Here is a 54,624-nt window from a genome sequence, read left to right as displayed (position 1 = left end):
CCTCCAGATCCTGCGCGAGGCCGGACTGCTGGTGTCCGAGCGCGTCGGCAAGTGGACCTTCTACCGGCGCAACGAGGAGACCATCGCCGCCTTCGCCGCCTACGTGCGCGACGAACTCTGACACCCGCGCACGGCGCACGCGCACAACACCCGCGCGTACACACCCGCACGCACACACATGCGCGCCCGTGCACATGCGGACGCGCGAACGTGCGGACGCGCGGACGTGCGCACCGCACCCCCCTCCGAGCGGGGGCGCCCGGTCGGCGCCCCCTTTTCTTCGGCCCTTACGCATCCAACTATCTAGATTTGTGTATCCATTGGAGGCTGTCGTGCACCGCACCGCTCCCGCCCGAAACGCCCTGGCCGTCCCGGTCCTGGCCCTGGGTGTGTTCGGCATCATCACCACCGAGATGGGCGTCGTCGGCGTCCTGCCCGCCCTGGCCGAACGCCTGCACGTGGCCCCCGCCACCGCCGGATGGCTCGTCGGCGCCTTCGCCCTCACCGTCGCCGCCACCGGCCCCGCCGGCGTCCTGCTCGCCTCGCGCCTGCGCCGAAAGACCGTGCTGGCCACGGCACTTGCCGTCTTCGCCGGCTCCAACGCGCTCTACGCGCTCAGCGACTCCTTCCCCCTCGTCCTCGCCCTGCGGATCCTGCCCGCCCTGTTCCACCCCGTCTTCTTCGCCCTCGCCCTCACCGCCGCCACCCGCCTCGCCGCGCCCGGAAAAGCCGCGCGCGCCGCCACCACCGTCTTCGCGGGCGTCAGCGCCGGCTTCGCGTTCGGCGTCCCCCTCACCTCCTACCTCGCCGACCACCTCTGCCTGCCCGCCGCGTTCTGGAGCGCCGCCGCCCTCAACCTGATCGCCTGCGCCGGCGTCCTCGCCTTCTTCCCCGACCTGCCCGACACCCAGCGCCCCACCTACGGCGGCCAGCTGGGCATCCTGCGCCGGGGCCGGCTGTGGCTGGCCGTCGCCGCCGTCACCCTGGTGTTCGCCGCGATGTTCAGCGGCTACGGCTACATCGCCGAATACCTCCAGAACGTCACCGGCCTCGACACCTCCCTCACCGGCCCCGCCCTGATGGCCTTCGGCGTCGTCATGACCGCCGGCAACCTCGTCTTCGGCCGCCTGCTGGAACGCTCCCCCCTGCGCACCGTCACCGCCTACCCGATCCTCTACCTCGCCCTCTACCTCCTCCTCGACGCCGCCGGCCCCCACCCCGCCCCCATGCTCGCCACCGTCCTGCTCTGGGGCGCCGTCCACTCCGGCGGCCTGGCCGTGACCCAGGCCTGGCTCGCCCGCGACGCCACCGACGCCCCCGAGTTCGGCAACAGCCTCTTCATCTCCTTCTCCAACCTCGGCATCACCCTGGGCACCACCCTCGGCGGAGCCGTCGTCACCACCGCCGGCCCCCGCCACCTGCCCCTGGCCGGCGCCGCCCTCGCCGCGGCCGCCCTCACCGCCGTCCTCCTGCGCCGCCGCCTCGACCCCGGCCAGGACCGCCAGGACCCCTCGGAGCGGCCGGAGCGGGCGCACCCCGCCCCGACCCCCTGACCCGCACCCGCACCGGCCCCGCCCCGAGAAGCACCGGCCACAGCCCCTGACCTGCCGTCAGCCCCGGCCCCGGCCGGCCCCCGGAGACCACCGGCCACGCGCCGCGCCCCGCCGATCCCGTGCGGGGCGCGGCGCGGCGCGTGCGCCTCCCGGTGCGCCACCCCCGGAGGGCGGCGCGGGGCTGCGGGTCCAGGGGATACCGCGCCCGTATCGGGCAGGTGTTCCGAGGGCCGGTCGGGCGGTGGGATCGGGAACCACTGGTTCGGACGCCGGGATCGGGAGCCACCCCGGGTACGGGTGCGGCACGCCGCGTTCGGAGGACGGCGATCAACTGCTCCGGTCGGCCGCTGTCGGGCCGTGGTCCTTGACCACGGTGATGTCAGGAGGCCGGGGTGGCTCGGCCGCGCGAGTTGCTGTTCGAGAGGATCCGGCGGGATCGCCGTGCCGATCCGTCGGTCCCGGGCCGGCAGCCGGCCCTGCGGTAGCGGGTGAGCCGGAACACGGGCCAGGTCTCCGGTGACCTGTCCGACGGCGTCGTTCCGCCGGCGTTGGGGCTCGACCGCGCACTCGAAGATCTCCCGGAATGTCGGGAAGAACGCCCGGTCGCCGTTGCCGACCCAGAAGAACCGCCCGGGACCGGCCCCGGGCGGGATCATGAAGATCCCCACCGATCCGTCGTCGTTCACCGAGACCGGAGCCGGCGGCACGTCCCGCGCGAGCCCGCAGTCCGCGCAGATCTCGCCCTGGAGCAGGTCGCGATATTCCTGTCCGGCCTCCGGTGGTGTTCCCTCGATCCAGTCCCGCCGGCCGAACACCGGCATGAACCGCCGAACTGCGGCGGCGCACGGTTCAGGACCGGCCCCCGGGGGAGGCGGCCCTGCGTACCGTCGCGGACCAACGGGGTGGATCACCTTCTCCGCGCCGCCCGGCCCGGTCTCCCTGTGCCGCGCCCCCGGGGCGTCCGTGCGGGGGCGGTCGGGGGGTGGTCAGCCGGTGGCTCGGGTGCGGGCGGTGGTGACGGCGTCGCCGTGGTCGGCGGCCCAGGCGCCGAGGGCGGTGAGGGGGTCGAGCAGGGTGCGGCCCAGGGGTGTGAGGGCGTAGTCGACGTGCGGGGGCGTGCCGGGGCGGGGGAGGCGTTCGACGAGGCCGGCGTCGCGCAGGCGGTGCAGGCACTGGTTGAGGACCTTGGGGCTGATCCCGCCGATGCGCCGCACCAGTTGGTGCGGGCGCACGGGGCCGTGGCGCAGCGCCCACAGGACGACCGGGTCCCAGGTGTGGGCGAGCAGGTCGAAGGCGAGGCGGGCGGGGCAGTCGGCGAGAAGGTCCTGGTGGTCGCTCATGTACCGGATGGTGCCCGATCCGGCGCCTACTGTCGTGGCGAGGCCGTACGGGCCGCAGGGGACAGGGGAGTTGTGGCATGAGGATCGGGATCGTCGGTACCGGGGCGATGGCGCGGGCGCTGGGCGGCGCGTGGGTGCGGGCCGGGCACGAGGTGCTGGTGGGCGGGCGCGACGAGGGCCGGGCGGCCGGTGCGGCGGGGGACGCGGGCGGTGCCCGGTGGGGCGGGGTCGGGCAGGCGGTGGCGCACGGGCGGGACGCGGTGCTGCTGGCCGTCCCGCACCGGGCCGCGCCCGCCGTGGCCGGCGCGCACGCGCTCGCGCTGGCGGGGCGCACCGTGGTGGACTGCTCCAACCCGGTGGGCGAGGGCTTCGCCCTGACCACCGGACGGGGGCCCTCGGCGGCCGAGCGGATCGCGGCCGCCGCCCCCGGGGCGCGGGTGGTCAAGGCGTTCAACCTCTGCCACGCGAGCGTGTGGGACCTGCGCCCGCCGGTCTTCGACGGGCGGGCGCTGGCGGTGCCATTGTGCGGGGACGACGAGGGGGCGCTGGCCATTGTTGCGGCCCTGGTCCGGGACACGGGCTGCGAGCCGCTGACGGCCGGGCCGCTGGAGCGCGCCCACCTGCTGGAGGCGACGGCGGCGCTGCTGATCGGCCTGTGGGTGGGCCAGGGCGCCGACGCCCAGGCCATCGCCCCGCCGCTCGCCCACGCCGGCCCCCACGCCTGACCGCCCCGCCCACGCCCGACCGCCGCCCGCGCCTGCGGCCCCCGCACCCGCCCGAACCGCCCGGGGCCCGAACCCGCTGCGGCCCGAACCGCCCGGGGCCCGAACCGCCCGGGCCCCCTCAGGCGTAGCGGTCGAACAGGCCCTGCAGGTAGTCCTCCAGGCGCCCGGTCAGCACGGCGGGTGTCAGGTCGGTGCGGCCCAGTTCCCGCCAGGGCTCGGCGACCTTCTGCGCGTCGGGGGCGAAGGCGAGGGCGTCCAGCAGCCGCCAGTACAGGTGCGCGCGGCCCTCGGCGAGTTCGCGGCCGCCGGCGGCGGTGTAGCGGTCGGCGAAGGCCAGGCCCGCCCCGGGGCCGTGCAGCAGGGCCAGGGCGGTGGCGCAGTGGGCGACGTCCAGGTCGGCCGGGCCCCAGGAGGTCTCCACCCAGTCGACGACCCCGGCGACCGCGAGGCCGGTGCCCGTGCCGGTGAACAGCACGTTGCCGGGGTGGAAGTCGCGGTGCAGGAAGCAGGCGCGGTGCGCGGGCACCTCGCCGCCGATCACCTCCACCGCCCGCTCCCACAGGCCGGTACGGGCGGTGTGCGCGGGCACGGCGACCCGGTCGGGGGCCGTCCACGCCTGCCAGGCGCGCGGCCGCTCCCGCTCGCCGACCGCCAGGGCGTGCACGGCGGCCAGCTGGGCCGCCAGCAGGTCGGCGCGGGCGGGCGCGTCACCGTCCTCGGCCAGGCGCACGCTGCCGGGCAGGTGGGTCATCACCAGCGACGGGTGCTCGCACACCGCCCCCGCCGCGTCCACCGCGACCAGCCGCGCCGCCGGGACACCGCTGCCCTCCAGCAGGCGCAGCACGGCGGCCTCGCGGGCCAGCAGCCCCGGGGCGTGGCGGCGGTAGAACGGCTTGACGAAGGAGCGCAGCACCAGCGCGTACGGGTCCGCGCCGCCGGGGCGTTCGACGTCCAGGCGGCGCATCCGCGAGGTCCAGCCGCCCTTGAGCGCGGTCACCGCGGTGACGCGTTCACCGGGCCCGAGGTGCCCCTGGACCCACCGGCGCGTGCCGTCCCGTCCCCCGCCGGGGACGTCGCTGTCGATCATGGGCGGCAAGCCTACGCCCCGCCCCCGCCCGCCCCGCCCCCGCGGGGTGCCGGAGCCGGCCGACGCACGCCCGACCCCCGTGCGGCCGGGGCCCCGACCCCCTTGCTCCGGGGCCTGTCGAAGTTCGACGGGAGGCACACGCCCGGAGGCGGGGCCCGGCGGCCCGCGACGACGAACGCCCGCGCCGCGCCCGCGCGTTCGTCACCACCGGCCCGGCCGGCCCGCCCTCACACCCCCGGCCCCGCGCACACCCCGCCGCCCTGCCCGGCCTCCGCGTCCGCGGCCGCCACCACCGCCGCCAGCAGCCCCGGGAACCGCCGCTCCAGCTCCTCGCTGCGCAGCGCGTTCATCTTGGTGGTGCCCACGTAGTACTGGCGCAGCAGCCCCGCCTCGCGCAGCACACCGAAGTGGTGGCTGGAGGTCGAACGCCCCACCGGCAGGTCGAAGGAACCGCAGCTCAGATCGGCTCCCGAGTGCGCGAGCGTGCGCACCACCGTCCTGCGGGCCGGATCAGCGAGCGCCTCCAGCACCTGCTGGACGCTCACGTCCTCCACACCAGGGTGCACGATCACCCGCGCCGCCACGCGTGCCCGTCCCACACCCACCACCCCTTCCCAACACTCGACCCCCGTCCGTTCGATGGCCAAAGACCGCGCCGTGTGCGCGACTTCACGTACACGACGCTACTATGCCCGACCCGGCCGCCACGCTCACCGCAACAGCCGCGCAACACGCCCCCGGGCCGGGCGGCCCGGCGCCGCGACCGCGCAACGGCCGCCGCGCCGCCCGGACACGGCGCCGGCACGACAGGCACCGGCGACGGGCATCGCCGCAGGCCCCGCGCCCCCGGGACACCGGCGGGACACCGGCGGGCCGCGACCGGGCGCGACCGGGCGGCACACGCGCGCGCCCCGCCGGACGGGGGGACCGGCGGGGCGGCGGAACACGGCGGACACGGCGCACGGGCCGGGCGCGCCGGCCGGGCCGGACGGCGCCGGGCACCGGGCGGCGGGCGGCGGGTGGCGGGTGGCGGGCGGCGGGTGGCGGGTGGCGGCGGAGGGAAGAAGAGGGGAGGGGAGGGGCGGGCGGGCCTCAGGCGGCCCGCACCGGCGCGGGCGCCGGACGGGCCAGGCGGGCCAGCGCCAGCGGCTCGAAGATCCCCATCAGCACCGGGTCCACCGCCCGCACCGCCGCCGGAGCGGGCGCCGCGGGGGCCGGGGTGCGCAGCAGCGCGAGGTAGAGCTCCTGGGTCTCGGCGGCCGGGTCGATGCCCAACTCCTCCGCCAGCACCTGACGCAACTGCTGGTAGCAGCGCAGCGCCTCGGCCCGGTTCCCGGCGGCGGCCAGCGCCTCCATCCGGCAGCGGTAGGCGCTCTCGCGGAACGGGGCCCGGCGCACCGCCTCGTCGGCCCAGCGCAGCGCGTGGTGCTCCTCACCGAGCGCGGAGGCCGCCAGACTCGCCGTCTCCAGCGCACCGATGCGCAACTCCTCCACGTGCTCGCGCACCCCCTGCGCCCACTCGCCCTCGTGATCGGGCAAGAACGCCCCGCGCAGGTTCGACAGCGCCCCCGCGGCCAGCTGCTGGGCCACCGCGTGGCCGCCCGCCGCCAGCGCCTCCCCGGCCTCGCCCACCGCCGAGGCCGCCGCCTCCAGGTCCACGGCCGCGTCCGCGGGCAACCGCAGCACGTACCGCCCGCCCTGGGCGATCAACGGGGTCGCACCCGGGCCCTGACCCGGCGCGGTGACGAAGGCCCGCACCCGGGAGACCACGCTGCGCAGCGCGGAGGCCCAGGTGTCGGGCAGGCCGTCGGGCCAGATGGTGTCGGCCAGCTGGTCGCGGCTGGTACCGCTGGAACGCTCCAGCACCAGGCGGGCGAACGCCACCTGGGCCTGGGCGCTGGACAGGTGCTGCGGGGCGCCGTCCTGGTGCTCGACGGCCACCAGACCGGTGAGGCGGATCAGCATGCGCACGCCCCCGATCTGCCGGACGGACCGTCTTCCCTGAAGCCTTTCGACACGAGCTCCAACCCCCTTGAGTCAAAGCAGAAGTGACGGCCCGTATCGGCCGTCGGCGCGGGAAATCGCGGATCGGAACAATAAACCGCCGACCAGCCGTTCGGTTTCAGCGGATTTCGACCATACATTCGCCGCATCGCGCGGTGTCAACACCGGCCGGGAAAACATACCCACCGGCCGGTCAATGCGTCGTGGACGCAAGGTTTCTGCACGTCAGAGCGTTCCCGCAGGCCAGGAAAGCAGCTATTGCGGACGCCTTGCGCATCCTGCCGTAGAAATGTAGCCATCCTTGAGCACCCCGCGTGAAGGCTTCGAGAAAACACCCCCGCAGCAACCCCGGGCCCCCGCCCCCGCGGACGGGAAGCCGAATGCCCGCGAAAGCCGTGAAAACCGTGACGCCGTGAAGGAGAAACGCCCGTGAACGCCACCGGAGCATGGAACCGCCTGGAGCCGAAGCTCGCCGCAACCAACGCCCGCGTGGCCGCACTGGAGTCCGACCCCTCCCGGCGCAACAGCTTCGTCGCCTACACCATGGAACGCGACAGCGCCTACTGCGACCTCGACGGCGAGCGCCTGCTCATGATGTCCGGCTACAGCTACCTCGGCCTGGCCGGCGACGAACGCGTCGTGGCCGCCGCCAAGGCCGCCGTCGACGTCTACGGCACCGGCAACCACGGCGTACGGGCCCTGGCCGGCACCATCCCCCTGCACGAGGAACTGGAGGCCGAGGTCGCCCGCTTCGCCCGCCGCGAACGCGCCCTCGTCTTCGGCTCCGGCTACGCCGCCAACGTCGGCACCGTCGGCGCCCTCGTCGGCGCCGGCGACACCGTCCTGATCGACAAGTACGACCACGCCTCCATCGTCGACGGCTGCCGCCTCTCCGGCGCCACCGTCACCCGCTTCCGCCACAACGACGTCGACCACCTCGAACGCCGCCTCAAGGCCGCCGCCCCCACCGGCGTACGCCTGGTCATCGTCGACAGCGTCTACTCCATGGACGGCGACATCGCCCCGCTGCCCGAACTGCGCGAGGTCTGCGACCGCTACGACGCCCTGCTCATGGTCGACGAGGCCCACGCCCTGGGCGTCATCGGCAAAACCGGCGGCGGCATCGAGGAACACTTCGACCACAAGGTCCGCGTCGACGTCAAACTCGGCACCCTCTCCAAGGCCATCCCCTCCATGGGCGGCTGGGTCGCCGGCAGCCACGACCTCATCGGCCACCTGCGCTACGCCGCCCGCCCGTTCCTGTTCTCCGCCGCCCTCGGCCCCGCCCAGACCGGCGCCGCCCTGGAATCCCTGCGCATCCTGCGCCGCGAGCCCGAACGCGTCACCCACACCCAGACCCAGGCCCGACGCCTGCGCCAACGCCTCAACGACGCCGGCATCTCCACCATGCACTCCACCACCGCCGTCCTGCCCGTCATCGCCGGCAGCGACGACGCCGCCTACGACTACGCCACCGCCTGCCGCAAGGCCGGCGTCATCGGCCTGCCCGTCGTCACCCCCGCCGTCCCCAACGACCTCGCCCGGCTGCGCATCGCGGTCACCGCCCGCCACACCGCCGCCGACATCGACTTCGCCGCCGAGGCGTTCCTGACCGCCGCCGCCCAGACCGGCCTGATCTGACCGGCCCCGCCCCCACACCCCCCATTTCCCCCACCGCCGGGCTGCCCGCGTGCAGCGCGAAGGAGACGAAGCCATGGCCCCCCACCACCGGCCCCCGATCGCCGTCACCGGCCTCGGCGTGGTCAGCCCCGCCGGCCACAGCGTCGAGGACCTGTGGCGCACCGTCGCCTCCGGACGCTCCACCGCCACCGCCCTGACCGACCCCGCCCTGGCCCGCCACCGGGTACGCCTGGGCTGCCGCGTCACCGACCCGCCCGACACCGACCAGCTGCCCGCCAAGGACGCCCGCCGCCTGGACCCCTTCGCCCGCTACGGCACCCTCGCCGCACTCGCCGCCCACGCCGACGCCGGCCACCCCGAGCCCGAACCCGGGCGCAGCGCCGTCGTGGTCGGCACCGCCGTGGGCGGACGCACCACCAGCGACCGCGAGTCCGCGCTGTACACCCGGCACGGCCCGCTGCGCGTCTCCCCGCTGATGCCGCTGGTCACCATGCCCAACGCCGCCGCCGCCCAGATCGCCATGCGCCTGCACTGGAGCGGCCCGGCACTGACCATCGCCACCACCTGCGCCTCCAGCGCGGACGCGATCGGCCACGCGGCACTGCTGCTGGAGAGCGGACGCGCCGACGTGGTGATCGCCGGCGGCTGCGAGGCCACCTTGACCCCCGTCACCCTGGCCGCGTTCGGCAACCTCGGCGCGCACTCCCTGCGCAACGACGAACCCGCCCGCGCCTCACGGCCCTTCGACGCCGACCGCGACGGCTTCGTGATGGGCGAGGGCGCCGGCTTCCTCGTCCTGGAACGCCTGGACGACGCCCGCGCCCGCCGCCGCACCCCCTACGCGCTGCTCGCCGGGTACGGGGCGAGCGCGGACGCCTACCACCTGTCCAACCCGCGCCCCGACGGCGCCGGCGCCGTCGCCGCGATGCGCGCCGCCCTCGCCGACGCGGGCCTGGCCCCCGGCGACATCGCCCACGTCAACGCCCACGGCACCTCCACCGTGCACAACGACCGGGCCGAGGCCGCCGCCCTGCGCGCCGTGTTCGGCCCCCACGGCGTGCCGGTCACCTCCACCAAGGGCGCCATCGGCCACCTGATCGGCGCCGCCGGAGCCGTCGAGCTGATCACCGCCATCGAGGCCATGAACGAGCGCACCGTCCCTCCCACCGCCAACCACGAGAAGACCGAAGAGGGCCTGGACCTCGACGTCGTGCACACCGCGCCGCGCCCGATCCGCGCCGGCGCGGCCCTGTCCAACTCGTTCGGCTTCGGCGGCCACAACACGACCCTGGTGGTGACCCCGCTATGACCCCGCCCACGACCGCACCCGCCGCCCCCTGCGCGGCGGTGGGACCCGTCTCGCGCACCCGCCTGCACATCCGCGCGCAGGACCTGACGGCCTACCGCGCCGCCGCCCGCGCCCACCTGGGCGCCCCGCGGCGCGACGGGGCCAGCCCCGCCCACCCCTTCGTCGCCGCCCACGCCCTCGCCCAGCACACCGTCACCGCCCTGACCGCCGGCGACCCGGGCTTCACCGGCGTGGTCCACCTCGCCCAGGAGATCCGCACCCACGCCCCCCTCACCCCCGGCGACCTCGACATCACCGTCGAGGTCACCGCGGTGCGCCGCGAGGCCCGCGGCACCCGCCTGGCCCTGACCACCCGCCTCACCGACGCCGCCACCGCCGCCCCCGTCGCCGACCTCGCCACCGCCGCCCTCCTGCTGGGCGCCACCCGCACCGAACCCCACGGCACCCTGCCCGCCGCCGCCCACCCCGGCACCGCCCCCGACGGCACCGGCCACCTCTCCACCCACGTCCTGAGCGCCGCCGACACCACCGCCTACGCCCACGCCTCCGGCGACCTCAACCCCATCCACCTCGACGAGGACGCCGCCAGGGCGGCCGGCTTCCCCACCGCCATCGCCCACGGCATGCACCTCGTCGCCCTGGCCGCCGAACGGATCACCGACCTGCACGCCGACGGCGACCCCGCCCGCGTCACCGCGCTCGGCGCCCGCTTCGCCGCCCCCACCGTGCCCGGCACCGAACTGCGCCTGACCCTGCAGCCCCACGACCGGGGCACCGTGGTGCGCTTCACCGTCGCCACCGACACCGGCACCGCCGTCAAGGCCGGCTGGGCGCGCATCGCACCGGCGGGGGAGTGAACCCCGTGACCACGAACCCCACCGCCACGAACCCCGCGACCGCCACCGGCGCGAACGCGACGGGCGCGACGACCGCCACGAACCCCGTGACCGCCACGGGCGCGACGGCAGTCACGGGCGCGACGGGCGCGCCGCCGGCGCCGCTGGCGCTGCCCGACGCGTTCACCGCCCACGCCCGCACCCGCCCCACCGCCCCGGCCCTGCTGTGGCACGAGGACACCGTCACCTACGGCGAGCTCGCCGAGGCCGCCGAGGCCGAACGCGCCCGCCTGAGGACCCTGCCGCTGGCGCCGGGGGAGCCGGTGGGCCTGTACGCCGTCAAGTCGCCCGGTGCGATCGCCCTGGTGCTGGCCTGCCTGATGGAACGCCGGCCCTTCCTGCTGCCCTCCCCGCAGCTCGCCCCCGCCCTGCTGGCCGCCCTCTTCGCCCAGGCCGGCGCCCGGCGCCTGCTCGCCCCCCTCGGCCAGGACACCCCCGCCCTGCCCGCCCTGCCCCACCCCGCACCGGTGCCCACCCTCGCGGCCGGCACCTCCTTCATGCTCACCACCTCCGGCTCCACCGACCTGCCCAAGATCGTCCCCCTCGCCCAGTCGGCCGTGGACCGCTTCACCGCCTGGGCCCACGACACCTTCGACCTCGGGCCCGGACGCGTCGTCGCCAACTACGCGCCCCTCAACTTCGACCTCGCCCTGCTCGACGTGTGGGCCACCCTCGCCGCCGGCGGCACCTGCCTGCTCATCGACCCCGCCCACGCCCTCAACGCCCGCCACCTGCTCACCCGGCTCACCCGCCACCGCCCCCACGTGCTGCAGGCCGTCCCCCTGGCCTACGCCCTGCTCGCCCAGGCCGCCGGCCCCGGCGCCGCCGTGCTGGACAGCGTCGAGCACGCCGCGTTCACCGGCGACGCCATCGACGCCCGCACCCTGGCCGCGCTGCCCGCCCTGCTGCCGAACGCCCACCTGTACAACATCTACGGCTGCACCGAGACCAACGACAGCTTCCTGCACCGCCTGGACCGCCTGGACGCCGCGGCCGCCCTGCCCGTGCCCATCGGCGAGCCCCTGCCCGGCGTGCGCACCCTCATCACCACCGACGACGGCACCCCCCTCACCGGCCCCGGCAGCGGCGAACTCCACGTCTCCACCCCCTTCCAGGCCGCCGGCTACCTCGACCGCTCCCGCGACACCGGACGCTTCACCACCCGCCCCGAGGGCGCCGGCGAGGGACGGCGCTGGTTCCGCACCGGCGACCTCGTCACCCGCGACGACAGCGGCCGCATCCACCTCACCGGCCGCGCCGACTTCCAGGTCAAGGTCCGCGGCGTCGCCGTCAACACCGCCGAGATCGAACGCGTCCTGCTCGCCCACCCCGACGTGCAGGAGGCCGCCGTCGCCGCCGCGAGCGACCCGCTCACCGGCAAACGCCTGCACGCCGCCGTGAGGCGCGCCCCCGGCTCCACCCTCAACAGCCTCGTCCTGCGCGAGCACCTGGCCCGCAACCTGCCGCGCGCCGCCGTCCCCGAGAAGCTCGCCATCCACGACACCCCCCTGCCCAAGACCGCCACCGGCAAGGTCGACCGCAAAGCCGTCCTGCCCGCCCCCTGAAACCCCGCACCCCGTGCCACCGAACACCGACCACCCATCCACGCAAGGGAGTTGCCCGCCATGAGCAACATCGACCGGATCAAGCGGTTCCTCATCGAGGAGTTCCTGCCCGACATCACCCCCGACCAGCTCGCCGACGACCACGACCTGCTCTCCGACGGCGTCATCGACAGCCTCGGCGTCCTCAAGCTCATCGCCTGGGTCGAGGACCACTTCGCCCTGCCCGTCGACGACACCGACCTCGACCCCAACAACTTCCGCTCGGTCGCCGCCATCGACGCCTTCATCACCGAACGCCGCACCGCCGCCACCGCCGCCGCCACGGCCACCGTGGGCGGCTGACACCCGTGCACCCGGCCCTCACCGCGCTCCTCGCCGCCCGCCCCGTCGACGCCGAGGCCTGGCACTCGTGGTGGGACCAGCTCGAACACCGCACCCTGGGCCCGGCCGACACCGACCGGGCCCAGGCGGCGGCCCTGCTGGCCGGCCTCACCACCCGCCTGCCCGACCCCGACACCCTCGCCGCCCTGGTCACCACGCTCACCGAACGCACCCCCCACCCCGGCCCCGCCCACCCCCGCAGCGTCAACATCGTCGGCACCGGCGGCGGACCGGCCACCTTCAACCTCTCCACCGCCGCCGCCCTCACCGCCGCCGCCATCGGCATCCCCGTCGTCAAGACCGGCTCCCGCGCCTACACCAGCGCCGCCGGCTCCGTCGACCTCCTGGAACGCCTGGGCATCACCCTCACCTCCGGCCACGCCGCCACCGCCGACCACCTCGCCCGCCACAACATCGCCTTCGCCGGCCCCCACGTCTACCCGCCGCCCCTGACCCGCCTGGCCCGCACCCTCTACCCCCTCACCCTCAAACCCTTCGGCGCCTTCCTCAACACCCTCGGCCCCCTGCTCGCCACCGTCCCCGTCACCGCCCAGCTCACCGGCGTCTCCACCCCCGCCGCCCTCGACGCCCTGCGCCCCCTGGCCGCCCGCCTGCCCGGACGCACCGTGTGGCTGGCCCACAACCGCACCGGCGCCGACGAACTCCTGCCCTTCGCCGACAACACCCTGCACACCCCCACCGGCACCGTCCACCTGCCCGCCGGCTGCGTCGCCCCCGACACCGGCACCCTCGCCGACCTCGCCCCCCACCCCGACGACCTCACCGGCCACTTCCTGCGCGCCCTCGCCGGACAGGCCGGCACCACCGCCACCCGCACCATCGCCCTCAACGCCGCCGCCCTCGCCCTGGCCTCCGGCCGCCACACCCACTGGAACACCGCCTACACCGCCGCCCTGGACGCCCTCGCCGACGGCACCCCCCGCGCCCTGGCCGAACGCCTCGCCACCGCACCCGCCCGCCCCGCCCGCCCCGCCCGCCCCGCGCCACCGGCGCCGCCGGCCGCCGGGACCGCCGCCCCGGACCCCGCGGCCCGCCGACCGGAGGCCACCCGTGCCTGAACCCCTCTTCCCCCGGAACCGCCCCGGCCTCGCCCTGTTCCTCAACGCCGGCGACCCCGCCGACCGCCTCACCGACCTCGCCCTCATGCTCGACGAGCAGCGCGTCGACGTCCTCGAACTCGCCGTCCCCTTCCCCGACTCGCCCACCGACGGCCCCGTCATCCGCCGCTCCGCCGCCCGCGCCCTGCACGCCGGCACCACCTGGGACACCGTCCTCGCCGACCTCACCGACCTCACCCCCCGGCTGCGCCACCTCAAGGTCGTCCTGCTCGCCGACTGGAGCCACAGCCTGCGCCACCGCGACCCCGCCGCCACCGCGCGCGCCGCCACCGCCGCCGGAGCCCGCGCCCTGCTCGTCCACGCCCTGCCCCCACGCCTGCGCCCCGCCTGGCAGCAGGCCCTGCGCGACGAAGGCCTCCCGCAGGTCACCACCTGCTACCCCGCCTCCGCCCCCGACGTCCTCGCCGCCGCCGCCCGCGACGCCACCGGCGCCTACGTCTACCTCGTCGCCCACTACGGCCGCTCCGGCACCACCCCCACCACCGGCCACCGCGCCCTGGCCACCACCGTCGCCACCCTGCGCACCGCCGCCCCCGCGACCCCCGTCGCCATCGGCTTCGGCGTCAGGACCGCCGCCGACCTGGACGCCGTCACCGCCGCCGGCGCCGACGCCGCCATCGTCGGCTCCGCCGCCGTCGCCCGCCTGGAACACGCAGCCGCCCACGGCCTGGACGCCGTCACCGAACTGCGCGCCTTCCTCACCGACCTCCGCCCCGCCCGCCCCCCTCACCCGGACGCAAGAGGCGGACCCCGCACCACCGCGCACACCCCCACCACCCCCGGCACCACCACCCGAGAGGAACAACCCGCATGCTGATCCGCGACCTGGCCGACGTGAAGACCGTCGAGTGGGGCAACGGCCTGTCCCGCCGCTTCCTCGTCGAGAGCGACAACCTCGGCTACAGCCTCACCGACACCATCGTCAACGCCGGCACCAAGTCCCGCCTGGAGTACCGCAACCACCTGGAGGCCTGCTACTGCATCGCCGGCTCCGGCGAGGTCGTCGACATGGACGGCAACTCCCACCCCATCACCCCCGGACGCCTCTACGCCCTCGACGAGCACGACGCCCACTACCTGATCGCCGGCCCCCACGAGGACCTGCGCCTGGTCTGCGTCTTCTCCCCGGCCCTGCGCGGCGACGAGGTCCACCAGCTCGACGCCCACTCCTCCTCCGCCTACTAGCCACCCCGCCAGGCACCCGCGGCCAGGCACCCCCGCCAGGCACCCCGCGCCCCACCGGGGCCCGCAGCCCCCACCCACCGCCCGGGGGCCCGGGCCCCCGCACGGGCCCTGGAACCGACGTGAGCCGGCGCCACCGGGCGCCGGCCTGCCACCCCGGGCCCCGACGGCCCGGGAGGAAGGCGGCACCCCGATGATCCGCTGGAACGCCGACCAGACGGCCCTGCGCGAGGGCCTGGCCCGCTTCGGCGACGACCTCAGCGCCGGCCACATCGAAGGCGACGAACAGGCCGCCTTCTCCCACGACAAGTGGCGCCTGATCCAGAAGACCGGCATCCTCTCCCTGCCCTTCGACGAACGCCACGGCGGCCTGGGCCAGTCCCTGCTCACCACCATGTACGTCCTCGAAGGCCTCGGCCAGACCTGCCGCGACGGCGGCCTCAACTTCTCCGTCACCACCTCCATGGCCTCCACCGGCGTCCCCCTCCAGGCCTTCGGCTCACCCGCCCTCAAGGACGCCTACCTGCCCCGCATCGCCTCCGGCGACGCCATCGGCGCCCACGCCATCACCGAGTCCGAATCCGGCTCCGACGCCATGCAGATGCGCACCCGCGCCGTCCGCGACGGCGACCACTTCGTCCTCAACGGCTCCAAGACCTTCGTCTCCAACGGCCCCGTCGCCGACGTCGTCGTCGTCTACGCCCGCACCCACCCCCAGGGCGGAGCCCTCGGCGTCACCGCCTTCCTCGTCGACGCCGACACCCCCGGCCTCACCACCGGAAACCCCGTCAAGAAGATGGGCCTGCGCACCTCCCCCCTCTCCGAGCTCTACCTCGACGACGTCCGCGTCGGCGCCGACCGCGTCCTGGGCCGCGTCGGCGGCGGCTTCCTCGTCCTCGACCACGTCATGAAACGCGAGATCCTCTACACCTTCATCGTCAACACCGGCGAGATGCAGCACCGCCTCGCCCGCTGCCTCGACTACGCCAAGACCCGCATGTCCTTCGGCAAACCCATCGGCTCCTACCAGTCCGTCGCCAACAAGATCGTCGACACCAAGATCCGCCTGGAAACCGCCCGCAAGTGGCTGTACGACACCGCCCAGCGACTGGAAGCCGGCGACAACGTCACCGTCGACATGGCCATCGCCAAACTCCTCACCAGCGAATCCAACCTCGCCACCTCCCTGGCCGCCGTCCAGGTCTTCGGCGGCAACGGCTACATGTCCGAATACGGACTGGAGAAGGACGTGCGCAACGCCGTCGCCGGCACCATCTACTCCGGCAGCAACGAGATCCAGTACAACCGCATCGCCGCCATGCTCGGACTCGGCAAATGACCGCCCCCGCCGCCCCGTTCACCCCCGCCGCCCCGCTCGCCCCCACCCGCAGCGGCCACCTCAAGGTCTGCGGCGCCCGCACCCGCGCCGACCTCACCCTCCTCGCCGACACCGGCCCCACCCTGGTCGGCCTGTGGCACGGCATCCCCGGCGGCCCCGCCGAACTCGAGGCCGACCGCCTCGCCGACCTCGCCGCCACCGCCATCCGCCTGGGCCTGGAACCCGTCCTCGTCACCTTCCTCGACCACGCCCCCACCCTCGCCGCCCTCGCCCGCGCCACCGGCATCCGCTGGATCCAGCTCCACGCCTACCAGAGCCCCGCCCTCGTCGCCGAACTGCGCGAACACCTGCCCTACGCCGTCCTCGTCAAAGTCCTCCACCTCTCCCGAGGACGCTGCCTGGAGCGCGCCTTCACCGGCGCCTTCGCCCGCGCCGGCTGCGACCTGTTCCTCCTCGACACCGTCACCGACGACGGCCGCGTCGGCTCCACCGGCCAACCCCTGGACCCCGCCCACGTCCACGCCCTGCTGCCCCGCCTCACCATCCCCTTCCTCCTCGCCGGCGGCCTCAGCACCACCAACCGCGACACCTACCGCACCATCACCGACCACCCCCTCTACGCCGGCGCCGACATCGACTCCGCCGCCCGCGACCGCACCGGCCGCTTCACCCACGAGAACGTCACCGCCCTCACCCGCGCCTGGCACCCGCGCCTCCAGGAGACGACCGCATGAGCCCGAGCTTCATCGACGCGCTGCTCACCGCCGCCCGCCCCCTGGTCATGGAAGTCAAACTCCGCGACCCCCACGGCACCGACCTCCTGGGCCCGCGCACCGTCACCGACCTCGTCACCCGCTACGAACAGGCCGGCGCCCCCTGCCTGTCCGTCGTCACCGGCCGCTGGTTCGGCGGCACCCCCCGCCTGCTGCGCGAGGTCACCGCCGCCACCGAACTGCCCGTCCTGCAGAAGGACTTCCTCACCCGCCCCGCCCAACTCGAAGCCGCCCGCGCACTCGGCGCCTCCGCCGTCCTGCTCACCGCCGCCCTGCTGCCCGCCACCTCCCTCGCCCGCCTGGTCACCAGCGCCCTCGACCTCGGCCTGACCCCCTTCGTCGAGATCACCGACGAACGCGAACTCGACACCCTGCCCCGCATCGCCGACTGCGTCGTCGCCGTCAACAACAAGGACATCCGCACCCGCGAACGCGACCGCGGCGACCTCGGCCGCAGCCTGCGCCTGCTGCCCGCCCTGCGCGCGGCCGGCTGCCGCGCCCCCGTCTCCGCCTCCGCCATCACCGACCCCGCCGACGCCGCCCGCCTCCTGGACGCCGGCTACGCCGCCCTGCTCATCGGCACCTCCCTCATGCGCAACCCCGACCTCACCGGCTGGCTCGCCGACCTCGACAACGCCCGCACCGGAGTCGCCGCGTGAGAACCGACCTGCGCACCCGCTCCCTGGTCCTGGACGCCGCCGGCATCCCGCTGTCCGCCCTGGTCGCCGAACCCGAGGACCGCGCCCCCAAAGCCGTCGTCCTCGCCGTCCACGGCCGCGGCATGCGCGCCGCCTACTTCGCCGGCCCCGCCCACCCCGACACCAGCCTGCTCACCCTCGCCGCCGACCTCGGCTACACCGTCCTCGCCGTCGACCGCCCCGGCCACGGCGCCTCCGCCCACCGCCTGCCGGCCGGCCAGCTCATCGCCGACCAGGCCACCACCCTCCACGCCGCCCTCACCGACTACGCCCGCGCCCACGACACCGGCGCCGGCGTCCAACTCCTCGCCCACTCCTTCGGCGGCAAGATCGCCCTCCAACTCGCCGCCCACTGGCCCGACGACCCCCACCTGCCCCTGCTCGGCTGCGACATCTCCGGCCTCGCCCAGCACTACGCCCCCGGCGCCTGGGAGCGCCCCGACGACCTCGCCGGCGGCGGCCGCCTCAACTGGGGCCCCCTCAACCTCTACCCGCCCGGCACCTTCCACGCCGCCCGCACCCTGCTCACCCCCGTCCCCGCCCTCGAATCCCGCGAACTGGCCACCTGGCCCGCCCGCTACAGCGCCCTCGCCGCCCGCATACGCGTCCCCGTGCGCCTCACCCTCGCCGAACACGAACACTGGTGGCGCCTGGACGAGACCTCCCGCACCGCCCTGACCACCGCCTTCCCCACCGGCCTGGCCCACCTGGTCACCGCCCACCGCGCCGGCCACAACCTCTCCCTGGGCCACGCCGCCCGCCCCTACCACCTGCGCGCCCTCGCCTTCACCGACGACTGCCTCACCCGCACCGCCACCGCGCCCGCCGCACCCGCCGCACCCGCCGTGCCGGCCGCTGCCGCACCCGCCGTGCCGGCCGCCGGTGCGCCCTCCGCCGCGCCGGCCCCCGCCCTCGCCACCGTCTGACGAGGGCCCACCGACCACCTGGCGCAGGGTGGCAGGAAGGCCCCGCCGTCCCCCCGGGCAAGGGGACGGCGGGGCCCGCCCCCGCGCGCCCCCCGCGCGACGGGCACGGGAATCCCGTGCCGACCGGGCAGGTTGCAGTCGACAGCCCACGAACGGACCCCGGTCCGCCACGGGCACACCGACAACCGGCCACAGGAGGGCACACACATGAGGATCGGCGACATCGACGTCCAGGCGATCACCGACGGAACCGGCACCGAGAAGGCCGCCGACATCCTCACCCGCCCCGGCACCGACGACCCCTGGGCCTGCCACCGCCACCACCTCGAACCCGACGGCACCCTCACCCTGCCCCTGGGCGGCTTCCTCGTGCGCAGCGGACAGCGCACCGTCCTCGTCGACGCCGGAGTCGGCCCCCACGACGACGGCAAGTACCGCGGCGGCGCACTCCTCGACTCGCTCGCCGCCCACGGCGCCACCCCCGCCGACATCACCGACGTCCTGTTCACCCACCTCCACTTCGACCACGTCGGCTGGGCCTCCGTCGACGGCCGGCCCGTCTTCCCCAACGCCACCTACCGCGCCCACCGCGCCGACTGGCAGCACTTCGTCACCGGCGACTGCGCACCCCCCGAGGCCGTCGCCAAACTCGCCCCCGTCGAGGCACAACTCGAACTCTTCGACGCCGACACCACCCTCGCCCCCGGCATCGACGCCCTCCACACCCCCGGCCACACCCCCGGCACCACCGTCTACGTGCTCTCCTCCGGCGGCCGGCGCGCCCTGCTGCTCGGCGACGTCGTCCACTCCGTCGTCCAACTCGCCGAACGCGACTGGCAGGTCGTCTGGGACATCGACCCCGCCGCCGCCTCCGCCGCGCGCAACCGCATCGCCGACCGGGCCGCCGACACCGACGACCTCCTCGTCGCCGCCCACTTCCCCGGCATGCGCTTCGGCCGCGTCCTCGCCGCCGACGGCCACCGCCGCTTCGTCGCCGTCTGAACCCCCCGGCCCACGGCCCCCGCGGCCCCGCCGCGGCCCCGCCACCGCCCGGACGGCACCGGCCCGCGCGCGCCGGTGCCGTCCGGGCGGGCACCGGGCCCGTAAAGTGCCCGCATGTCCGTCGTCATCGCAGGCGGCCACGGCAGGGTCGCACTCCTGACCACCCGTCTGCTCACCGGCCGGGGCCTGCGGGTGTCCGGGATCATCCGGCGCCCCGAACAGGGCGCCGACCTCCGCGCCGCCGGCGCCCGACCACTCGTCGCCGACCTCGCCACCGCCACCCCCGAACAGCTCGCCGACCTGCTCACCGGCGCACACGCGGTGCTCTACGCCGCCGGCGCGGGCCTGGGCGACGCCCCCGGACAGGCCAACCCCGTCGACCACGACGCCGTCCTCGCCCTCGCCGACGCCGCCCACCACGCCGGGACACGCCGCTTCGTCCTCCTGTCGGCCATGGGCTCCGACCCGGCCGCGCACCACCCGGCCGACCCCCTCGTGGAGACCTTCCTGCGCGCCAAGGGCCGCGCCGACCAGGCCCTGCTCTCCCACCCGGACCTCGACAGCACCGTGGTCCGCCCCGCCTGGTTCCGCGACGGACCCGGCACCGGCCTGGTCCACCTCGCCGCACACACCGGCCCCGGCGAGATCGACCGCCCCGACGCCGCCGCCGTCCTCGCCCACCTGCTCACCGACCCCGCCACCACCCCGCGCCTGCTGGAACTCGTCTCCGGCCCCACCCCCGTCCACCAGGCCGTCGCCCACGTCGCCGCACGCTCCCTCACCGCCCACTGACCCCGCCCCGCCGGGCCCGCCCCTCCGGCCCGTACCGGCCTGGCCTTGGGCAAGTCCGCGGCGCCCACTCCCTGTTCGCCCCGTCGGCCCGTGACATCACCTCCCGGTGCCTTCCGGGGCCGCCGCCATGGGTATCCCGCCCGCTCCGCCGCGACATCCCTGCCCTGACCGTCGCGCCGACCCGCTACGGCGTCCACGGCACCGCGTGTGCGGACGGCTGCGTCAATGCCCCCGTCGCCCGGTCGCCTGTCCGTGCGTGAGGCACCTGGGGCCGGGCGGCCTGCCGACCGGCTCCCGGCGGTGCAGCGCGCCCGGTACATCCCACGGCCCGTGCCGGGCCCGGGACTTGCCGCCCGGCCCGGGCGCGCCCACACTGGGCTGACCTGTGGGGGGAGGGGGCGTCATGTGGGTGGTCCTGGTCCTTCTGGTGGGGACGGGGGCGGCGCTGGCCGCGGCCGGGGTGCGCTGCCGCCGCGCGCTGCACGAGCTGACCCGGGCCGAACGGCTCGCGGCGGGCCGGGACTTCGACCTCGACCAGGAGGAACTCGCCTGCCTGGCCGGGAACCTGGCGGAGCTGACACTCGCGGAGATGTACGCCGGGGGCCGGATCGTCGCCTCCCGCTCCGGTGACGTCACGCTGACCACGGCAGCCACGGCCACGACCGGGGACGGGGGCGGGGACGGGTTCGAGGCGGTGGCCGTGCGCTCGCTGAGGTTCACCCGCACCGGCGACATCGGGAAGCTGATCGCGTCGGTGGACTGGTCGCCGGAAGCGAATGCGCTGCGCAAGCGGCTGGCGGCCTCGGGGCTGATCGACGACAAGGAACTGGTCGAGCGGGTGCGCAAGGCCTACGGGTGGATGCCCGTGGTGCTCTTCGCGGTGGCCGCGGCGGGCGTGGCCGCCCTGGTGTGGACACTCACGCGGGACGGGAACCGGCTCGTGCCGCCGGCGGGTTTCGTCGCCCTGTTCGCGGCCGCCCTGTGGGTCAACCACCGGGTACGGCCGCCCGTGCGCCCGCTGCGCCCTCTGACCGCGCTCGGCTCCCGCGTACTCGCCGACGCCCGGACGGCCGAGCGCCGCGGGCAGGGGCCGGCGACGGTGGCCCTGGGCGGGCTGTCGGCGCTGCCCGTCGACCACGACCTGCGGATCTGCCGGGAGGCGGCCCGCGCCCGCTCGAACGCCCTCGCCCGGGCCGTGGCCGCGAGGAGCACCACCTCCTCCTCCCACAGCGGCGGCAGCGGCGGCGTGGGCCTGGGCGGCGGCTGCGGCGGCGCGTCCTGCGGGGGAGGCTGCGGAGGGGGCTGCGGCGGCGGCCTCTGACCGGGGAGGCGCCCCGCCGCCCGGGACGCGTCCCGGTTCGCAGCACGGTCCGGACACCGGCCCGGACACCGGTGCGTACGCCCGGCCGGCCGTGGAATCCTGGGCGCAGCCGGACATCCGATGCCGCAATAGTGCGTCATGAGTCGTGTGATGCCTCCGGGGCGGGGAGTCGCTCGGTGTCGGCGCCGAAGGGGAGGAAGACGGTGCGGCCGGCGAGGAGCCAGGCGCCGTCGATCTTGCGGAAGGTGTCCTCGTAGTGGCCGACATTGGCCGGGAGCCTGGGCTCGATCATTCCGCCCGCGTAGCCGTCGACCCGGTACGTCGTCAGGTACGAGACGGCCCGCGCCGTCGTCTCGGACTCCACCGTGACCAGGATGTTTGTCATCAGACGACGTGACAGCCTGTCCGCCGGGCGGGAGGCGAAGTAACAGCGCAGGGCCTCGCGTCCCTCGATGCGCCGGTCCCCGTACGGCCAGTGCCAGAAGCCGTCCGAGGTGAACAGCTCGGCCACCGAGCTCGGGTCACCGAGGTCGAGGCGGTGGATGAAGTCCACGATGATGCGCTCGCAGGCACGTTCCGCGAGCATCCGCTCGACCTGGGGAATGATCTTGTCGTCCATGCCGCTTTCTATCAGCACCAACAGGCTCCAGGGCAACGAGTTTTCCGCATCAGCCCTGGCAGAGAGCGCTCTTCGCTCCCCGCCCTCTCCAGTCGATCAGCCGCATCACCCTCAGCGGATCACCGTCCCAGGCCTGAGCCCTGTTCGATTCCCAACCGTGGCTGATGCTGCTCGGAGGCTTGAAAACAGGTACTGACCGGGGCGGGAGCTCACGGCCGCGGGAGGCCTTCGGGGACGCGGCCGTTCACCAGGGCTTGCCGTCGACGGCGAATGGGATCACCCGGAACACCGTCCCCGTCGGGAACGGGCGGCCGTCCTCCTTCGCCCGGAGCATGTTCTGCTTCCCCGGCCCGGTGTGCGGGCGGGGCCCGGCGGCTGCGCACCGCAGAGCCCCTGACATCCTGGCCGGATGGACACCGACGCCCCGACCCCGGTCCACCTCGACCACGTGCTGGACGGGCTGGCCGTGAACCCCGCCCTGCCCGCCGCGATGGTCCGGCGGCTGTTCGCCCGGCGGCACGGATTCGGGGAGGTGGCCGGTCGTGCGGACCTCACCGAGGACATGATCGAGGAGATCGTCGCGACCGACGACCACTGGCTCCTGCACAGTCTGGCCCTCAACGACCGGCTGCCGCACCGCTTCCGCCTGCGCCTGGCCGCCCACTCGGACGAGGGGGTGCGGGCCGCGCTCGCCGTCCGTGCCGCGAGCGCACCGCGGCGGATGCTGGAGCAGCTCGTCGACGATCCGGAGCCGAAGGTCCGCGAACACCTGGCCCAGAAGGACGGCATCCCGCCCGACCTGAGGGCCCGTCTCGCCGCCGACCCCGACCCGGCGGTCCGCGCCGCGCTGGCCAAGCACTGGACGCAGGCCCCGGAGGCGGTGCGCCGGATCCTGCTCACCGACCCCGAGCCGGAGGTCCGCGCCGCCGCCTGCTCCACCTACTTCGCGCGCCTGCCGCATCCGGTACCGCCCGCGGACCTGCTGCCGGCGCTGCTGGCGGACCCGGTGACCCGGGCGGGCGCGGTGGTCCACGCCGTCCTCGACGCGGACACCGCCCGGCGGCTCGCCGAGGACCCGGACGCCGGCGTGCGCGCCGAACTCGCCCGCCGTCCCGACCTGCCGTCGGCGCTGCGCGCGGCCCTGGCCGTCGATCCGGCCCTGAGCGTGCGGGTGAAGGTCTTCGCCCGGCCGGACACGCCGGAGCACGAGCGGGCACGGATCCACGCCTCGGTCCACGAGGCGTCGCGGTCGACGGCCGAGCCGGGCCCCGACGCCGACGACGAGGCCTTCCTGCGCTGGTACGAGAACTCCTTCGCGCCCACGGAACTACGGATCCTGCGCCTGGACTGGGTGACGGCCGACCCGCTGCCGCACCTCGACTCGCCCTACGTCTGCTTCCGGGCCTCGGCTGCCGCCGCCAAGGACCTGCCCGCCGAGGCGGTGGCCCGACTGCTCGGCGACGAGGAGGAGTTGGTCCGCCTCACCATGGCGCACTGCGCCCCGCACCTGGTCGATCCGGCGACCGCCGAGGACATCGAGCGCCGCTACAGCCGACGCGACAAGTTCACGTTCTGGTGGGACGGGGCGCAGGTCCTGCCGTTTCCCCCGCAGACCCTGCGCCGTTTCGCCACCGACCCCCAGCCCCGGCTGCGCTCCCTCGCGCCCCGCGATCCGGACCTGCCCGCGGAACTCGCCGGGCGGCTGGCCGACGACCCCGAGGAGCGTGTGCGCCGGGCCGTCGCCGCCCACCGCAACCTTCCGCTCCCATCCCTGCTGCGGCTGCTCGCCGACCCTTCCGAACACGTCGCGCGGGCCGCCGCCGCGGCGCCGTTCCTTCCCGTCGAGCACATGGAGCGGCTGCTGACCGGGGCGGGCCTGTAGCCGTCGCGGGCCCGCCGTCAGGCCCTCGGGCCCCGAGTCCCCGTCCCCTCAGGGCCTTCGGTCCGCCGGCCCCGCCTCGACCCGTCGCGGCACGCGCAGCGGCGCGAGGAACTTCTCGTTGAGGACCAGCAGCCACGCCAGCGCGATGATGCCGACGATCGGGAGCCCGAGCAGCAGCAGAAGGAAGAGGATCGGGTGCTCGTGGCTGAACGCGTCGGCGTTGAGCCCGAAGAGCGTCACGGGACCGGCGACGACCAGCGGCACCACCAGCCAGCAGAACAGGTAGGTGCGGATCACCTCGCTCGCGCGCAGCTCGGCCTCGCCGAGGAACACGTACTCGGTGGTGGTCGTCGAGCCGCCTCGTCCGGGGACGTCGACCGTCTCGCCCTCCTTGACGTAGTAGCGGCCCAGCGGCCGGATCGGCAGCATCAGCACGGTGAACCAGCGGGTGGCGAAGCACGCGCCCTGGGCGTCCACGCGGGTCTTGCCCAGCATCGTGCGCCCGAATCCGTTGACCGTGCCCAGCCGTGGTGCCGCGCGCAGCGGCCTGACCTTGTCCGGCATCCGCCCCCCTCGTCTCCTCCCGGTGACAACTCTTGACCCCAGCATGCCAGTCGCCTGCGACACCGTGCCGGGCCGGGGGCGTAGAACCCCGGCCCGGGCAGGTCACTGAAGGAACCTCAACCACTCGTCGGCCGGGCCGACTTCCCACGGGAGGCGTTCACGCGCGGCGGTGCGGGAGACGGGGGTTCGTCCGCGCGTCGCCGCCCCGAGGCAGGCGGCGACGCGCAAGTGCCCTCAGGGGGCCTGCCTTGTTCGTGGGTCGGTCGGGCGGTGGAGCAGGAAGTCGACGGGGCCGACTTCTCATGCGAGGCGTTCGGGGGCGCTGAGATGCCGGCCGTCATGGGAGCGGATGCGCGTGAGGCCGGGGCGCAGGGCATCGAGGACGCGGACGGCATAGACCTCGGCCATGCGGTCGGTGACCTCGTCGGGGGTCAGCCAGGCGATGGCGGTGGATTCGGAGGAGAGTTGTTCGGCGCCGTCCTCGGGGCGGCACCGGAACACCAGGGCGACGATGCCGCAGGTCATGTTCTTGTAGACGCCGGTGAGCCGGTCGACGCCGACCTTGAGCCCCGTCTCCTCGTGGATTTCGCGGCGCAGGCCGTCCTCGACGGTCTCGGTGAGTTCGAGGACACCGCCCGGAGGCTCCCGGGTGCCGTTGTCGGCCCGCCGGATGGCCAGCACGCGCCCGTCCTCGCGAACGACCACGCCCGCGACGGACACGGAGTGAAGCGGCATCGGGGCGGGCCGGCAGTCGTCGTGGCTCATGGACACGAGGACAGATACCTCGCCCGCCCCCTCGTCCGCATGCGCCCGCCGCCGTTCCTCGATGTGCTCGGCGAAGCGGTCGAACATACCGTTCTCCTCGCTGCGCCGCAGGTGCATCAGAGGGGAGTCGTGGCCGACGGTTCGGGCCAAGTGCGGGGTGACCAGGGCGTGTTCGTCGAATCGGAAGACGGACAGGCCGATGTGGTTCGGGCCGTCCTCCGGGGCGCTGAAGTGGGCCTCGACGCCCTGGGTGCCGGAGAGCTTGGACAGGTGCTCCAGCGTGACCCGGATCCGGGTGGACACGGTGAGGGTCACGTCCTCGATCTGCTCACGCCGGCGCGTCGTCTCGGGTGGCAGCCGGTGCGGGTCCGGGACAGGATCGCGTTCACGATCTCCCGCATGTCGTGGCGGCCCTGGTGCCCGCCGGCCGACGGGTGCTGTCCCTTCCACGCCGTGACGACCGGCCGGATCAGCTCCCGCGCCTCGTCCGGCAGGTCGCTCGGGCAGGGTCTGCGCTCACCCGTGCCCACAGCGGACCGCATCCCCGCCGAACGTCAACCCCTTGGCTTCATAGGTGAGTCGCGAGAGCGTCTGTCGCTCCGGGACGAGAGCACCCGATGCTCCGGTCGGGCGGGATCGCCGAGTTTTGAGAGCACTCGAGTGCTTGCTTCGAGACCATGATCGTGCTCTCGGAGTCGGGTGGGCCGAAAGCCGGGCCCGGGACCCACTGGTGTGAACCGACGGTGTGTCAGGCCGAATGCGGACCGCGGCCCTGGCCGAGTGATCCACAGTGGAAGGAAATCCTCCGCCGAGAGGCCCTCTGCCGTCTTCTGGAGTGGATCGTGACGTTCTCACTGTCGGATGCTGCCCGCCGGTCAGGTCCTGGTGCCGGGCATCGTGCCGGTTCGGCCGCCCGGGGCCGGGCGCTGGCCGTCGCGGCCGGCGTGTTCTGCGCCGCCGGTATCACCCCGATGTCGCTGTCCGGGACCGCCCACGCGCAGGGCACCTGTACGGTCTCGGGCCCCACCACCACCTGCACATTCGCCTTCACCGGCGCCGAGCAGACGTTCACCGTGCCCGGCGGTGTCACGCAGGTCGACGTCACGGCGACCGGCGGGGCCGGCGGCGTGGAGGACAACGGCGTCGGCGGCGGCCGGGGCGCCCAGGTGACCGGCACCCTCACCGGGCTGTCCGGCGGGCAGACCCTCTACGTCGAAGTCGGCGGCACCGCCACCGGCGGCGCCCAGTGCGCCGGTAGCGCGCAGTGCACCGGCGGCTTCAACGGCGGCGGCAGCACCCACTTCGGCGGAGGCGGCGGCGGTGCCTCCGACGTCCGCACCCAACCCGGCACCACGCCCCTCACCACCACCGACTCCCGCCTCATCGTGGCCGCGGGCGGCGGCGGAGCCGGCTGGGCCGGCCAGTGCACCGGAAGCCCGGGCGGAGACGCCGGCCAGCCGGGCACGGACGCGACCTGCAACGGAGGACACGGCGGCGGGGCGGGGACGTCCACCCAGGGCGGGGCCGGCGGCACCGGCGGCGGCGGGGTGTTCGGCGGTGGGCCCGGCACGCTCGGGGCCGGCGGCACCGGAGGCGGCCCGGGCGCCTCCCTGACCGGCGGTGCCGGCGGCGGCGGCTACTACGGCGGAGGCGGCGGCGGCAACATCAACCCCTTCATCAGTCCGAGCGGCGGCGGGGGTGGCGGAGGCGGCGGCTCGTCCCTGGTCCCCGCCGGCGGCACCGGCCCCACCGTCACCAGCTCCGCCCCGGGCATCACCATCAGCTACACCACTCCGGGCAAGCCGGTGAACACGCGCCTGATCGCGTTGCCCCAGCAGGTCCGGCTCGGGCGGCCGGTAGTGCTCGACGATCTGGTCTGCCCGGCCGGTACGGGCGCCACGACCCCGCCCACCGGCACCGTGACGTTCACCGACACCACGACCGGCACGACCCTGGGCACGGCACGCCTGATCCTCGATCTCCGAAACTGCGCCGCCGCGGGGCGCGTCGTCTTCTTCCGGACCGCCGGTGCGCACGTCATCACGGCCGTCTACAGCGGCGACTCGGTCTACCAGGGCAACAGCGCCAACCCCGAAACCCTCACGGTGACGGTGACCCCGAGCTGATGACGCCGCAGCACAACCATTAGGCACTCCCTACGGGCCCCTGCCGAACCACCCACCCGGCGGGGGCCCACACGTCCCGACCCACCGACACGCCCTCCCCGGGTGCTCTCGGTTCCCACCGACATCTCCCGGCATCTCGACCAAGAACCCTGAGAAATCGACATCCCCGGGCAGGACCCCCGGCTGCTGGCCAAGCCCCCCGTCTGCCGGCTCGGCCGCCTCGTCCTGGTCCGCAACCAGCGCGGCGACGTCCTGCCGGTCGACCCGGACTGCATGGACGGCATGAGAACTCACCGATTAACCGGTGGCTTTTCCGGCGCCCGTGCGTGGAAGCTGAGCGCATGAGCGTCGACCCGTCCTCCGACACCGCACACACCCGGGACCAGGACCGGGACCAGGACCAGGACCGGGACAGGGCGGCCGTCGAACGGATCCTGGGCCGCCCCCTGAACCGCGACTGGCCCGCCGGGGCACTGCCCCCGGGCACCCGGGTCACCGTGGTCCGCGACCCGCAGTGGGACGGGCCGTGGCAGGTGGAGTTCACGGGCACCATCGACCCGATGGGGGCGCCGGAGCCCGCCGGCAACCAGCGGGCCGAGGGCGAACTGGCCTACTGGGTCGTCTTCGACGCACCGCAGTACGACAGTGCCGGCGACGGCCCCTACCGCAAGGCCCAGATCTGGGCCCGCCACCTGCGCAGCGCACCGGAAACGGGCGCGTGACCCTCGACGGATAGCTCTCACTGAGAGCTAAAATGAGGGTATGACCGCGACAGAGCCGCAGACGCTCGACGTCGCGCCGGCGGACGAGTTCTCCGCCCTCCTCGTCGGCATCCAGCGACTGGTCCGCCGCCGCCTGCGGCAGACGATGGACGAACCCCGCCTGCGCGGCGCCCAGGTCGAACTGCTGCGCCTGGTGACGGAAACCCCCGGACTGCGCGTCTCCGAGGCCGCCGAGGAGCTGTGCCTGGCCGGCAACTCGGTGTCCACCCTCGTCAACCAGCTCGTCGCCCTCGGCCTGCTGCGCCGCGAGACCGACCCCGCCGACCGCAGGGCCGCCCTCCTGCACGCCACCCCCGAGGCCGTCGAGCGGATCGAGGCCTGGCGCCGGCGCCGCCGCGCGCTGATGGAGGACGTCGTCGCCGGCCTGCCCGCCGACCGGCGCGAGGCCCTGGCCGCCGCCCTGCCCGCCCTGCGGCAGGTCGCCGAAGGCCTGCGCACCCTGCCCGCAGCACCCGTTACGCCCGCAGGACCCGCCGGATCCGCTGCGCCCGCAGCACCTGCAGCACCCGGAGGAGCCTGCGGGGAGGAGGAGCCATGAGCACCGAGGACGCGGTGGTGTGCCAGGGCCTGGAGTACGTCTTCCGCCACGGCCGCGGCAGGACCACCCGGGCCGTCGACCGGATCGACCTGACCGTGCGCACCGGCGAGGTGTTCGGCCTGCTCGGCCCCAACGGCGCCGGCAAGACCACCACCATCCGCGCGATCACCACCCTGCTGCCCGTCGGCTCCGGCATGGTCCGCGTCTTCGGCCACGACGCCACCCGCCACCCCATGCAGGTGCGCCGCCTGCTCGGCTACGTCCCCCAGCAGCTGTCCGCCGACGCCGGGCTGACCGGACGCGAGAACGTCGCCCTGTTCGCCCGCGTCTTCGACGTCCCGCGCGCCGAACGCGCCCGCCGCGTCGCCCAGGCGCTGGCCGCCGTCGACCTCACCGAGGCCGCCGAGCGGATGGCCGCCACCTACTCCGGCGGCATGGTGCGCCGCCTCGAACTCGCCCAGGCCCTGGTCAGCGCCCCGCGCCTGCTCGTCCTGGACGAACCCACCATCGGCCTGGACCCGATCGCCCGCACCGGCGTGTGGGAACGCGTGGACGCCGTACGCGCCGCCACCGGCATGACCGTCCTGGTCACCACCCACTACATGGACGAGGCCGACCGCCACTGCGACCGCATCGCCCTCATGGACCGCGGCCGCATCCGCGCGCTCGGCACCCCCGCCGAGCTCAAGGAGCAGGTCCACCGGGCCGACCCGGCCCGGCCGGACCCCACCCTCGACGACGTCTTCCGCCACTTCGCCGGCCGGCAACTGGCCGACGCGACCGAAGGAGACTTCAGCGATGTCCGCCGAACCCGCCGCACCGCGGGCCGCGTCGGCTGAATCCGCCGGCGCCGCCGACCCCGACCTGTCCCTGCTGCTGGTGCCCCCGCGCGCCCGCACCGGCTGGCGCCTGGTGCCCGCCCGCATCGGCGCGATGTGCGCCGTCGAACTGCAGAAGCTGCGCCACGACCGCACCGAGCTGTACACCCGGGCGGTCCAGCCGGCGCTGTGGCTGCTGATCTTCGGCCAGACCTTCACCCGCCTCAAGGCGATCCCCACCGGCGGCATCCCGTACCTGGACTTCCTCGCGCCCGGCATCATCGCCCAGTCCGCGATGTTCATCGCGATCTTCTACGGCATCATGATCATCTGGGAGCGGGACTCCGGAGTCCTCACCAAACTGCTGGTCACCCCGACCCCGCGCGCCGCCCTGGTCACCGGCAAGGCCTTCGCCGCCGGGGTGAAGGCCGTCCTGCAGGCCGCGGTGGTGGTGCTGATCGCCGCCGCCCTCGGCGTCGCCATGACCTGGAACCCGCTGCGGCTGCTCGGCGTCGTCGCCGCCGTCCTGCTCGGCTCGGCGTTCTTCTCCTGCCTGTCGATGGCCATCGCCGGGATCGTGCTCACCCGCGACCGCCTGATGGGCATCGGCCAGGCCATCACCATGCCGCTGTTCTTCGCCTCCAACGCCCTCTACCCGATCGCCCTGATGCCCGGCTGGCTCCAGGCCGTCAGCAAGGCCAACCCGCTCAGCTACCAGGTCGACGCGCTGCGCGGCCTGCTCATCGGCACCCCCTCCCACCTGCCCCTGGACTTCGCCGTCCTCGCCTTCGCCACCCTCCTCGGCATCGCCGCCTCCTCCGCCCTCCTCGGGCGCCTCGCACGCTAGGAGGGGAGGAGGGCAGGAGGGCAGGAGGGAACGGACCCCGGACCTGACGGCGTCCCGGGCCACGGCACCGGAAACCCGGTGACAAGCGCGCGCCGCACCGGGAGACTTCCTCCCGACAGGCCGACAGGCCGACAGGCCGACAGGCCGGCAGAACGGCAGAGCGGCAGGCGGACGGGCCGCCGGGCCGCCGGGCCGAACACCGGGAGGCAGCACCGTGGCACTGGCCAGGAAGGGCGCGCGCCGCATCGTCGTCGACGGCACGGCGTACCGCTGGCGCGTCACCAAGCAGCACTGGTGCTGCGACTACGAGGGCAGCACCCTGGGCTACGCGGTGGAGGACGCCGCCCACCCCGCGACGACGCTCGTCGTGGACACCGGCCGGCCCACCCGGCACACCCCGGACGCGGTGCCCGCCCACGTGGTCATGCCGCGGGAGGTCGCCGCGGGCATCCGGACCGCGCGCACCGAGGGCTGGACGCCCACCGCCGACGGGTCGCCCTTCAGACTGCGCCTGTCCGCCGCCGGACCACCGGCCGCCTGACGGGGGCCGGTGGTCCGGCCTGCCGCGCACGCCGCGTCGCCGGGACCGTCGCCACGTCCACGTCCACGTCCACGTCCGCGTCCGCGTCCGCGCCCGTGTTGGTGCGGCCCCCAGGTGTGCGGGGCCCGGGCGCGCGGGTCAGGAGAGCCAGTCGGCGTAGCGGGTGGGGGCGAGGCGGGCGCGCGGGTCGGTCAGGACGTCCCCCTTGACGACGGCGAACATGCCGGCGGTGGGGTCGGTGACGACGGTACGGCTGTCGCCCTTGCGGGACAGGGTGATGCGTCCCAGCTCGTCCAGGGGGAAGATCTCGGGGCCCGCGACGTTGCGGATGCCGCCCAGCGGGGCGCCCGCCGCGACCTCCGCCACCGCACGGGCCACGTCCGCGGAGGCGATCGGCTGGACCGGCGTGGCGGGCAACCGGACGGTGTCGCCGTCGGCGGTCCAGGACAGGACGGCGTCCACGAAGTCCATGAACTGCGTCGCCCGGACGATCGAGTAGGGGATCGGCCCGGCCGTGAGGATGTCCTCCTGGAGCACCTTGGCGCGGTAGTAGGCCAGCTCCGGCACCTGGTCCACGCCGACGATCGAGAGGATGACGAAGTGGCCGACGCCACCGTCGCGGGCCGCGGCCAGAAGGTTCTCCATCGAGGTCCGGAAGAAGTCGAGGGAGGCCTCGTCGAAGGTCGGGGAGTTCGTCAGGTTGACGACGACGTCGGCCCCCGCCACCGCCTCGGTCAGGCCCCGGCCGCTGATGACGTCGGCTCCGGTGGACTTGGAGTGCGGTACCGCCTCGTGCCCGGCGGCGTTCAGATCTTCGACGACCTGCGAGCCGATCAGCCCGGTACCGCCGATGACCGCGAACCTCATGACATGCCTTCCGTCGGGACCATGTCCGCAATATGGCATATGAACCCCGGGCGGGCCTGGCGTGCGCCCACCCGGGCGGGCCGTTCGCCGCGGTCGCGGGAACCGGGCGGGGAACGGCGGCGGCGCCGGCCTGCGGTGGCGGCCCGTGGTGGCGTCGGGCGGTGGCGTCGGGCGGTAAATCCCTTTGCCCGGCGCCGCTTTGCGGCCCGACACTGGGCGCATGCTCGGATTCGTCAGCACCGACAACGAAGCCCTCGTCTCCTGCCTGGGCGACCCCCAGCGCACGGTGGCCGCCTACCGGGAACTGCTGCGCCGCGGGCAGGACGCGCTCGGGGCCGTGCGGGCGGGCCTGTCCCACGAGAACGCGGCCGTGCGGGAGGGCTGCTGCCGGCTGCTGGACCACCTGGTCGACACCGAGTCCATGGACCAGCTCGTCGCCATGGCCGACGACCCGGACGCCCGGGTGAGGACCGCCGCCTTCCACGCCCTGGCCTGCGACCGGTGCAAGGGCGACACGTGCGCACCGGGCGCGGACCGGGTCCTCGAACCCGGGCTGCGCCACCTGGCCCACGATCCCGATCCGGGCGTGCGGGCCATGGCCGCCGAGCTCGTCGGCCGCTTCGCCCGCACCGAGCCCCGGGCCGTGGCCGCCCTGCGGGCCTCCCACGACCGGGACCCGAGCCCGGCGGTCCGCAAGAAGGCGGGCTGGTACATCCCCGGCGGCGCGATCTACGAACGCGCCGCCGCCCGTACGGCCCGGTGAACGGGCCCGGCAGCGGGCCGGGTCAGGACGCCGGTCAGGACGCCGGTCGGGCGCCGGTCAGGACGCCGGTCAGGACGCCGGTCGGGCGCAGGTCAGGCGTCGGTGTGGCGCACGGGGTGGCCGTCGGGGCCGGTGGTGAGCCAGGAGCCGTCGCCGAGCGGGTGGATGTCGTACGGGTCCGTGGTGCGGGCGTCGAAATCGCCGTGGACGCGGCCGGTGCGGGCGTCGAGGCGGTAGTGGCGGAACCAGTCCTCCTCGTCCTCGTCCTGGCCGACGAGGGTGGCGACGACGGTGTCGGCGCTCAGGTGGCCGCCGCTCCATTCCAGGAAGACCGTGTCCGGGTCGTGCCCGAAGTCGGCGGCGGTGCGGGTGAACAGCACGTCGCCGCCGGGGAAGGCGTGGACGGCGAGGTCGTTCTGGGCGTGGTCGACGGTCAGGAACCGGTGGCCGTCGGGTGACAGGTCGATGAGGCACCGGTCGTCCCAGGGGTAGCGGACGAGTTCGATCCGGCCGCCGGTCAGCGACGCGCGGTGGATCACGGTGCCGTCCTGCCCCTCGCCGACGTTGAGGAGCATTTGGCCGCTCGCCGGGTGCGCCCGCTGCACGGCGCCGTGCCCGACCGTCTCCAGGTCGGCCCGGGCGAGGACGGTCCCGGTCGCGGCGTCCATGGCGACCCACTGGTCCGGGCGGCCGCGGCCGGCCATGGCGTCGGGCCGGTAGACCCACAGCACCCGCCCGTCCGGGGACAGTTCGCAGCCGGGCCGGTGGCCGAAGACCTCGTCCGCCTCCGGCTCGAACCGCGAGCGCCACAGCTGCGTGCCGTCCGCCCCCACGCAGACGGCCGCGTCCGGCGTGGTGTAGTGGGCGCGGCCCAGGTCGGCGGCGACGGCGTGGCCGACGACCTCGTCCCCCGGCAGGGGCCGGAAGGCCGCCACCGGGGACAGCACGCCCACGGCGCCGGCGTGCGGGGCGTAGGCGTGGACGAGCCCGTCGACGAGCCGCGTGGCGGGCCGGACGGCACGGGGGGAGGAGACCATCCCCGGAGGCTACCCAACCTCCTGCCGCCGCCCCGCGCGGGGCCGCAAGGAAATCGCCGGGCACCGCCCCGACCCGCACCCCTGACCTGCATGGCAGGCGCTCGACGTCCCTACGACACGCCTGTTCGCGCGGCGAGCGCCCGCACGCCGGCCACCGTCACCGGCGCATACAGCAGGTCCGCCGTCAGCGCTCGCACGGCAGGACGGCGGACCTCCTCCGGTGCGACCTGCTCCGTGAACCGGAGCGCGACGACCGTGCGGCGGTGGTCGCCGAGGTGATGCCACATGCGTGCGCAGTCCGTGCCGTACCGGGCCCGGCGCTCCGCTGTCGGCAGCCGGTCCGGGACGATCCGCGCCGCGTACGGCACGGCCTCGTCGGGAGTGCCCAGCGCGGTGTGCACGCCGATCCGGTACAGGTCGGCCTGGGCTCTGGTGGCGTCGACCGTGAACAGCGGACTCGGAGGCCTGGTATCGGCAGAGGCCAGACGGTCGACCGCATCCTCGGCGCCCGCCATCAGGTCAAGAGCATCGGCGCGGCGCCGGCCGCATGCGGCCGTGTAGGCGCCCGTCAACAGCAGCGTTGCCGCCACCGCCTGGGCCACGTCGCTCCGGTCCTGTTCGAGCGAGCCCGCGGTGCGGCGCAGGAAGTCGACCGCCGCGCCAGGGCGCCCGGCACGCCGCATAGTGATCGCGAGGACCCGGGCCGCCTCCCCCCGGACCACGGGGTCGCCACTGGCCTGTGCCGCAGCCAGGGCCCGATCCGCAGCCGGCCAGGCCACCTCGGAATGTCCTTTCAAGGCGAGCTCCGTTGCCAGCACCCAGGCGCGGGCAACGGCGGCGTGCGCCTCCTCCCGGGCCCGGCCGGACAAGGCGTTCCGCGTCGCCTCGCCAGTACCCAACAGGCCGGGGAGAGCGGCACCGAGATCCTCGTAGCGGGCCGCCGTGAACTGCGTGCGCGCCGAGGCCAGTGCCAGGCCGAGTTGCTGCAGTGACACAGGTGCCGACTCCGTCGGGTCGTACAGTGCCCCGACGATCCGGGCCGACGCATCCGGGTGTGCTGCGGCGGTTGCCGTCGACGGGAGCATCGATGTCCCGGCCGCCGCCATGCCCGCCACGAGCAGTTGCCTGCGGAGCATGGCGTCCTCCTGATCCGGGGTCACATCTCGCGCCAGCGTAGCCGGTCGGCCGAGGTCGAGGGCGTCAAGCGAGATCCCCAGCACCTGGGCAATCCGAGGGAGTGACTCCTCGGCCGGCCGCAGCAGTCCCGCCTCCACCCGACTGATCGCGGACGCCGAGTAGCCGCATGCCTGGCCCAGTTGGGCCTGCGTCATCCGCTGTGCACACCGGGCGGCCCTGATGACCGTCCCGAGTCGACGATGACGTGACACGGCGCCCCTTCCGACTGCACGGGGCCGCCACCGTACCGACAGGACCGCACCCATGGGCAGGGCACGCACAGGGTGTGCGAGGCACGCACACGGCGTGCGGGAGCGCCCCTGGGCCTCCCCGTGCGGCCGCCGACCGGGAAGCCTGGTGAGTGCCCCGGCCGGGCGCACCCCCATTCCGATCCTCGTCCGGAGGAGAGTGCGTCATGAGTGCAGCCCTGCTGCTCGACCGCCCCGAGACCCCGAACCCGACCCACGGCGCCCGGCAGCCCGGTAACGTGCCGAACAGCGACCGGACCACGTCCGCCATGGCGTGCCCGATCTGCGGGTCGGGAGCCACCTACCAGACGATGGACGGCCGCTGGGGCTGTACCGTGTGCGGCTCCACCTGGGCCTGAGCGAGTGAGGAGGGCGGCAGCATGCCGATCTGCGCCGAGTGCCGCACAGTGGACGCGGTCATCGAGGACCTGGACGTGGATCCCCCGCGACCATGGTGCCTGGGGTGCGCCACCGTCCTGGTCGCCGCGGGTGACCCGGTGCTCAACTACCGGAACGTGGGTGACGGGGCGGCCGATTACTCGCGTGTCCTGTGCGGGCGCAGTACCGCGGTGCTGCCGTTCGGGTAGCCGACGGCCGGACACACGGCGACGCGCCCCCGCCCTCCCGAAGGGGCACTGTCGGTGAACTCCGCCTCGCCGTTGATGCGGCGAGGCGGAACCGTCCGAGGGGTGTCACCCGTCCGAGGGCACGCGGTGAGCCGGTGGGCCAGGCGTTCGGCGGACGTTCAGGGGCCGGCCCCACGGCACCGGCCCGGGGTGAAGGGGCGCGCGCGGAGCCGGGCGCCGGCCGGCTCCGCGCGCGCGGGGGAGGGGGGTCAGGCGGCGGCGTTGTGCCGGCGGGCGCGGACGCTGGTGACCAGCTGGGCGCGGATGCGGGCGGGGACCTCGGGGGCGAAGCGGGCCAGGTAGTGGTTCAGGTGGGTCTCGTCGCCGGCGAGGAAGGGCAGGTCGAAGACCAGGAGCTTGCGCACCGCGAGCAGCGGGACGGGGGCGCGCAGCGGCCTGAAGGCGTGGTTCCACAGGCCGGGTTCCTCGCAGACCGGGTGGAACTGGCCGATCATCAGGCCCTGTTCGACGAACTCGTCCTTGGCCTTGCGCTGGAGCTCGTCCAGCACGGTGGAGTCCTCGCGGTCCAGCTGGGGCATGACCAGCAGGACGGTGAGCAGTTCGCGCTCGGACTCCTCCGTCAGGGCGGCGAGCAACGCGTCGTAGCGGGCGCGCAGTTCGGCGACCAGGAGGGGCAGGTCCCCGTCGGGGGGGCCGTCGGCGACGGCGATGTGGAACAGGCCGCGGCGCAGCGAGGGCTGGGTGTAGGGGCAGACCGGGCCGCTGCGGCCGAGGTCGGGGTGGGCGGTGGTGAGGAAGGCCCGCGCCCAGGCGAGGGTCTCGGCGGCCTCGGGGCGTTCGGCGGCGTGGCCGGCGTCGATCTGTCCGGCGCTGTACAGGCGCAGCGCCGAGAAGGAGGACACGGCGGGGGCGGCGGGCAGGGCGGGGGCGGTCATCGGGGCCCCCGCCACACCGGGGCCAGGCGGGGGCCGCCGCCGGGCAGGGCGATGGCCTCGCCGAAGCGGGTGAAGCCGCCGCCGGCGAGCAGGTGGGCCCCGCCGGGGGAGCTGGTCTCGGCGTAGGCGGCCTGGCCGGCGGCGTCGACCTCGGCGAGGAAGGCGTGCAGCAGGGCCCGGCCGGTGCGGGTGCGGCGGGCGTCGGGGTGCACGCCGACGAAGGCGAGGTAGTGGTGGGAGCGGTGGCGCGGGTGGCGCAGGGTCTGCAGGCGGGTGATGGCGGCCAGGCGGCGGGCGGGCCCGTCGTGGCCGGCGGCGTCGATCGCCTCGGCGAGGGCCCGGGTGGCGGCGCCGTCCTGCGGGCCGGGGTCGTCCCAGTGGCCGGGCGGCAGGAACAGCAGCGCCCCCAGCGGCTCGCCGTCCCGGGCGGCGCCGTCGCCGGCGGCCCGGTGGGCGACCAGGGCGCCCCGGTGGGCCAGGCACTGCTCGACGTGGACGCGGAAGAAGGCGGGCATCGCGCGGGCGCGGTGGCCGGGGTCGGGGAAGGCCCAGAGCATCAGCGCGTCGTCGGCGAAGGCGGCGGCGAGCACGTGGGCGAGGGCGTCCTCCTCGCCCGGGCGGGCCGGGCGCACGGCGGGCCGTACGGCGGGCCGCAGGGCGGTGCCCGCGGCGGCGGGCAGGGCGGTGGTGGTGGTCAACGGGCACTCTCCTCGAACGAGGGGGCGGACGAAGGGGAAGGCGGGTCAACGGTGGCATCGGTGGCATCGGTGGTACCGGTGGTGTCGGGTGCGGCGGTCACGTCGGCCGTACCGGCCGCGTCGGGTGACCGGCCGGCGGCCGCGGCGGCCAGGGCGGTGACCCGCGCGTGCAGCGGCTCCACCCACTCCTCCGCCTCCGGCTTGATCAGCACGCTGCGCAGCACCCGGGCCCCGCCCGCGTCCGCGCGCACGCCGGGGTGGCGGCGGGTGAAGTCGGCGGCGTCCACGCGCAGCACGCTCAGGTAGACGGGGTCCCGCTCGTCGGCCATGCCCCGGCGCAGGACGTGCTCGCTGGCGGCGTCGATCGCCGACAGCGCGGGCGCCGGCGTCCCGGGGACGGTGGGGAAGTAGGTGACGATGTCCAGCTGCGGTCGCTGGTGAAGCGTCAACTCCTCGCTGGTGTCGATCAGTTCGGCCCAGGCCAGGGCGGCGCGCCGGCTCGCGGCCAGCCCTGCGCCCAGGCCCTCGGGGGTGAGCGGCAGCAGCTGCAGGGTCAGCCACAGCGCGGCGGCCGAGGCCCCGGCGCGCGAGCACTCCAGGCTGATCTCGCCCAGGTGCAGTTCGGCGTCGGTGAAGTAGGTGTACGGGGAGTCGTGGGCGAAGTGCCGCCCGATGCCGGGGTCGGCGAACAGCACCGCCCCGCAGCCGTAGGGCTGCAGGCCGTGCTTGTGCGGGTCGACGGTCACCGAGTCGCAGCCGGCCACGGCCCGCCACGGCGCGGTGTCCACCCCGAGCGAGGCCGCGAGCGCCTCGTCGGCGGCCAGCAGCGCGAAGAACCCGCCGTAGGCGGCGTCCACGTGCACCCGCGCCCCGTAGCGGCGGGCCAGCGGGAGGATCTCGTGCACCGGGTCGACGGCGCCGGGCCCGGTGGTGCCGCAGGTCACGACCACCGTGCCCACCCGCCCGGTGCGCAGCAGTTCCTCCAGCGCGCCGACGTCCATCCGGCCCTCGGCGTCGGCCGCCACCGCGTGGCTCTCGACGCCCAGGACGTGGCACATCCGGCTGTGGGTGTAGTGGGCCTGGGCGCTGTGGGCGACACCGAGGCCGGGGTGGCTCTGGCGCGCCACGTACAGCGCCTCCAGGTTGGCGATGGTGCCGCTGCTGGTCAGGTGGCCCACGTGCGCGGGCAGCGCGAACATGGCGGCGAGCTGCGCGACGCACTCGCGTTCCATGTCGTTGGTGGCCGGCCCGCCCTCGTAGGCGTGGTTGTTGGGGTTGAAGCGCATCGCCGTCAGGTAGCCCACGACCGCCGCCGGGTGCGGGGGCTTGACCATCTGTCCGGCGTAACGCGGGTGGAAGAACGGGTAGTTGTGCTCCAGGCGCTTGGCGAAGCGCTCGAACGCGGCGGCGAAGTCCGCCTCGTCCACCAGGTGCGAGGGGTGCGGCCGCAGCGGCCCGAACCGCTCGCCCCACCGCTCGGCCACCTCGGCCGCCCTCGGCAGCCAGTACCGCAGGTCCACGCTCCGGCCCTTCCCCTTCGAGTCCATCGACAGACGGGGGGCCGGCGCGCGGGTGAGCAGCACGCCGGGCCCCCGGCGAGTACGAGCGTTCACCGCGAGCCGAGTCCTTGAGCGTTCCTCGACCGCGTCCGCAGCCACGGTGGCGGCCCCGCGCAAGGCGCCCGCAACACCCGCAGCTCACCCACCGCGGCGCCCGCCGGCCCCACCCGCACCGCCCCCCACCGGCCCGAAGGGCGCCGCCCGCGGCCCCAGCCGGACCCCAGCGCGGCCCCAGCGGGCGCTGCTGCAATCACCCCCGGACAAGGCCGCCCCCACCCGGGAGAGGCCGGGCGAGCCCACCCGGACGAGGCCGCCCCGACCCACCCGGGCGAGGCCGGGGAGCCCACACGGGAGGAGAGACGCGATGGTGACCAGACGCAGGATGATCGGCGCCGCCCTGGCGACCGGGGGAGGAGTCCTGCTCGTGCGCACCACCCAGCACCCGGCCGCCTCCGCCACCTCCGCCGCCTCCGCCGCGCAGGACGCGCAGGACGCGGGGCACGCCCACCCGGCGGGCGCCGACGCCCCCGACCCGGGCCCCGACGCCGGCCCCGCGCTCGCCCCGAAGTTCACCACCGCCCTGCCGCTGCCCCCGGTGCTCAGCCCCGTCTCCACCGACGGCGGCGCCGACACCTACGCGGTGACCATGCTGCGCTCCTTCGCCCGCATCCTGCCCGGGCACCGCACCGACGTCCTCACCTACAACGGCGCCTTCCCCGGCCCCGTCATCCGCGCCCGCTCCGGACGGCCGGTGATCGTGCGCCAGACCAACCTGCTGGACGACCCGGTCTCCGTCCACCTGCACGGCTCCGCCGTCCCCGTCGACAGCGACGGCGGCCCGATGAACCTGCTGAACGCCGGCGCCACCCGCACCTGCACCTACCCCAACGACCAGCCCCACGCGAGCCTGTGGTTCCACGACCACGCCCACCACCTGGAGTCCGAGCACGTCTACCGGGGACTGGCCGGCACCTACCTGCTCACCGACGCCACCGAGGCCGCCCTGCCGCTGCCCTCGGGCCGCTACGACCTGCCCATCGCGCTGCGCGACGCCCGCTTCGACGCCTCCGGCAACCTCGTCTACCGCATGGACGACGCCGCCGGACGCGCCACCATCCTCGCCAACGGCCGCCCCTGGCCCAAGGTCGACGTCGCCGCCCGCCGCTACCGCATCCGCCTGCTCAACTCCTCCAACCTGCGCTTCTTCTCCCTGCGCCTGGCCGACGGCGGCCCCATCACCTGGATCGGCTCCGACGGCGGCCTGCTGGAACGCCCCCACACCACCGACACCGTCGACCTCTCGCCCGGCGAGCGCGCCGACGTCGTCATCGACTTCTCCCGCTACCGCCCCGGCACGAGCGTCGTGCTCACCAACTCCATGCCGCCGGGCCCCGCCGAACACATCGGCCAGGTCCTGCGCTTCGACGTCGGCCGCCCCGCCCCCGACCCCTCCTCCGTCCCCGACCGGCTGCGCACCCTGGCGCCGCCGGGACCGGTGGCCCGCGAGCGCACCGTCGTGCTCAAGGTCGAGGAGGGCGGCGCCGGCGCCGCCCCGCGCGGCCTGATCGACGGCAAGGTGTACGACCCGGCCCGGGTGGACGCCGCCGTCGCCTTCGGCACCTCGGAGATCTGGACCGTCCACAACGCCAACACCGACATCCCGCACAACTTCCACCTGCACCTGGTGCAGTTCCGCGTCCTCCAGCGCAACGGCCGGGCCCCCGGCCCCGAGGAGTCGGGCCTCAAGGACACCGTGCGCCTGATGCCCGGCGAGAGCGTGCGCCTGCAGGCCACCTTCGACTCCTACCGCGGCCGCTACCCCTACCACTGCCACCTGCTGGACCACTCCGCGATGGGCATGATGGCCCAGATGGAGATCACCTGAGCACCCGGCCACCCGGCCCCCGCCCGGCCACCCGGCCGCCCGGCCCCGTCGGCCCCCGCCGGGCCGCCCGCCGTGACGCGGGCGGCCCGAGGGCGCGTCAGGCGCGTCAGGACGCGTGGATGCCCTGCCCCGGAGTGAGGATCCCCGCCGGGTCCCAGCGCCGCTTGGCCGCCACCACCCGCTCCCACAGCCCCCCGTAGTGGCGCTGCCAGTCCGCGCGCGTCATCCCCGGCACCGCCCCGATCAGGTACCGCTTGCCACCCAGCTCCACCGCCAGGTCGTACAGCAGCCGGTTGCGCTCCAGCATCGCCGCCGTGTCCGACCCCGGCCCCGGGAAGGCCAGCAGGTCGAAGTGCCAGCCCACCTCCTCCCGCCCCGGCAGCACCGCCAGCGGCGCCTTCACCTTCGAGCGCAGGTACGGGTAGAACAGCAGCAGCCCCGCCCCCAGGTCGGCGGCGGTCAGCACCTCGGCGGCCCGCGCCATGAACGCCCGCGCCGTGGACGCCGGCAGGAACACGCTCAGCCACGGCTTGGGCAGCGCCCAGAACCCGGCCGCCCGCAGGTACCCCGAGAAGCCGTCCACCCGGTAGGCGTACTCCCGCCAGCTCTGCTCCACCACCTCCGTGTCCACCGGCGCCAGCCCCGCCAGCAGCGCCGCCCGGTCCACCGCCCGCCCGGCGTCCGTGAACGCCACCAGCTCCGCCTTGTAGCGCCAGCGCGAACCGTCCGCGCTGCGCACCACGTCGCCGACCTGGAAGTCGAAGCGGCGCCGGGCCAGCACCTTCTCCTGGTCGGCGAGGTAGGCGTCCAGGTCGTCGTAGTACAGCGAGAAGACGTGGGCGCGCTCGGGCACCCGCACCAGGGCGAGGGTGACGCGCACGATGACGCCGACCTGGCCGCCGCCGGCCAGCACCGCCTCGAACAGCTCGCGGTTGCGGGTGGGGGAGGCGGTCACCAGCTCGCCGGTGCCGGTCACCACGTCCAGCTCCAGCACGTTGTCGACCTGCATGCCGTGGCGCTGCACACCGCCGCCGATGCCGCCGACGCTCAGCGTGCCGCCCACCGACAGGTGCAGGTAGTCGGTGAGCACCGGCGGCACCCAGCCCGCGGCCAGGCCCGCCTCGGTGACCTGCGCCCAGGTCGCCCCGGCCTCGACCACGGCGCGCCCCGGGCGCACCGAGACGACCTTCGACAGGCCGCGGGCGTCGATGGCGACGCCGCCGCGGGGGTTGGCCTGGCCGTAGCTGGAGTGCGACTCCAGTCCGGCCTCGCCGAGCTGCGCGAGGTCCCCGCTCTGCCCGTTGACGGCCACCGGGATGCGGTGGCGGCGGGCGAAGGCGACCAACTGCTGCACGTCGCGCACCGAGCCGGGGCGCAGCACCGCCCGGGGCCCGGCGGTGACGAGGTGTCCGAAGTCGCCGGAGAAGCGCTCCAGGCCCTCGCCCCGCAGGGTCACCGTGCCGTCCAGGGCGGGCAGCCGGGCGATGTCGGCGCCGGTGTCCGCGCCGGTGTCCGCGTCGGCCTCGGTGGCCCAGGCGGCGGTGGCGGTGTTCCAGCCGATGACGGCGGTGACGGCCCCGGCGCCGGCCGAGGTGAGGAGGGCGCGGCGCGACAGTCCTGACCTGCTCATATCAGAATTTCTCCGATCAGTCGTCAAATAGGGATTGTTGTACCGCAACTATCGGGTGATCACCTACTGGCGTGCACCGGTGATCTGCTGCTCGATGCGCCGCAGCTCGGCCATCGGGTACTCCCACATCCGCACTTGGTGGGCGGGGGCGTGGGAGGGAACGTGCGCGCACGCCGCCCGCGCCTCGTCCAGCAGCGCCTGCCGCGCCCCGGGCAGGTGGGCCACCCGCGGCCCCTCGGCGGCCTCCCGCAGGACGAACGCCAGCTTGTAGGCGTGGGCGGCCGGGCTGACGGCGAACAGCGCCCGGTACACCCACAGGCCCTCCTCGCCGCGCAGGATCCGCTCGTTGTGGCTCAGCAGCCGCACCCGGGCCTTCAGCACCATGTCCTCGTGCACGCTCATCGCGCCCGTCCCCCTTCGTCGTTCGTGTGGTTCCCCCGTCCGCCCGCCGCCCCCTGTGCGGGGGCAGCACGCCGTGCGCGCCGGCCGCCCTGGAAAGGACGGTCGGCGCGGGACGCGGAAGGGGATGCGCACGAGTCTGCGGGCGCGCACCGCCGCGCGGCAAGGCGGAAGAAGGGTGGGCTGCGTCCTACCGAACCCTTGCCCGACCTGGCAGGATGGGGGTCGGCACCCTCCCGGCCGGGCGCCGCGGGGCCGGAGCCGCGGAGGCACGGGAGGCGGGCCGTGACCCGGGGTCTAGCCTGGGCCGCATGTTCGTACTTGAGCTGACGTACACCGCCGACGTGGAGTCGATCGACGCCGTGCTGCCCCAGCACATCGAGTGGCTCCGGGAGCACTACGCGGCGGGCACCTTCCTCGCCTCGGGGCGCAAGGTGCCGCGCGACGGCGGGGTGATCCTCGCGGTGGGACCGGACCGGGCCGGCATTGAGGCGCTGGTGGCCACCGACCCGTTCGTGCGGGCCGGGTTGACCGAGTACCGGGTGACGGAGTTCCTCGCCACCACCACCGCCGAGGAGTTGGCGGCCCACCGCCAGCAACTGCCCGCCTGAGCCCTGCCGCCCGCGCCCGTGCCCGTCCGTTCGGGTCCGGGCCCGTCCGTCCGCGGTGCCCCGGGCCGTTCGCGCGGTTCGGGGCACGGTCGCGTTCTGGCTACGATCGGTGAGCGCGGAGCGACGACGTATCGCGAGTACCGACTTTCGGCGGGAGAAGACGGATGGCACACGCACGGGCCGGGCAGCCGGCGCAGCCCGGTGACCTGGTGGACGTGGCGCGGCTGGTGACGGCGTACTACGCGCTGAACCCGGACCCGCAGGAGCCCGGGCAGCGGGTGGCGTTCGGGACCTCGGGGCACCGGGGCTCGTCGCTGGACGCGGCCTTCAACGAGGACCACATCGCCGCGACCACGCAGGCGATCTGCGAGTACCGGGCCGAACAGGGCGTCGCGGGCCCGCTGTTCCTGGGCGCCGACACCCACGCCCTGTCCGAGCCCGCCAGGGCCACCGCCCTGGAGGTGCTGGCCGCCAACGGCGTTCAGGTGCTGATCGACGCCGCCGACGGCTACACCCCCACCCCGGCGGTCTCCCACGCGATCCTCGCCCACAACCGGCGCAGCCCCCGCGCGCTGGCCGACGGCATCGTGGTCACCCCCTCGCACAACCCGCCGCGCGACGGCGGCTTCAAGTACAACCCGCCCAGCGGCGGCCCGGCCGGCTCCCAGGCCACCGGCTGGATCCAGGACCGCGCCAACGAGCTGATCCGCGAGGGCCTGCGCGGCGTCAAGAAGGTCCCCTACGCGCGGGCGCTGGCCGCCGCCACCACCGGGCGCCACGACTACCTCACCGCCTACGTCGAGGACCTGCCCTCCGTCCTGGACCTGGACGCGGTGCGCGACGCGGGCCTGCGCATCGGCGCCGACCCGCTCGGCGGGGCCTCGGTGGCCTACTGGGCGCGCATCGCCGAGACCCACCGCCTGGACCTGACCGTCGTCAACCCGGTGACCGACCCGACCTGGCGGTTCATGACGCTCGACTGGGACGGCAGGATCCGCATGGACTGCTCCTCCCCGGCCGCGATGGCCTCCCTCATCGGCCGCAAGGACGAGTACGCCATCGCCACCGGCAACGACGCCGACGCCGACCGCCACGGCATCGTCACCCCCGACGGCGGCCTGATGAACCCCAACCACTACCTCGCGGTGGCCGTCGACTACCTCTACCGCCACCGCGCCGACTGGCCCGGCGACGCCGGCGTCGGCAAGACCCTGGTCTCCTCCTCCATGCTCGACCGCGTCGCCGCCGACCTCGGCCGCACCCTGGTGGAGGTCCCGGTCGGCTTCAAGTGGTTCGTCGACGGTCTGCTGGAGGGCTCGATCGGCTTCGGCGGCGAGGAGAGCGCCGGCGCCTCTTTCCTGCGCCGCGACGGCGGGGTGTGGACCACAGACAAGGACGGCATCCTGCTCGCCCTGCTGGCCGCCGAGATCACCGCCGTCACCGGCGCCACCCCCAGCGCCCACTACCGCGAACTGACCGAGCGCCACGGCGCCCCCTCCTACGCCCGCGTGGACGCCCCCGCCGACCGCGAGCAGAAGGCCCGCCTGGCCCGCCTGTCCCCGGAACGGGTCGGCGCCGGCGAGATCGCCGGCGAGAAGATCACCGCCGTCCTCGCCAAGGCCCCCGGCAACGGCGCCCTGATCGGCGGCATCAAGGTCTGCACCGAGAACGCCTGGTTCGCCGCCCGCCCCTCGGGCACCGAGGACGTCTACAAGATCTACGCCGAGTCCTTCCACGGTGACGAACACCTCGCCCGGGTCCAGGACGAGGCCCGCGCCCTGGTCGGCGAGGTCCTGCGGGGCTGACCCCCGCACCGGGCGGCCCCGGGCCGGCACCTTCCGCCGGACCGGGGCGCCCCGGCACCTTCCGCCGGACCGGGGCACCCCCGGCACCTCCCGGGCGCACCTGCCGGGCCCGCCGGGTCGGGGCGGCGCCGTTCTCCCGGGCGTTCCTATCGGACGCCGCCGTCCTCGCGGACGCGACCGCCGGGTTCCGGCCGGTCCGGCCCGGGGCCGGGGGCGGGGGCGGGGCCGGCGGGATCCGGGGCCCGCCCGCCGGCGTCGCCCGCGTGCGGCAGGAGCTCGGCGATGATCTCGGTGCCGAGTGCGTACGCCGGCACCCCCGCGGTGATCAGCGCGGTCTCGGCGACGCCGATGAGATCGGTGATGCCCGCCCCGGCATGGAGCGCGCCCCGGGCGTGGATCCGGGCGGGGTGTGCCCGGCCGAGGGCCAGCAGCTGCCCGAAGTGGACGAGCTGCTGCACCCGCGCTCCCAGCGGACTGTCGGTCAGCACGATGTGGCGCAGCTCCGCGAGCGCCTCCTCGGTCGGCAGCCGGCCGAACTCCCGGGCCAGGCGCAGCCGCTCCTGCACCCCGGCGGGAACGGTCGCGAGGGTGGAGCGGTAGCGGTCGCGCACGGCCTGCGTGCGGGAGTCGAGGGTGTCGTCCGTCATGACGCGACCCGCGCGATCGCGGCGCGCACGGCCTCCTGGGCGCCCGGGAGGAAGTCCACGGCCCCGCCGATCGCCGCGGCGGCGATCTCGGCCTCGGCGCTCTCCTCGATCGCCACCACGAGGTGGGCGGTGGCCGCCGAGTCCGGGCCGAACACCAGGAGGCCGTGGTTGGCCAGCAGGACGGCGGCCGTCGTCGGGCGCCGCCGCAGCACGTCGGCGATCCCGCGCACCGACACGTCCGATCCGCGAGGTCCCCAGGGGACCACGGGGACCTCCTCGGCCTGTCCGAAGCGCAGCATCGGCTCCGTGCGGCAGGGCAGCGGCCGGTGGGCCACGGCGAAGGCGGTCGCGGAGGGCGAGTGGGTGTGGATGATCGCGCCCACGTGCGGGCGGGCCCGGTACACGGCGCTGTGCATGGCGATGATCTCGGCGCTGACGGACCGCAGCGCGCCGTCGAGGACCTGTCCGTCGAAACCGACGGTCGCCAGCTGTTCGGGCTTCAGGCCGCGGACGAACCCCGGTGTCAGCAGGAGCCGTTCGCCGTCGAGCCGGGCGCTCAGGTTGGCGTGCCCCGAGTGGGACATCACCCCGGCCGCGAAGAGCTTCTCCGCGGCCTCCACCAGCTGTCCGGCCAGCTGTCCGCGTACGTCCCCGTCGCTCATGGCGGTACCTCCAAGTGTGCTGCCGGCGGCTCTTGTTCGCCGCCGTCCACGTGTCGGCCACTCTTCAGCTTGAACTAAGGTTCAAGTCAAACGCCCGGGCCGACGAGGAGCAGGAGCAGCGGAAGGTGCAGCGGAACACGCGCATGACGATCGGCCGACTCGCCGAGATCACCGAGGTGCCGGCTTCGGCCATCCGGTACTGGGAGCGCCACGGCCTGCTGCCCGCGCCCGAGCGCGAGGGCGGGCAGCGGCGCTACCCGCCCGAGGCCGCCGAACGGATCACCGTACTGCGCACCTTCCAACAGGCCGGGCTGAGCCTGGCCGAGATCGGGGAGTTCCAGCGGGAGCAGCCGCGCCGGGAGGTCATGATCCGCGCCAAGATCACCGAGATCCAGCAGCGCATGGTCGATCTCGACCACGCCCACCAGCTCCTGACCCACGCCCTCGGATGCGGCCAGGAGGACATCGTCCAATGCCCCAAGTTCCGCCGGCAGATGGCGCAGTGGCGGACGGCGAACCCGGTGCCGTGACACGATCCCGGTCACCGGCCGGTCGGCGACGACGCCCCGGGCGCCCGCCCGGGCGCGCGCCCGGGCCTGCCGGGCCCGCTGCGGCCCGCTCAGGCGCCCGCCGGCTGCGCCCGCTCCGGGCCCGGCGCGGGCCGGCGCTCGTCGCGCGTGGTCGCCGCCGCCACCGCGCACGCCACCAGCGCCAGCACCGCCGCCGCGAACGGGAACCACCGCCCGCCCAGCACCGCGATCGCCGCCGACCCCGCCGCACCCCCCGCCGCCGTCCCCAGGTACAGCGCACTGCTGTTCAGCGAGATCAGCAGCGGCGCGTTCACCGGATCGATCGACGCCAGCCGGTGCGGCAGCGCCACCGACACCGCCCACCCCGCCATCGGCACCACCACCGCGTACGCCAGCGCCCCCGGCATGCCGAGCCCCAGCCACGGCAGCGCGGCGAACGCGAGCGCGGCCACCGCCGAGCCGGCCAGCAGCACCCGCCGCACCCCGATCCGGTCCACCAGGCGCCCGCCCAGCCAGCTGCCGGCCACCGACATCACGCCGCTGGTCAGCAGGATCAGGCTCAGCCGGTCGGCGTCGCCGCCGGTGGCGCCGGCCATCGCGGTGGACAGGAAGATGTAGACGCTCTGGAAGGCGAGGAAGAACACCAGCGTGGTGGCCGCGGCGCCCAGGACCCGGCGCCGGCCCAGCGGCGCCAGGCGCGCCTTGAGGGTGGGGGCGGTGGTGGGGGCGGGCAGGTCGCGCAGCAGGAGGGCGAGGCCCGCGAGGGCGGCCAGGCCCAGCGCGGTGACCAGCCACATCGTCATCCGCCAGTCGGCGCGTCCCACCCAGGTGCCCAGCGGCACGCCGAGCGCGGTGGCCACCGTCATCCCGCCGAGCACGGTCGCCAGCGCCCGTCCGCGCCGCTCGGGGGCGACCAGGGTGGTGGCCACCGCGTTGGCGGTCGGCGTGTAGAGGGCGGCGCCGGCCGCGGCCAGGACGCGGGTGGCCAGCAGCAGCCCGTAGGTGGGGGCGAGCGCGCTGAGCGCGTTGGCCGCGCTGAACACCGCGAGCGCGGTCAGCAGCAGGCGCCGGCGCGGCCAGCGGGCGGTGAGCGTGGCCAGCACCGGGGCCAGCAGCGCGTAGCCGAGCGCGAAGACGGTGACCAGCTGGCCGGCGGCCGGCACCGACACCCCCAGGTCGGCGGAGATCGGGCCGAGGATGCCGGCGAAGACCATCGAGTCGGTGCCCATGGCGAAGGTGCCGAGGGCGAGCAGGAGCAGACGTACGGGCACGGCAGGGCCCCCCGGGGCGCAAGGAAAACCAATTGTTGGATGGACATGCAACTGTTTGATGCTCGTCAAACACTCGGGGATGGGTGGATGATTGTCAAACCATCCGTTTCCCCCGCGGTTCCCCGCGGCCCCGAGGAGCGTGCGCCATGAGCGACGACGAGCGGCTTCCCCAGCCCGCCACCGCCGACATCGACCTCGTCACGGTCCTGCACGCCCTCGGCGACCCCGTGCGCATGACCCTGCTGCTCAGCTACGCCGACGACGCCGAGCACTCCTGCGACCCCCGCGTCCTGGGCCTGGACCACCTCCACAAGTCGACCGTCTCCCACCACATGCGGGTGCTGCGCGAGGCCGGCGTCACCACCACCCGCGTCGCCGGCCGCAACCGCTTCGTCAGCCTGCGCCGCGCCGACCTCGACGCCCGCTTCCCCGGCCTGCTCGACGCGCTCCTGGCGGGCCGGTCAACTCCCGTACGGTAGGCCAAGGTTGACCCCTAGGGGGTGGAGTGCCGCGGCTGCCGCCGCAGGCGTAGGCCCGCGGACGTAAGGCCCCCCGGGCGGCTCCTGCCGCGGGCGGACGCGCCCGGGCGGGCCGGGTCGGCACGGTGGACGCGTACCCCGCCCACCGGCGCGCACCGCCCACCGGCGCACCCCGCCGTCGTGCCGCCGCCCGACCCGCCGCAGGAGCCACGCCCATGACCGGATCCCAGCCCGAGCGCCCGTCCGAGCATCCGCTCTCCCGCCCGCTCTCCCGTCCGTCCGATCGCCCGTCCGATCGCCCGCTCGACCGTCCGCTCGGCCGCCGCGGCGTCCTCGGGGCGCTCGCCCTGGGCGCCGCCACCGCCGCCACCGCCGCCACCGCCGCCGTCACCGGTGCCGGGCCCGCGCGTGCCGACAGCGCGCCGGGCGGCACCGCGCCGGGCGGGGGCGCGGGGGAGCCCCGCCTGTGCCTGCCGGCGCCCACCGGTCCCCACCCCGTCGGCACCGCCCTGCTGTACCTGACCGACACCACCCGCACCGACGCCTGGGCCCCCGTGCCGCGCCCGCGCGAACTGCGCGCCCGCCTCTGGTACCCGGCCGCGCCCGGCGCCCGGGGCCCGTACGCGCCGTGGATGAGCCCCGCCGAGACCGCCCACCTGCAGGCCGCCTACTTCGCCGTCCCCGACGCCCGCCTCGCCTGGCCCACCACCCACGCCCGCCCGGACGCGCCCGCCGACCGCAGCCGCCGCCACCCCGTGGTCCTCAACTCCCACGGCTCCGGCGCCGACAGCGCCTTCAATACCGCCCTCGCCGAGGAACTCGCCTCCCACGGCCACGTCGTCGCCGCCGTCGACCACACCTACGACGCCGGCGAGGTCGAATTCCCCGGCCACCGCCTCGAAGTGCGCGACAAGGCCCGCGTCCAGGCGATGACCGACGCCGAGATCGTCGCCTACCGCGCCGCCGACGCGCGCTGCCTGCTCGACCGCCTCGAAAACGGCCCGCTGCCCGCCGGCCTCCACACCGCCCTCGACCTCGACGCCGTCGGCATGTTCGGCCACTCCATGGGCGGCGCCACCACCGCCCAGGCCCTGCACGACGACCCGCGCATCCGCGCCGGCGCCGTCCTGGACGGCCCCCTGTTCGGCACCAGCGCCACCGCCAACCAGGACCGCCCCCTGCTGCTGATGGCCTCCACCTGGGACAGCCCCGCCCGCGACGCCATGTGGGACACCCTGTGGCCGCACCTGACCGGCTGGCGCCGCCGCCTGACCCTCACCCGCTCAGGACACCTGTCCTACTGCGACCTCCAACTCCTCGTCCCCCAGGGCCAGAGCGTCTTCGCCTGGCCCGCCGACCAGCTGGAACACTTCCTCGGCACCGGCGACCCCCAGCGCGCCGTCGCCGCCCAACGCGCCTACCTCACCGCCTACTTCGGCCTCCACCTGCGCGCCGTCCCCGCCCCCCTGCTCGACGCCCCCTCGCCCCGCTGGCCCGAGATCCGCTTCGACGCCTGATCCCCTGAGTCCCCGAGGTCCTGAGTCCCCGGGTCCTGTTCCGCTGCTCCGCTCCTCCACCTCGGCCGTCACCTCCGTCAGCGCGAAGTACGCCGGCCACATCGGCCCCTCGTCCAGTTGCGCCCGGTCGCTGAAACCCAGCGTGGCGTAGCGGGACTTGAACTTCTCCGCGCTCTGGAAGAAGCACACCACCCTGCTCTCCGGCGCGTAGGCGGGCATCCCGTACCAGAGCTTGGGCGCGAGCGCGGGAGCGGTGGCGGTGACCACCGCGTGCACCCGCTCCTCCTCCGTGCTGTCGTGCGATCCCGGGAGGGACCTCGGCGCCCGCCTCCGACACGGCGGACGGTCCGTCGGCTTCCGGTGCCGGCAGGTGGTGTGCGCACGGTGAAGCGGCGGAGCGGGAGGCCCGTGCCGGTGGGCCTCCCGCTCCGCCGTACCGCCTCCCAGCGGCGGTGAGGGCGGTGCGGTGCAGCGGGGTCAGTAGGGCAGGGGCCGGTTCTCGCGGGCCCACGCGCGTTCGGCCTCGCTGCGGGGCGGGGGCGGGGCGATGCCGTCCGTCATCCACAGGTCCTGGGGCGTCTCGTCGATGTGGAACTCGCAGTACAGGCCGCGCTCGGCGGTGTGGGGTGCGAGGAGGGCGGCGAGGCTCTCACGGGTGTGCCGGCGCGCCCGCGGGTCCGCGTTGTGGCGGGCGATGTGCTCGACCACGATGCGCACCGCGCTGTCGTCCGGTTCGCCGCCGACGTGGAAGGAGTCGGCGGCGATCTCGTGGAAGAGGGTCATGACGTAGAACCTCGGCAGCCCGATGCGGGTGTAGAACCCCGTGACGTCGCCGGCCAGTCGACGCTTCTGCTCGGGGGTGTAGGTGCCGGGAGGGTGGTAGACGTGCCACAGCGGCATGGGGTGTGCTCCTCGGTGTCGGTGTCGATGTCGGTGCGTGCCGGTGTCGGTGTGCGTCGGTGCGTGTCGGTCCCGGCGCGGGGGTCAGCGGCCGATGCGCACGGTGAGGCCCTCCACCGGTCCGGACAGGGCGGCCTTGACGGCCCGGGTGGCCTCGTCGACGAGGACCTCGCTCTCGCCGCGCGCCAGGGCGTCCAGCACGATCCGGGCGACCTCGGCCGGCGGGACCTTCTCGACCGGGAGGGCCGCGACCATGTCGGTGTCCGCGAAACCCAGGTGCACGCCGAGGACCTGGGTGTGCTGGGCGGCGAGCTCCAGGCGCAGGGAGTTGGTCAGCGACCACAGCGCCGCCTTGGACGCCCCGTAGGCCCCGGCGCCCGCCCCCCAGGACAGCAGCGAGTGGACGTCCACCACTGCGCCCCCGCCGCGCGCGGCCAGCACCGGCGCGAACGCCCGGGCGACGCGCAGCGGGCCGAGGACGTTGGTCTCGAAGGTGGCCCGGACCTCCTCCAGGTCACCGGTCAGCAGCGGCCCCGGGTACAGGACGCCGGCGTTGTTGAAGACGATGTCGACGTCGTCGGCGGTGGCGGCCGCGGCGGCCACCGAGGCGTCGTCGGTGACGTCCAGGGCGAGGACCTCCACCCGCGGGTCGCCGCCGGCGCCGGGGGCGGGGGTGCGGGCGGTGGCGTAGACCTTCCCCGCGCCGCGCGCCAGCAGCTCCGAGACGAACGCCCGGCCCAGGCCGCGCAGGCCCCCGGTCACCAGGACGGTGGAGCCTTCGATCACGGTCATGCGCATCTCCTCGCTCGTGGGGCGGCACCGGCCGTGACTGGCGGCGCCGCAGCGTTTAGATTATTACCATCATCTAAATGGGATGGGAAAGTGGACCCCGGGAGCACCACCCGGGAACACACCCGGGAACACCACCGCCGTCCGACACGAGGAAGGGAGCCGCGGCATGCCCCGCGTCTCACGCGCCGAGGCCGAACGCAGCCGCCGCCGCGTCATCGACCACACCGCCCGCCTGATCCGGGAGAAGGGCCCCGACCAGGTCAGCGTCCCCGAGGCGATGGCCGCCGCCGGACTCACCCACGGCGGCTTCTACCGGCACTTCGCCTCCAAGGACGACCTCCTCGCCCAAGCCCTCGCCGCCGCCTTCACCGAACGCCGCGAAGCCATGGAACGACTCGCCGACCGGCCCGGCGACCAGTCCGCCGACCAGTCCGCCGACCGGTCCGGCGACGACCGCACCCCCCGCGCCGAGTTCCTCGACCGCTACCTGTCCGAACCCCACCGCGACCACCCCGGCCACGGCTGCGCCGCCGCCCTGGCCGCCGACGCCGCCCGCACCGAACCCGGCTCCCCCCTGCGCACCGCCTACACCGCCGGACTGCGCGAACTCGTCGACGCCCTGGCCGAACTGCCCGAAGGCGCCGGACGGCAGGAGACCCTCGCCGACCTGTCCACCATGGTCGGAGCACTGCTGCTCGCCCGCGCCAGCGACGACACCGCACTGTCCGAGGAGTTCCTGACCGCCGCCCGCCACCGCCTGGCCGACGGGGCGGTCCACGGGGACGGGGCGGACGGGGGCGGGACCGGGGCGCCGCGGACCGCATAGGGTCCGTACGTGGCCGGGCCGACCCGGACGGAACCAGCGGAAGGACGGACCGTGCCGATCAGAGGTGTGATCTTCGACGTCGACGACACCCTGTTCGACTACTCGGGCTCGGAACAGGCAGGCATCCTCGCCCACCTGCACCACCTCGACCTGCTGCACCGCGTCCCCGACCCGCAGAGCGCCGTGACGCTGTGGCGCGAGGTCATGCGGGAGCAGTACGCCCGCTTCCTGGCCGGCGAACTGACCTTCGCCGGTCAACAGCGCGAACGCGCCCGCCAGTTCCTCGCCCGCCTCGGCGAGGACACCAGCACCATGCCCGACGAGACCGCCGCCGCCTGGTTCGCCGGCTACACCGCCCACCGCAACGCCGCCTGGACCGCCTTCCCCGACGCCGCCCCCACCCTCGCCGCCCTCGCCCCCACCCACCGCCTCGGGGTCGTCTCCAACGCCCCGATCGACCAGCAACGCCCCAAACTCCACGCCACCGGCCTGCTGCACCACTTCGACGACACCGCCCTCGTCGGCTCCGACCGGCCCGGCGAGGCCAAACCCGACCCCGCCATCTTCTGGACCGGCTGCGCCCGCCTCGGCCTGCCCCCGCACGAAGTCGCCTACGTCGGCGACAACTACGACCTCGACGCCCTCGGCGCCCGCAACGCCGGCCTGCACCCCTTCTGGCTCGACCGCACAGCCACCCGCACCGCCCCGGTCGACGACGGCATCCACGTCCTGCACACCCTCACCGCCCTGCCCGCCGCCCTCCAGGCCTGACTTGGGCCGCCCCCGCGCACAGGAAGTCGGCGGGGCCGACTTTTGCGCGGCGCGCGGGAGGCGAAGCGGGCCGGTGGCCGCGGCCGGTCCCGGCCCCGGTGCCGGCGCTCGTCGGCGGGGCCGGGCGAGCGCACGGGAAGTCGGCGGGGTCGACTTCCTGTGCGCGGGGCGTGTTGGCCGCTGGCCGCTCGTCGGTCGTTCGCTGGTCGGTCCGCTGCTCTGTGCATCTGGCACGGCCGCTGCCCTGCACGGGAAGTCGATGGGGCCGACTTCCCACTCCCCGGCCCGTTCCCAGGAATCGCCGGCTGAGCCGCCCCGCTGGAGGGGCCGGGCTTCCCGTGCGCGGGGCCGCAACGCCACGCGCTACCCCAGCTGCGGGGACCGTTCGCCGGGCGCCGGAAGTCGGCCCGGCCGACTTCCGGCGTCGAGGCATGGAGCGGAGCCGAAGCCCTCGTCCGCGACCTGGGCCCGGCTGACGCTGATTCCCGTGCCGATCCGTCCGGCCCTCGTCGGCAGGCCCGCCTCTCCCGCGGCTGTCGCGGGTTGTGGGGGCAGAGTCGGCCGCAGGCTGCTGGCGGATGGGGAGGGGTGAGCGCATTGGAAGTCGGCGGGGCCGACTTCCAATGTCGAGGAAGGGCTTGAACTCGAAGCTCTCGTCGGGCGCCTGGCCTTGGGCGGATGGCGATTCCCAGTGCCGAGCTGCCCGGTGCTCGCCGGCAGACGTGTCTCTTCTGTGGGCTTCGTCTGTCGGCCGGGCCTGCGTGCGGTTGTTGTGGGGGAGTGGGAAGAAAGCCGGGGCCACATTACACAACCCACGGGGTGTTGGGTGGGGGGCGGGCCCCGGGGGGCCGGGGCAGTACGGTGTGCCGAAAAA

General features: G+C 75.1%; 56 protein-coding genes and 1 pseudogene (1 of these 57 only partly in view). 36 read left to right on the top strand and 21 right to left on the bottom strand.

The features are described from left to right. Positions 1-121 carry the 3' portion of an ArsR/SmtB family transcription factor gene (locus ACFVVA_RS18410; RefSeq protein WP_387690705.1) on the top strand. It extends 197 nt beyond the left edge of the window, so only the last 121 of its 318 coding nucleotides appear in the window; its start codon lies beyond the left edge, outside the window; it ends in the stop codon at positions 119-121. A gap of 211 nt (positions 122-332) precedes the next feature. Beyond that, on the top strand, positions 333-1,553 hold the full coding sequence (locus ACFVVA_RS18405) for an MFS transporter (RefSeq protein WP_387690703.1): 1,221 nt from the start codon (positions 333-335) through the stop codon (positions 1,551-1,553). A 986-nt stretch (positions 1,554-2,539) separates the two neighbouring features. Here the strand turns inward: ACFVVA_RS18405 and ACFVVA_RS18400 are convergent. Next, on the bottom strand, positions 2,540-2,893 hold the full coding sequence (locus ACFVVA_RS18400; RefSeq protein ID WP_387690701.1) for a winged helix-turn-helix transcriptional regulator: 354 nt from the start codon (positions 2,891-2,893) through the stop codon (positions 2,540-2,542). A 77-nt stretch (positions 2,894-2,970) separates the two neighbouring features. Between ACFVVA_RS18400 and ACFVVA_RS18395 the strand changes: the two genes are divergently transcribed. Beyond that, a complete protein-coding gene (locus ACFVVA_RS18395) occupies positions 2,971-3,618 on the top strand; it encodes an NADPH-dependent F420 reductase (protein WP_387690699.1) in 648 nt (215 codons plus the stop codon). A 118-nt stretch (positions 3,619-3,736) separates the two neighbouring features. Here the strand turns inward: ACFVVA_RS18395 and ACFVVA_RS18390 are convergent, their stop codons facing one another. From ACFVVA_RS18390 to ACFVVA_RS18380, 3 genes are all read right to left on the bottom strand, one after another. Further along, positions 3,737-4,705 carry a phosphotransferase family protein gene (locus ACFVVA_RS18390; protein WP_387690697.1) on the bottom strand — a complete coding sequence of 323 codons (969 nt, stop codon included), beginning with the start codon at positions 4,703-4,705 and terminating at the stop codon, positions 3,737-3,739. A 227-nt stretch (positions 4,706-4,932) separates the two neighbouring features. Next, positions 4,933-5,304: a helix-turn-helix transcriptional regulator gene (locus tag ACFVVA_RS18385; RefSeq protein WP_359911921.1), complete on the bottom strand. Its 372-nt coding sequence runs from the start codon at positions 5,302-5,304 to the stop codon at positions 4,933-4,935. 493 nt (positions 5,305-5,797) lie between these two features. Continuing rightward, positions 5,798-6,670, bottom strand: coding sequence for a BTAD domain-containing putative transcriptional regulator (locus tag ACFVVA_RS18380; protein WP_387690744.1), 873 nt, complete (start codon positions 6,668-6,670; stop codon positions 5,798-5,800). A gap of 468 nt (positions 6,671-7,138) precedes the next feature. Between ACFVVA_RS18380 and ACFVVA_RS18375 the strand changes: the two genes are divergently transcribed. The 15 genes from ACFVVA_RS18375 to ACFVVA_RS18305 all read left to right on the top strand — a co-directional run bounded on the left by ACFVVA_RS18375 (position 7,139) and on the right by ACFVVA_RS18305 (position 21,673). Further along, positions 7,139-8,350: an aminotransferase class I/II-fold pyridoxal phosphate-dependent enzyme gene (locus ACFVVA_RS18375; protein ID WP_387690695.1), complete on the top strand. Its 1,212-nt coding sequence runs from the start codon at positions 7,139-7,141 to the stop codon at positions 8,348-8,350. Between the two features lie 73 nt (positions 8,351-8,423). After that, entirely contained in the window at positions 8,424-9,659 is a 1,236-nt protein-coding gene (locus tag ACFVVA_RS18370) for a beta-ketoacyl-[acyl-carrier-protein] synthase family protein (RefSeq protein ID WP_387690693.1), read from the top strand. Beyond that, positions 9,656-10,516, top strand: a complete 861-nt coding sequence (locus tag ACFVVA_RS18365; RefSeq protein WP_387690691.1) for a MaoC/PaaZ C-terminal domain-containing protein — start codon at positions 9,656-9,658, stop codon at positions 10,514-10,516. The genes ACFVVA_RS18370 and ACFVVA_RS18365 overlap by 4 nt, the downstream gene beginning before the upstream one ends. Positions 10,517-10,521: 5 nt before the next feature. Then, entirely contained in the window at positions 10,522-12,120 is a 1,599-nt protein-coding gene (locus ACFVVA_RS18360) for an AMP-binding protein (protein WP_387690689.1), read from the top strand. Between the two features lie 60 nt (positions 12,121-12,180). Further along, entirely contained in the window at positions 12,181-12,462 is a 282-nt protein-coding gene (locus tag ACFVVA_RS18355; protein ID WP_387690687.1) for an acyl carrier protein, read from the top strand. A 5-nt stretch (positions 12,463-12,467) separates the two neighbouring features. Next, on the top strand, positions 12,468-13,580 hold the full coding sequence (locus ACFVVA_RS18350) for a hypothetical protein (RefSeq protein WP_387690686.1): 1,113 nt from the start codon (positions 12,468-12,470) through the stop codon (positions 13,578-13,580). Continuing rightward, positions 13,573-14,457, top strand: a complete 885-nt coding sequence (gene trpA / locus ACFVVA_RS18345; protein ID WP_387690684.1) for a tryptophan synthase subunit alpha — start codon at positions 13,573-13,575, stop codon at positions 14,455-14,457. The genes ACFVVA_RS18350 and trpA overlap by 8 nt, the downstream gene beginning before the upstream one ends. After that, positions 14,451-14,825, top strand: a complete 375-nt coding sequence (locus tag ACFVVA_RS18340; protein WP_387690682.1) for an ectoine synthase — start codon at positions 14,451-14,453, stop codon at positions 14,823-14,825. The genes trpA and ACFVVA_RS18340 overlap by 7 nt, the downstream gene beginning before the upstream one ends. 190 nt (positions 14,826-15,015) lie before the next feature. After that, positions 15,016-16,161: an acyl-CoA dehydrogenase family protein gene (locus tag ACFVVA_RS18335; protein WP_359911892.1), complete on the top strand. Its 1,146-nt coding sequence runs from the start codon at positions 15,016-15,018 to the stop codon at positions 16,159-16,161. Continuing rightward, on the top strand, positions 16,158-16,895 hold the full coding sequence (locus tag ACFVVA_RS18330; protein ID WP_387690680.1) for an N-(5'-phosphoribosyl)anthranilate isomerase: 738 nt from the start codon (positions 16,158-16,160) through the stop codon (positions 16,893-16,895). The genes ACFVVA_RS18335 and ACFVVA_RS18330 overlap by 4 nt, the downstream gene beginning before the upstream one ends. Continuing rightward, positions 16,892-17,593 carry an indole-3-glycerol-phosphate synthase gene (locus tag ACFVVA_RS18325; protein ID WP_380546407.1) on the top strand — a complete coding sequence of 234 codons (702 nt, stop codon included), beginning with the start codon at positions 16,892-16,894 and terminating at the stop codon, positions 17,591-17,593. The genes ACFVVA_RS18330 and ACFVVA_RS18325 overlap by 4 nt, the downstream gene beginning before the upstream one ends. Then, positions 17,590-18,558 (top strand): alpha/beta hydrolase, encoded by a 969-nt coding sequence (locus ACFVVA_RS18320; protein WP_387690678.1) that lies wholly within the window; start codon positions 17,590-17,592, stop codon positions 18,556-18,558. The genes ACFVVA_RS18325 and ACFVVA_RS18320 overlap by 4 nt, the downstream gene beginning before the upstream one ends. Positions 18,559-18,765: 207 nt before the next feature. Then, the gene (locus tag ACFVVA_RS18315; RefSeq protein ID WP_387690676.1) at positions 18,766-19,560 is read left to right on the top strand and encodes an MBL fold metallo-hydrolase; all 795 of its coding nucleotides are present in this window, start codon (positions 18,766-18,768) and stop codon (positions 19,558-19,560) included. Between the two features lie 114 nt (positions 19,561-19,674). Next, positions 19,675-20,352 carry an NAD(P)H-binding protein gene (locus tag ACFVVA_RS18310; RefSeq protein ID WP_387690674.1) on the top strand — a complete coding sequence of 226 codons (678 nt, stop codon included), beginning with the start codon at positions 19,675-19,677 and terminating at the stop codon, positions 20,350-20,352. Between the two features lie 403 nt (positions 20,353-20,755). Continuing rightward, positions 20,756-21,673: a hypothetical protein gene (locus ACFVVA_RS18305; RefSeq protein ID WP_387690672.1), complete on the top strand. Its 918-nt coding sequence runs from the start codon at positions 20,756-20,758 to the stop codon at positions 21,671-21,673. 136 nt (positions 21,674-21,809) lie between these two features. Here ACFVVA_RS18305 and ACFVVA_RS18300 read toward each other — a convergent pair whose 3' ends face one another. After that, a complete protein-coding gene (locus ACFVVA_RS18300) occupies positions 21,810-22,292 on the bottom strand; it encodes a nuclear transport factor 2 family protein (protein WP_387690670.1) in 483 nt (160 codons plus the stop codon). A 409-nt stretch (positions 22,293-22,701) separates the two neighbouring features. Here ACFVVA_RS18300 and ACFVVA_RS18295 point away from each other — a divergent pair, with 409 nt between their 5' ends. Next, positions 22,702-24,174 (top strand): hypothetical protein, encoded by a 1,473-nt coding sequence (locus ACFVVA_RS18295; RefSeq protein ID WP_387690669.1) that lies wholly within the window; start codon positions 22,702-22,704, stop codon positions 24,172-24,174. A 48-nt stretch (positions 24,175-24,222) separates the two neighbouring features. Here ACFVVA_RS18295 and ACFVVA_RS18290 read toward each other — a convergent pair whose 3' ends face one another. Beyond that, a complete protein-coding gene (locus ACFVVA_RS18290) occupies positions 24,223-24,738 on the bottom strand; it encodes a hypothetical protein (RefSeq protein WP_387690667.1) in 516 nt (171 codons plus the stop codon). 300 nt (positions 24,739-25,038) lie between these two features. After that, entirely contained in the window at positions 25,039-25,503 is a 465-nt protein-coding gene (locus ACFVVA_RS18285; RefSeq protein ID WP_387690742.1) for an NUDIX hydrolase, read from the bottom strand. A gap of 842 nt (positions 25,504-26,345) precedes the next feature. On the opposite strand from ACFVVA_RS18285, the gene ACFVVA_RS18280 reads away from it, so the two are divergent. The 6 genes from ACFVVA_RS18280 to ACFVVA_RS18255 all read left to right on the top strand — a co-directional run bounded on the left by ACFVVA_RS18280 (position 26,346) and on the right by ACFVVA_RS18255 (position 31,155). Continuing rightward, the gene (locus ACFVVA_RS18280) at positions 26,346-27,629 is read left to right on the top strand and encodes an Ig-like domain repeat protein (protein WP_387690665.1); all 1,284 of its coding nucleotides are present in this window, start codon (positions 26,346-26,348) and stop codon (positions 27,627-27,629) included. A gap of 341 nt (positions 27,630-27,970) precedes the next feature. Further along, positions 27,971-28,351 carry a ferrous iron transport protein A gene (locus tag ACFVVA_RS18275; RefSeq protein WP_387690664.1) on the top strand — a complete coding sequence of 127 codons (381 nt, stop codon included), beginning with the start codon at positions 27,971-27,973 and terminating at the stop codon, positions 28,349-28,351. Positions 28,352-28,391: 40 nt separating this feature from the next. Beyond that, a complete protein-coding gene (locus ACFVVA_RS18270; protein ID WP_387690662.1) occupies positions 28,392-28,949 on the top strand; it encodes a MarR family winged helix-turn-helix transcriptional regulator in 558 nt (185 codons plus the stop codon). After that, complete coding sequence (locus tag ACFVVA_RS18265) at positions 28,946-29,788, top strand: ATP-binding cassette domain-containing protein (RefSeq protein WP_387690660.1); 843 nt, start codon at positions 28,946-28,948, stop codon at positions 29,786-29,788. The genes ACFVVA_RS18270 and ACFVVA_RS18265 overlap by 4 nt, the downstream gene beginning before the upstream one ends. Then, entirely contained in the window at positions 29,748-30,614 is an 867-nt protein-coding gene (locus ACFVVA_RS18260; protein ID WP_387690658.1) for an ABC transporter permease, read from the top strand. The genes ACFVVA_RS18265 and ACFVVA_RS18260 overlap by 41 nt, the downstream gene beginning before the upstream one ends. A 214-nt stretch (positions 30,615-30,828) precedes the next feature. Further along, entirely contained in the window at positions 30,829-31,155 is a 327-nt protein-coding gene (locus ACFVVA_RS18255; protein WP_387690656.1) for a hypothetical protein, read from the top strand. A 138-nt stretch (positions 31,156-31,293) separates the two neighbouring features. Here the strand turns inward: ACFVVA_RS18255 and ACFVVA_RS18250 are convergent, their stop codons facing one another. Beyond that, positions 31,294-32,022, bottom strand: coding sequence for an SDR family oxidoreductase (locus ACFVVA_RS18250; RefSeq protein ID WP_387690655.1), 729 nt, complete (start codon positions 32,020-32,022; stop codon positions 31,294-31,296). A gap of 220 nt (positions 32,023-32,242) precedes the next feature. Between ACFVVA_RS18250 and ACFVVA_RS18245 the strand changes: the two genes are divergently transcribed. After that, entirely contained in the window at positions 32,243-32,785 is a 543-nt protein-coding gene (locus ACFVVA_RS18245) for a HEAT repeat domain-containing protein (RefSeq protein WP_387690653.1), read from the top strand. A 92-nt stretch (positions 32,786-32,877) separates the two neighbouring features. Here the strand turns inward: ACFVVA_RS18245 and ACFVVA_RS18240 are convergent, their stop codons facing one another. Both ACFVVA_RS18240 and ACFVVA_RS18235 read right to left on the bottom strand, forming a co-directional pair. Continuing rightward, positions 32,878-33,822, bottom strand: coding sequence for a hypothetical protein (locus ACFVVA_RS18240; protein WP_387690651.1), 945 nt, complete (start codon positions 33,820-33,822; stop codon positions 32,878-32,880). 110 nt (positions 33,823-33,932) lie between these two features. After that, positions 33,933-35,210, bottom strand: a complete 1,278-nt coding sequence (locus tag ACFVVA_RS18235) for a helix-turn-helix domain-containing protein (RefSeq protein WP_387690649.1) — start codon at positions 35,208-35,210, stop codon at positions 33,933-33,935. Positions 35,211-35,413: 203 nt separating this feature from the next. On the opposite strand from ACFVVA_RS18235, the gene ACFVVA_RS18230 reads away from it, so the two are divergent. Further along, entirely contained in the window at positions 35,414-35,605 is a 192-nt protein-coding gene (locus ACFVVA_RS18230; protein WP_387690647.1) for a hypothetical protein, read from the top strand. 21 nt (positions 35,606-35,626) lie between these two features. Beyond that, entirely contained in the window at positions 35,627-35,833 is a 207-nt protein-coding gene (locus ACFVVA_RS18225; RefSeq protein ID WP_387690645.1) for a hypothetical protein, read from the top strand. A gap of 248 nt (positions 35,834-36,081) precedes the next feature. Here the strand turns inward: ACFVVA_RS18225 and ACFVVA_RS18220 are convergent, their stop codons facing one another. Genes ACFVVA_RS18220 through ACFVVA_RS18210 form a run of 3 tightly spaced genes read right to left on the bottom strand, consistent with a single transcriptional unit; the run spans position 36,082 to position 38,986 of the window. Continuing rightward, entirely contained in the window at positions 36,082-36,768 is a 687-nt protein-coding gene (locus ACFVVA_RS18220; protein WP_387690643.1) for a DUF6875 domain-containing protein, read from the bottom strand. After that, on the bottom strand, positions 36,765-37,466 hold the full coding sequence (locus ACFVVA_RS18215) for a hypothetical protein (protein ID WP_387690641.1): 702 nt from the start codon (positions 37,464-37,466) through the stop codon (positions 36,765-36,767). The genes ACFVVA_RS18220 and ACFVVA_RS18215 overlap by 4 nt, the downstream gene beginning before the upstream one ends. After that, positions 37,463-38,986: a pyridoxal phosphate-dependent decarboxylase family protein gene (locus ACFVVA_RS18210; RefSeq protein WP_387690740.1), complete on the bottom strand. Its 1,524-nt coding sequence runs from the start codon at positions 38,984-38,986 to the stop codon at positions 37,463-37,465. Before ACFVVA_RS18210 ends, ACFVVA_RS18215 begins: the two co-directional genes overlap by 4 nt. A 403-nt stretch (positions 38,987-39,389) precedes the next feature. On the opposite strand from ACFVVA_RS18210, the gene ACFVVA_RS18205 reads away from it, so the two are divergent. Further along, complete coding sequence (locus ACFVVA_RS18205; RefSeq protein ID WP_387690640.1) at positions 39,390-40,910, top strand: multicopper oxidase family protein; 1,521 nt, start codon at positions 39,390-39,392, stop codon at positions 40,908-40,910. Between the two features lie 106 nt (positions 40,911-41,016). Here the strand turns inward: ACFVVA_RS18205 and ACFVVA_RS18200 are convergent, their stop codons facing one another. Then, complete coding sequence (locus ACFVVA_RS18200; RefSeq protein ID WP_387690638.1) at positions 41,017-42,540, bottom strand: FAD-binding protein; 1,524 nt, start codon at positions 42,538-42,540, stop codon at positions 41,017-41,019. Positions 42,541-42,603: 63 nt separating this feature from the next. Then, a complete protein-coding gene (locus tag ACFVVA_RS18195) occupies positions 42,604-42,942 on the bottom strand; it encodes a hypothetical protein (protein WP_387690636.1) in 339 nt (112 codons plus the stop codon). A 308-nt stretch (positions 42,943-43,250) separates the two neighbouring features. Here ACFVVA_RS18195 and ACFVVA_RS18190 point away from each other — a divergent pair, with 308 nt between their 5' ends. Beyond that, positions 43,251-43,550 (top strand): YciI family protein, encoded by a 300-nt coding sequence (locus ACFVVA_RS18190; protein WP_387690634.1) that lies wholly within the window; start codon positions 43,251-43,253, stop codon positions 43,548-43,550. A 164-nt stretch (positions 43,551-43,714) separates the two neighbouring features. Next, a complete protein-coding gene (gene pgm / locus ACFVVA_RS18185) occupies positions 43,715-45,355 on the top strand; it encodes a phosphoglucomutase (alpha-D-glucose-1,6-bisphosphate-dependent) (RefSeq protein ID WP_387690632.1) in 1,641 nt (546 codons plus the stop codon). 146 nt (positions 45,356-45,501) lie between these two features. Here pgm and ACFVVA_RS18180 read toward each other — a convergent pair whose 3' ends face one another. Together ACFVVA_RS18180 and ACFVVA_RS18175 are read right to left on the bottom strand one after the other, a co-directional pair. Further along, the gene (locus ACFVVA_RS18180; RefSeq protein ID WP_387690630.1) at positions 45,502-46,002 is read right to left on the bottom strand and encodes a carboxymuconolactone decarboxylase family protein; all 501 of its coding nucleotides are present in this window, start codon (positions 46,000-46,002) and stop codon (positions 45,502-45,504) included. Beyond that, positions 45,999-46,664 (bottom strand): class II aldolase/adducin family protein, encoded by a 666-nt coding sequence (locus ACFVVA_RS18175; protein WP_387690628.1) that lies wholly within the window; start codon positions 46,662-46,664, stop codon positions 45,999-46,001. The genes ACFVVA_RS18180 and ACFVVA_RS18175 overlap by 4 nt, the downstream gene beginning before the upstream one ends. 143 nt (positions 46,665-46,807) lie before the next feature. Between ACFVVA_RS18175 and ACFVVA_RS18170 the strand changes: the two genes are divergently transcribed. Next, positions 46,808-47,194 (top strand): MerR family transcriptional regulator, encoded by a 387-nt coding sequence (locus ACFVVA_RS18170; protein WP_387690627.1) that lies wholly within the window; start codon positions 46,808-46,810, stop codon positions 47,192-47,194. Between the two features lie 89 nt (positions 47,195-47,283). On the opposite strand, the gene ACFVVA_RS18165 is transcribed toward ACFVVA_RS18170, so the two are convergent. After that, complete coding sequence (locus ACFVVA_RS18165; RefSeq protein ID WP_387690625.1) at positions 47,284-48,465, bottom strand: MFS transporter; 1,182 nt, start codon at positions 48,463-48,465, stop codon at positions 47,284-47,286. Between the two features lie 146 nt (positions 48,466-48,611). On the opposite strand from ACFVVA_RS18165, the gene ACFVVA_RS18160 reads away from it, so the two are divergent. Together ACFVVA_RS18160 and ACFVVA_RS18155 are read left to right on the top strand one after the other, a co-directional pair. Further along, complete coding sequence (locus tag ACFVVA_RS18160) at positions 48,612-48,944, top strand: ArsR/SmtB family transcription factor (protein WP_387690623.1); 333 nt, start codon at positions 48,612-48,614, stop codon at positions 48,942-48,944. Between the two features lie 215 nt (positions 48,945-49,159). Beyond that, the gene (locus tag ACFVVA_RS18155) at positions 49,160-50,461 is read left to right on the top strand and encodes an alpha/beta hydrolase family protein (RefSeq protein ID WP_387690621.1); all 1,302 of its coding nucleotides are present in this window, start codon (positions 49,160-49,162) and stop codon (positions 50,459-50,461) included. A gap of 48 nt (positions 50,462-50,509) precedes the next feature. Here ACFVVA_RS18155 and ACFVVA_RS18150 read toward each other — a convergent pair. From ACFVVA_RS18150 to ACFVVA_RS18140, 3 genes and pseudogenes are all read right to left on the bottom strand, one after another. After that, positions 50,510-50,758 (bottom strand): annotated as a pseudogene (locus ACFVVA_RS18150) (hypothetical protein); the annotation flags it as partial. Positions 50,759-50,938: 180 nt separating this feature from the next. Beyond that, entirely contained in the window at positions 50,939-51,361 is a 423-nt protein-coding gene (locus ACFVVA_RS18145; protein WP_387690619.1) for a tautomerase family protein, read from the bottom strand. 84 nt (positions 51,362-51,445) lie between these two features. Further along, the gene (locus tag ACFVVA_RS18140; protein WP_387690617.1) at positions 51,446-52,153 is read right to left on the bottom strand and encodes an SDR family oxidoreductase; all 708 of its coding nucleotides are present in this window, start codon (positions 52,151-52,153) and stop codon (positions 51,446-51,448) included. Between the two features lie 166 nt (positions 52,154-52,319). Between ACFVVA_RS18140 and ACFVVA_RS18135 the strand changes: the two genes are divergently transcribed. Together ACFVVA_RS18135 and ACFVVA_RS18130 are read left to right on the top strand one after the other, a co-directional pair. Further along, a complete protein-coding gene (locus ACFVVA_RS18135) occupies positions 52,320-52,979 on the top strand; it encodes a helix-turn-helix domain-containing protein (protein WP_387690615.1) in 660 nt (219 codons plus the stop codon). Between the two features lie 51 nt (positions 52,980-53,030). Beyond that, complete coding sequence (locus ACFVVA_RS18130) at positions 53,031-53,750, top strand: HAD family hydrolase (RefSeq protein WP_387690613.1); 720 nt, start codon at positions 53,031-53,033, stop codon at positions 53,748-53,750. Positions 53,751-54,624 lie beyond the last annotated feature (874 nt).

The sequence above is a fragment of the Kitasatospora sp. NPDC058048 genome (genome assembly GCF_042885555.1).
Classification (GTDB): domain Bacteria; phylum Actinomycetota; class Actinomycetes; order Streptomycetales; family Streptomycetaceae; genus Kitasatospora; species Kitasatospora lactacystinica.
Note: the sequence above shows the minus strand (reverse complement) of the source record. Positions and strands in the feature narration are given on the sequence as shown.

What these genes read in the sequence shown, in the direction of transcription:
- ACFVVA_RS18135 (WP_387690615.1), top strand. Translation starts at nt 52,320, where the DNA reads ATGCCCCGCGTCTCACGCGCCGAGGCCGAACGCAGCCGCCGCCGCGTC.
- ACFVVA_RS18205 (WP_387690640.1), top strand. Translation starts at nt 39,390, where the DNA reads ATGGTGACCAGACGCAGGATGATCGGCGCCGCCCTGGCGACCGGGGGA.
- ACFVVA_RS18175 (WP_387690628.1), bottom strand. Translation starts at nt 46,664, where the DNA reads ATGAGCGACGGGGACGTACGCGGACAGCTGGCCGGACAGCTGGTGGAG.
- ACFVVA_RS18265 (WP_387690660.1), top strand. Translation starts at nt 28,946, where the DNA reads ATGAGCACCGAGGACGCGGTGGTGTGCCAGGGCCTGGAGTACGTCTTC.
- ACFVVA_RS18390 (WP_387690697.1), bottom strand. Translation starts at nt 4,705, where the DNA reads ATGATCGACAGCGACGTCCCCGGCGGGGGACGGGACGGCACGCGCCGG.
- ACFVVA_RS18370 (WP_387690693.1), top strand. Translation starts at nt 8,424, where the DNA reads ATGGCCCCCCACCACCGGCCCCCGATCGCCGTCACCGGCCTCGGCGTG.
- ACFVVA_RS18305 (WP_387690672.1), top strand. Translation starts at nt 20,756, where the DNA reads ATGTGGGTGGTCCTGGTCCTTCTGGTGGGGACGGGGGCGGCGCTGGCC.
- ACFVVA_RS18270 (WP_387690662.1), top strand. Translation starts at nt 28,392, where the DNA reads ATGACCGCGACAGAGCCGCAGACGCTCGACGTCGCGCCGGCGGACGAG.
- ACFVVA_RS18160 (WP_387690623.1), top strand. Translation starts at nt 48,612, where the DNA reads ATGAGCGACGACGAGCGGCTTCCCCAGCCCGCCACCGCCGACATCGAC.
- ACFVVA_RS18310 (WP_387690674.1), top strand. Translation starts at nt 19,675, where the DNA reads ATGTCCGTCGTCATCGCAGGCGGCCACGGCAGGGTCGCACTCCTGACC.
- ACFVVA_RS18400 (WP_387690701.1), bottom strand. Translation starts at nt 2,893, where the DNA reads ATGAGCGACCACCAGGACCTTCTCGCCGACTGCCCCGCCCGCCTCGCC.
- ACFVVA_RS18395 (WP_387690699.1), top strand. Translation starts at nt 2,971, where the DNA reads ATGAGGATCGGGATCGTCGGTACCGGGGCGATGGCGCGGGCGCTGGGC.
- ACFVVA_RS18380 (WP_387690744.1), bottom strand. Translation starts at nt 6,670, where the DNA reads ATGCTGATCCGCCTCACCGGTCTGGTGGCCGTCGAGCACCAGGACGGC.
- pgm (WP_387690632.1), top strand. Translation starts at nt 43,715, where the DNA reads ATGGCACACGCACGGGCCGGGCAGCCGGCGCAGCCCGGTGACCTGGTG.
- ACFVVA_RS18325 (WP_380546407.1), top strand. Translation starts at nt 16,892, where the DNA reads ATGAGCCCGAGCTTCATCGACGCGCTGCTCACCGCCGCCCGCCCCCTG.
- ACFVVA_RS18145 (WP_387690619.1), bottom strand. Translation starts at nt 51,361, where the DNA reads ATGCCGCTGTGGCACGTCTACCACCCTCCCGGCACCTACACCCCCGAG.
- ACFVVA_RS18365 (WP_387690691.1), top strand. Translation starts at nt 9,656, where the DNA reads ATGACCCCGCCCACGACCGCACCCGCCGCCCCCTGCGCGGCGGTGGGA.
- ACFVVA_RS18195 (WP_387690636.1), bottom strand. Translation starts at nt 42,942, where the DNA reads ATGAGCGTGCACGAGGACATGGTGCTGAAGGCCCGGGTGCGGCTGCTG.
- ACFVVA_RS18225 (WP_387690645.1), top strand. Translation starts at nt 35,627, where the DNA reads ATGCCGATCTGCGCCGAGTGCCGCACAGTGGACGCGGTCATCGAGGAC.
- ACFVVA_RS18335 (WP_359911892.1), top strand. Translation starts at nt 15,016, where the DNA reads ATGATCCGCTGGAACGCCGACCAGACGGCCCTGCGCGAGGGCCTGGCC.
- ACFVVA_RS18290 (WP_387690667.1), bottom strand. Translation starts at nt 24,738, where the DNA reads ATGCCGGACAAGGTCAGGCCGCTGCGCGCGGCACCACGGCTGGGCACG.
- ACFVVA_RS18295 (WP_387690669.1), top strand. Translation starts at nt 22,702, where the DNA reads ATGGACACCGACGCCCCGACCCCGGTCCACCTCGACCACGTGCTGGAC.
- ACFVVA_RS18315 (WP_387690676.1), top strand. Translation starts at nt 18,766, where the DNA reads ATGAGGATCGGCGACATCGACGTCCAGGCGATCACCGACGGAACCGGC.
- ACFVVA_RS18260 (WP_387690658.1), top strand. Translation starts at nt 29,748, where the DNA reads ATGTCCGCCGAACCCGCCGCACCGCGGGCCGCGTCGGCTGAATCCGCC.
- ACFVVA_RS18190 (WP_387690634.1), top strand. Translation starts at nt 43,251, where the DNA reads ATGTTCGTACTTGAGCTGACGTACACCGCCGACGTGGAGTCGATCGAC.
- ACFVVA_RS18285 (WP_387690742.1), bottom strand. Translation starts at nt 25,503, where the DNA reads ATGAGCCACGACGACTGCCGGCCCGCCCCGATGCCGCTTCACTCCGTG.
- ACFVVA_RS18275 (WP_387690664.1), top strand. Translation starts at nt 27,971, where the DNA reads ATGAGCGTCGACCCGTCCTCCGACACCGCACACACCCGGGACCAGGAC.
- ACFVVA_RS18300 (WP_387690670.1), bottom strand. Translation starts at nt 22,292, where the DNA reads ATGGACGACAAGATCATTCCCCAGGTCGAGCGGATGCTCGCGGAACGT.
- ACFVVA_RS18170 (WP_387690627.1), top strand. Translation starts at nt 46,808, where the DNA reads ATGACGATCGGCCGACTCGCCGAGATCACCGAGGTGCCGGCTTCGGCC.
- ACFVVA_RS18200 (WP_387690638.1), bottom strand. Translation starts at nt 42,540, where the DNA reads ATGAGCAGGTCAGGACTGTCGCGCCGCGCCCTCCTCACCTCGGCCGGC.
- ACFVVA_RS18220 (WP_387690643.1), bottom strand. Translation starts at nt 36,768, where the DNA reads ATGACCGCCCCCGCCCTGCCCGCCGCCCCCGCCGTGTCCTCCTTCTCG.
- ACFVVA_RS18240 (WP_387690651.1), bottom strand. Translation starts at nt 33,822, where the DNA reads ATGGTCTCCTCCCCCCGTGCCGTCCGGCCCGCCACGCGGCTCGTCGAC.
- ACFVVA_RS18180 (WP_387690630.1), bottom strand. Translation starts at nt 46,002, where the DNA reads ATGACGGACGACACCCTCGACTCCCGCACGCAGGCCGTGCGCGACCGC.
- ACFVVA_RS18155 (WP_387690621.1), top strand. Translation starts at nt 49,160, where the DNA reads ATGACCGGATCCCAGCCCGAGCGCCCGTCCGAGCATCCGCTCTCCCGC.
- ACFVVA_RS18230 (WP_387690647.1), top strand. Translation starts at nt 35,414, where the DNA reads ATGAGTGCAGCCCTGCTGCTCGACCGCCCCGAGACCCCGAACCCGACC.
- ACFVVA_RS18355 (WP_387690687.1), top strand. Translation starts at nt 12,181, where the DNA reads ATGAGCAACATCGACCGGATCAAGCGGTTCCTCATCGAGGAGTTCCTG.
- ACFVVA_RS18330 (WP_387690680.1), top strand. Translation starts at nt 16,158, where the DNA reads ATGACCGCCCCCGCCGCCCCGTTCACCCCCGCCGCCCCGCTCGCCCCC.
- ACFVVA_RS18250 (WP_387690655.1), bottom strand. Translation starts at nt 32,022, where the DNA reads ATGAGGTTCGCGGTCATCGGCGGTACCGGGCTGATCGGCTCGCAGGTC.
- ACFVVA_RS18140 (WP_387690617.1), bottom strand. Translation starts at nt 52,153, where the DNA reads ATGACCGTGATCGAAGGCTCCACCGTCCTGGTGACCGGGGGCCTGCGC.
- ACFVVA_RS18245 (WP_387690653.1), top strand. Translation starts at nt 32,243, where the DNA reads ATGCTCGGATTCGTCAGCACCGACAACGAAGCCCTCGTCTCCTGCCTG.
- ACFVVA_RS18340 (WP_387690682.1), top strand. Translation starts at nt 14,451, where the DNA reads ATGCTGATCCGCGACCTGGCCGACGTGAAGACCGTCGAGTGGGGCAAC.